Source organism: Micromonospora sp. bgisy143, from assembly GCF_057708145.1.
The window spans coordinates 1-57,553 of the sequence record NZ_JBYIRN010000033.1; the positions used below are offsets into that span (position 1 = coordinate 1).

Here is a 57,553-nt window from a genome sequence, read left to right on the forward strand (position 1 = left end):
CCCCCCCCCCCCCCCCCCCCCCCCCGCGGGGGCTACGCGGTCCCGCCCGGGACGGCCGGGGGCGCGAACAGCACCCGCGCGCGGAGCTGACGGAACCCGGTTCGTTCCAGCTCGGCGAGCACCGCGACGCGGTGGGCGTCCACGTCGGCGATCACCTCCCGCGCGCCACCGTCGGCGAGCACCCGGACCGCCTCGGCCAGCAGTTCCCCGCGTGCCGCGTCGTCGAGCAGGCCGAGGTACGCCAGGAGCGGGTAACAGGCGTCGCCGGCCGTGCCGACCAGGCCCACCGGCCGGCCGTCCACCAGGCCGACGCGCCAGCCGTCGGTCGACTCCCCCAGCCAGGCCAGCGGATCGGTGGCCAGGTCGACACCGCCGACGGCACGCGCGATCTCCAGGCCGGTCAGGACGTCGGGCTCGGCGACCCGGGCGACCAGGGCGTTGATCTCGGCCAGGTCGACGGGTGGGCGGAACGTGTACCGGCCGGAGGTCGCCGGCAGCGGCGTGCCCGTCCACGAACAGCGCAGCCGCTCACCCGCCTCGACCAGGCCGGCGAGCCGGGCCGCCGCCATCGGCGGGGTGACCACCGCCAGCACCTCGGGTCGCCGCCGCCAGTGCGCGGGCAGGGCCGCGTAGTAGCGACCGGGGCCGCCCAGCGCCTCGTGGGCGGCATGCAGCAGCGCGGCGCCCACCTCGGGCTCGGCGGCCAGGTCGAACCGCTCCAGCCACGGCGCGCCCACCGCGCCGGGTGGGCGGAGCCAGGCCGCCCGGGCGACGACCTGGCCGCCGCGCAGGGCGATCCAGGTGGTCTCGGGTCGGTAGCCGCCGCCGGCGATGCCGTCGGCGTACGGGACCTGCCGCAGTTGGGGCAGCGGGTCGGCCATGGAGTCGAAGAGGTTTTCCTCGCCCGCGACGAGCGGGCGGATGAGCAGGTCGGACATGCGGTGACCCTCCGGAGAGCGAGCGCCCCGGGTCAGCTCCGCGTGGACGCCGGGGCGCGGAGGGGGCGCAGAACATCGGACATCGTTCTGACCTCCTTCCGGCTCGACGGCGTGCCGCCACGATACGCGAGGCGTCGTCGACGCTCAACGTCCGCTTCAGAGCGTCGGGTTGGTCTGCGCGCCACGCAGGTGGGCGCGCCCGTCGACCACGGCGATCACGGCCAGGATCAGCGCCGCCAGGCCGGCCACCGCGACCGGTGGGAGCAGGACGCTCGGCAGCGCCGCGACCGCCAGCGCCAGCGCGCCGATGAACAACATCTGGCAGCGCGGCGCGACGGAGTACCGGCGCTCCAGGTAGCTGCGGCCGATCAGGAACAGCACCGGGCCGCCGAAGATGACGACCACCAGCGCCCAGTCGATGGGTGGGTGCGGATCCTCGATGACCTGCCCGAAGCCGACGGCGGTGCAGATGATGCCGCCGACGATGAACAGCAGGCTGTAGCTCGCCAGTCGGGCCAGCTCGATCCCCTCGCCGCCGGCGCTGCCGCTGGCCTGCTTACCCGGCCCGACGTGGTAGAAGTAGAGCCGCCAGAAGGAGACCGTGGCGACGAACGCCGCCACCAGGGTGATGGTCCGCTCGGTCGAGAAGCCCGGGAAGCTCACGGCGGCGCCGGCTTCGAGCACCACCTCGGCCAGCGCGATCATGAAGAACTGGTTGTACCGCTCCGCGAGGTGCACCTGGGAGACCGCGGCCAGGTCGCCGATCGGCGCGCGGCCGATGCGCGGCACGGGCCAGTGCACGGCCGCCCCGATCAGCTCGACACCGAGCGCGAACGACCAGAGGATGCCCCGGCCGAGGCCACCGTCGATGCCGCCACTGATCCAGAGCACGCCGGAGACCGAGTGCCAGACGAGCACCCGGTACGAGAACAGCTGCGCCGGATGGCCCCGCAGCGCGAACACCAGGTAGAGCGGTCTGCCGAGCTGGATGACGACGTACGTGCAGGCGAAGATCACGCCACGCGCACCGAAGGCCTGCGGTAGCGACACCGCCAATACCAGCGTGCCGAACATGGTGGCGAGCAGGACGACCTGGAGGTCCGCCCGGCGCGGGTCGTACGTGCTGGCCAGCAACGCGTTCAACGACCAGATCATCCACATCGCCGTGAAGAACAGCAGCGTCTGTCCGGCCTCGGACAGCAGGGTGTGCCGGACGATGGTCAGGTCGTCCGCGACCCGTCCGGCGAGACGGGCCAGCGCGAAGACGTAGACGATGTCGAACAGCAGTTCCAGGACGGTCGCCGACCGTGGGCTCGTGCTGTCGGCCAGGCCGCGCATCCAGGTGGGCGTCAGCATGGCCGCACCCCCTAGTACCGGTTTAGGGCACCTTATCCCGGTACGGGCGGCGGTTAGGCCGGTTCGCCCGCAGGCTGGTCGACATGGTTGCGCCACGAGTGCCGGGGTTCGTAGCCCAGCAGCCGCCGCGCCTTGTCGATGCTGAGCAGGGTCTCGTGTTCGCCCAGCTCCTTACGGATCTCGACACCCGGGTAGACCTCGGCCATCAGGTCGGCGCTGGAGCGGGTCATGACGGTGTCGGCGTTGGCGATGATGAAGACGTCCGCGCCGGGACGGTCGTACGCGAGGGCCCGTTCGACCGCCTGCGCGCCGTCGCGGGAGTCGATGTAGCCCCACAGGTTCCACCGTCGCGCCCGCGGGTCGGCGTCGAACGACGGGAACGGCGCGTAGTCCTCGACGTCCATCACGTTGGAGAAGCGCAGGCCCACCATGACCAGCTCCGGGTCCCAGCGACAGAAGTGCCGCGCCATCTCCTCCTCGAGGGCCTTGTTCAGCGAGTACGTCGACTCCGGCCGGGGCGCGTACTCCTCGTCGACCGGCGCGTACGGCGGCGGGGTGTCGAACGGCAGCCCGAGCACCGTCTCGCTGGACGCCCACACCACCCGCTTGATGCCGGCGGCCCGGGCGGCGGCGAAGACGTTGTACGTCGCGGCGGAGTTGTTGGCGAAGGTGACCGCGTTCGACTGAAGTCCGGGCGCCGGAACGGCGGCCAGGTGCACGACCGCCCCGATGCCACCGGGATGCTCGTCCGCACCCCCGGTGAACGCCTCGACCACCTGCCCGTAGTCGGTCAGGTCGGCGAGGAGGAACTCGCCGCCCACGTCGCGCGGGTCGCGTCCGCCGGCACGGTCCACGGCCAGCACGTCGACGCCGACGCCGCGCAGGTGGGCGACCACGGCGCGGCCGAGCTTGCCGGTGGCGCCGGTGACGACGACACGTCCGGGGAGTACGGGATCGGTCATGGACCCATCCTCGCCGGCCCGCCCCGGCGGCCCGCAGGCGGGTGCGCACCGGCGAGCCACGCCGCATCGATCAGGAATCGAGAAGTCTCCGCGGCCGGCCCCTCCCTAGCATGACCAGCATGGACATCACCATTCACACGACCGTTCTCCCGCACGTCGACCCGGACGCCTCGGTGGCCTTCTACCGCGATGTCCTCGGCTTCGAGGTCCGCAGCGACGTCGGGAAGGGCACGATGCGGTGGATCACCGTCGGCCCCGTCGAGCAGCCGGGCACATCCATTCTGCTGGCGCCCCCGACCGCCGACCCGGGCATCACCGAGGACGAGCGGCGCACCATCGCCGAGATGATGGCCAAGGGCACCTACGGGTGGATCCTGCTGGCGACCCGGGACCTGGACGCCACCTTCGAGAAGGTGCAGTCCGGCGACGCCGAGGTGGTCCAGGAGCCGACCGAGCAGCCGTACGGCGTGCGGGACTGCGCCTTCCGCGATCCCGCCGGCAACATGGTCCGCATCCAGGAACTGCGCTGAGCCCATGTGTATCGCCGCCTGGGGGCGCGCACGCGCCGAGGAGCAGCGCCTGAACGACCTGGCCCGACCGGGTCACGCGCCGGACCTGCCACTGGTCACGGCGGGGACGACCGAACCACTGCGGAACCACGAGGCCGACGGGGGACGACATGGCGAGCGCGCCACCGCGCAGCCGTGAGGAGCGGCTGAGAGACACCCGCGGGAGACTGGAGAACGACGTCGACCTCTGGGTCGCCACGGCGGGCTCCACCGGCGGCGCGCACCTCGTCCCACTCTCCTTCCTCTGGGACGGGAGCGTGTTTCTCATCTCAACGCCACGCGCCTCGGTCACCGGCCGCAACCTGCTCGCCGATGGCCGGGTGCGGCTCAGCCTGGGCACGACGCGGGACGTCGTGATCGTCGACGGCGCGGCCGAGGCGGTGGACACCGCCGACCTCGGCCACCAGAGGCGAGCGGCGTTCGCCGCCAGGACGGGTTTCGACCCGAGCGGAAGCGCGGAGCCCTATCAGTACTTCGTGATCCGGCCGCGGCGCGTCCTGGCCTGGCGGGAGGCGAACGAGCTGAAGGGACGCGTCCTCATGCGCGACGGCGGGTGGCTCGCCTGAGTCACCCGGCGATCCGCGTCCTGGCGTGCGGGGAGCGGCCGGGTGCGTACCGTGCAGGGGGTACCCGATCATGTGAGGAGAAGAGCCATGTCCAAGCCACCGCTCCCCGAGGCCGCGGTCGAGATGCTCTTGAAGCCGAACCCGGCTGTCATGACCACGCTTCGCAATGGTGGTCAGCCAGTGTCCGCCGCGACCTGGTACCTGTGGGAGGACGGCCGGATCCTGGTGAACATGGACGAGAGTCGCCGCCGCCTGGAGCATGTCCGCAACGACCCCCGGGTCTCCCTGACGGTGCTGGACGAGGCCGGGTGGTACACCCACGTGAGCATCATCGGGCACGTCGCCGAGCTACGCCCCGACGAGGACTTCGCGGACATCGACCGGTTGGCCCGGCACTACACGGGCAATCCCTATCCCCGGCGTGACCGGGGCCGGGTCAGCGCGCTGATCGAGATCGACCGGTGGCACGGTTGGGGGTCGATGAAGGACAACAGCCAGGTCGGTTGACCGGCGCCGGCGGTGGCGCACGGGCGGCTCTTGACCGCAGAGCGTGATCGGCTTAACTTCATCAATCAGATAAGTGTCTTTACTAATTCTGTTTGATCCCTCGTGGGAGTGCCGATGCGTCAATTGCGCCACCGCCGCCTCACCGCCGTCGTCGCCCTGGCGACCCTGCTGGTCACCGCCGCCCCGCCCGCCGCCGCGAACGCCACCGCGAAGCCCGACCGTCAGCCCGGCTACCACCGGGTCGGCTACTTCACCCAGTGGGGCATCTACGGTCGGGCCTTCCCGGTCAAGAAGCTCGACACGTCCGGAGCGGCGAGCCGCCTCACGCATGTCAACTACGCCTTCGGCAACATCAGCGAGGACGGCCGCTGCTACCTGGACGGCGGGCCGGGCGAAGGCGACGCCTGGGCCGACTACCAGCGACCGGTGCCCGCCGAGGAGAGCGTCGACGGCATCGCCGACGCCCCCGGGCAGGCGCTCAACGGCAACTTCCACCAGCTCGCCAAGCTCAAGGCGAAGCACCCCCAGCTCCAGGTGCTGATCTCGCTGGGCGGGTGGAGCTGGTCGACGTACTTCTCCAACGCCGCCCGTACCGACGCCTCCCGCAAGGCGTTCGTCGCCTCCTGCATCGACCTGTACCTCAAGGGCAACCTCCCCGGCGCGCCGGGCGCCGCGGCCGGCGTCTTCGACGGCGTCGACCTCGACTGGGAGTGGCCGAACTGGGACGGAGAACCCGGCAACGTCATCCGCCCCGAGGACCGGGAGAACTTCACCAAGCTGCTCGCCGAGTTCCGCCGGCAGCTCGACGCGTACGGCCGCAGCACCCGCGCACACCACCCGCTGACGGCCTTCCTCCCCGCCAACCCGGCCGCCATGGACGCCGGCTACGAGGGCCGCAAAATCTTCAAGTACCTGGACTTCGCCACCGTGCAGGGGTACGACTTCCACGGCGGCTGGGACGCGCGGGCCAACCAGCAGTCGGCGCTGCGGGTGCCGGCCGGCTCGCCCGACAACCCGGACTTCTCCGTCGAGGTGGCCGTCGACGGGTGGATCGCCCGCGGCGCGCCACGGCACAAGCTGGTCCTGGGCATCCCCTACTACGGTCGCGGCTGGACCGGCATCACCGGCGGCGGCAACGGCCTCTTCCAGCCGGCCACCGGGCCCGCGCCGGCCGCCTTCGAGGCGGGCAACGAGGACTACAAGAACCTCAAGACCCTGCCCGGCAAGGGCTACACCGTGCACCGCGACCTGCGCGCCGGGCACGCCTGGCTGTTCGACGGTACGACCCTCTGGACGTACGACGACCCGGCCGTCGTGTTGCAGAAGACGCTCTACATCCGACGGACCGGTCTGGGCGGGGCGATGGTCTGGTCGCTCGACGGTGACGACGACAACGCCACCCTGACCAAGACGATCGGCCTCGGCCTGACCACCTGGTAGGGCACCCGACCCGCAGCGTTCCCCGGCCCGCCGCCGACCGTGACCCGGTCGACCGGCGGGCCGGAGCCTGTCACTGGCTGCTCCACCGCTCGCTGAACCGCCAGGCCGGGCTCCCGTCCGGGCGGGTCGGCCGCTCATCGTCGTGCGGACCGGGGGCGGCGACTCCGTGCAGGGTGGCACCCGCGAAATGCGACAGGGAGTGCAGGACGCTGGCCCTGTCGTGCGGGAAGTGGCGGATGTCGGCCACCGTGAAACCGCCGAGCTCGGCCGAGTAGCCGAACTCGCGCGGTTTCTCCACCTCTGGATAGTCCCGTTTGAAGGCGACGGCGAGTACGTTGCCGGCCACGAAGATCCGGTCCAGGTGGTGCCAGGCGATGAACCGGTTGTGCGCGCTGCTCCGCATGCCGATGCCCTGTGTGGACAGCGCGACGACCAGCGGCCGTCGCGCCAGCGCGAGGTGACCGGTCAGGACATCCCGTGCCTGCACGACGACCAGGGCACCGATGGCGAGGAACCCGGCCAGCAGCCACACCTCACCCAGCGCATGCGACTCGACAGGCATCCGCCACCAGGCGACCCGCCGATTGTCGGCCTCGACCAGGTGCAGGGCCACCCAGCCGCCCATGCCTGCGCCGATGGTCAGCGGAACGAGCCACCACGCCCGCAACCTCTCGCTGCGGTAGTAGAGCCACCCACCCAGCCGCCACGACACGAAGAGGACGACGCAGAGCAGGACGAGAGAGATCGCCGTCGGCTGGCGGGCCATCTCCATCGCTGCATGGACGACGAGTGCCATCGGCGGGTACGCCACAATGACACCCCACACCATGATCGCCAGGCCCCGCTTGACTCTGGCGTCCGCCGGAAACCCCGCCCGTACGTCTCGGCCGGAGGTCGCCGCGAGCACGGTGGCGAGCACCACGGCGACCGGCTCGAAGAACGTGAGCAGCAGTCCGGCGTCGACCCAGCCCGCCCTGGTGGCCGGTGTGGCGACGGCGACGAACCACGTCAGCAGGAACGCCACGTACAGCACCGCCACGCCGGCGGACAGCGCGAGCCGTCGCCAGTGCCTCGCCAGCAGGGCGCGGTGCAGCGGGTGGAACAGCCGCTGCGGTCGGCGCAACGTGTCCAGGACCGGCCGCGCCCCGGTCGGCGCGGGCAGGCCACCGCCCGGAGCGACGGCAGGCGTGGTCGCCGACCGCGGCGGCGCGGCGCTGGTGCCCGGACGCAGCACCAGGTCGGCCGCGAGGTCGGTGTTGCGTTGGCGCGGACGGGGCAGGCCCCGGCTCGGCAGGGTCACCGCCAGGTGGCGGTATGCCGCGCTCAGGGTCAGGTCCTCCCCGTCGGGGTGGCCGTCCCGTAGCGGTGGCCCGTACCGCAGCAGGTTGAGCAGCTCGCCGGTGAACGCCGTGTGTTCCGCGCCGACCGGGGCGATGGCGGCGACGTTGTCGGAGGTCGCGGTCAGCGTGAACGTGCCCTGGATCTCGCTGCGGTCGGCGAGCCCGTTCTCGACGTCGGCGGCGGACATGGTGTGGAGCGCGCGGCCCGCGAAGCAGCAGTCGAGAATCAACACCCGGGTACGCGCCGGGCTGTCGCGCATCGCGTCCCGGATCCAGTTGAACGGGATCGCCGTGTACTTCAGCCACTCCGGCCGAGGGTTCGTGCCCGACAGCGCGAGGAACAGCTCCCCGTTGTCATCGAGGAGCCCGTGGCCCGCGTAGTAGACCACCAGCAGGTCCTCGGCCTCCCCGCACCGCTCGGCGATCGTCACCCCCGCCTCACCGGGATGCGCGAGGTCGAGCAGTTGGGTGCAGCGTTCCACGCTGACCAGGTCGACCGGCGCGGTGGTGACCAGTCGGGCCAGCTCGGTGACATTCGCCCGGACCGCCGGCAGATCCTCCAGCGCCGAGTTGGTGTGTGTGGCGGTGCCGATCAGCAGTGCTGTCGACCGCGTCGGGTCGGGACGGCTCACGGATCGTCGGATCCGACCGGCGGCGCGTGCTCCGCCAGGGCCCGCACCGCCGCCTCGACGAGGGCGGTGACCTGGCCCATGTCCCGGGCACGGCGTACGTCCAGTTCCGCCGACCAGCCGTCCGGATGGGTGAGTCGCACCGTCACGTCCTCACGCCGGTGGGTCAGCCAGCCGGCGATCGACTGGACCAGCACCATCGCCGCGCCGCCACTGCCGACCGCCACCAGCAGCACGTCCGCCGCTCCGGCGGACATCTCGTCGGCCGGGATGGTCGAGTCCGGGGCGGGAGCGGAGGTCACCCTCCCACGGAGCCGGTCCTCGGAGCGCAACCACGACGCGAGGGAACGACGAGCATCGGCGGAGGGGAGATCCGGGTGGACCGAGAGCGTGATGGTCTCCTGAGACGCGGGCACCGTCTTCTCCTTTCGGTGAAGGCAAACCCCACGCCCTCATCCTGCCAGGCAGCGTCGCGATCGGGCAGCCCCGGAGAGTCACCGGAGTCGATCAGAGCTTGACCGCCGACTCGGCCGATCCATAGGCTCCGGCCACTGCGAGGCTTTCCCCCAAGAAGGGAACCCGAGACATGGCCCCATCGTCGCGTCCGCTCTGGACGGTCCCTGCGAGGCGGTTGGCGGGCGTCGCCGCGATCACGCTCCTGCTCGGCACTACTCCCCTGCTCGGCGGCACGCCGGCCGCGAGCGCCGCCCCGCCGTCGAGATGCAGCAGCGACCCGACCGCCCGGCTGGTCGACGTGCCGAGCCCCGAGACGGCACTCGGCTTTCCCCTCGGTAGCGGCCAGGAACGGGTCGTCACCAACGACGAGGTCCGCGCGTACCTCGGGGCCGTCGACCGCGCCTCCGACCGGGTCGTCACCGGCGTGCTGGCCACCAGCGTGCTCGGGCAACCCCTGCCGTACGCGGTGGTGTCCAACGAGCGCCACGTACGCCCGTCCGCGCTGCGGAAGATCGCCGACGACGTACGCGACCTGCGTGATCCCCGCCGGACGAGCGCGCGCACGGCCGCCCGTACGGCGAAGGACAGCCCGGCCATCGTCTGGGTCACCGCGAACGTGCACGGCGGCGAGAAGAGCGGCACCGACGCGGCCCTCAAGACGCTGTACGAGCTTGCCGCCGGCCTGTCCTGCGAGGTCGCCCGGCGCAACGACAACCTGGTCACCGTCATCGTGCCGACGCAGAACCCGGACGGCCGCGACGCGACCCGACGGCAGAACGAGTACGGCTTCGACCTGAACCGGGACTGGTTCGCCCGCACCCAGCAGGAGACCGACGGCAAGCTCGAACTGCTGCGCCGCTACCCGCCGCAGGTGTTCGTCGACGCGCACGAGATGGGCGGCCGGCAGTACTTCTTCCCGCCCAACGCCGACCCGATCCACCATGAGATCGCCGGCGAGGCGGTGGACTGGATCAACCGGATCGGCGAGGCCAACAAGGCCGGCTTCGGCTACAACGGCGCCTGCGACGACACGGTCACCACCGAGTGCTACTTCAACTACGACACGTACGACATGTTCTTCATGGGCTACGGCGACACCGTGCCGACCACCGGTTTCGGCGCGGCCGGCATGACCTACGAGAAGGGCAGCGCCTCGGCCGTCGCCGACCGGGTGCAGCAGCAGTTCCACACCCAGTGGTCGACGCTCGGCTGGGCCGCCGCCCACAAGCGCGAGGTGCTGGACGGCTACTTCGACATCTGGACCGACGCGCTCGCCCAGGGCCGGGCGGGCACCCTCGAACCGAACGAGGTGGTGCAGCCCACCAACGAGGTCCAGTTCCCGGTGCCGGCCGTCCCGATCCGCTCGTACTTCCTGCTGCCCGACCGGCAGCTCGCCGACGTCCGCCGGCTCGTCGAACGGCTGCGCCGCATGGACGTCGAGGTGTACGAGGTGCAGAAGCCCACCCGGGTGCCCACCGCGCGGGTGTTCGGTGGCCGCAGCGGCACGAACGTCACGGTGCCCAGGGGCGCGTACTGGATTCCGATGGACCAACCGCAGAAACACTGGATCCAGGCGATCATGGGCGAGGACCCGTACGTCCCGTTCCCGTACTTCTACGACGTCTCGTCGTGGAGCAACCCGCTGCTGATGGGCGTGTCCACCCTCTACACCGGAGACGACGTCCGGCCGAAGGCCCAGCCGGTCCGGGGAATCTCCGGCGGCCGCAGCGGGCCGGCCTGGCCGTGGGGCTCCTACACCTACCCGCTGGACTCGGCCGCCGCCGCGGAACTCACGTTCACCCTGCTGGGGCGCGATGTGCCGCTCACCCGTGACCTGGCGACCAACACGGTCGCCGTACCGGCGAGCAGGTGGAACCGTGCGGCCGACGAGCTGGCCCGCTCGCTCGGCGTCACCCTGACCCCGGCGGGGCGGGTCACCGGCACCCGCCTGAGCCTGCCCGACGTGGGGCTCTTCCAGGGCACCGGCATCTCCACCACGTCCGGTTCGCACGGCGAGGCCCGTTACGTACTCGGCAAGCGGTGGGGACTCGACCTGAAGCCGGTCACCACGGCCGACATCAACGACAACACCGAGGCGTTCACCGGCCGTACCGTGCTGCTGGTCCCCGACGGCAGCAGCCCCACCGGCGGCCTGACCGCCGCCGGGCAGGCCAACCTGCGGGACTGGATCGCCCAGGGCCACACCTACGTCGGGCTGCGCAACGAGGGCACCCGGCTGGCCCGCGCCGCCGGCCTCACCTCGACGACCGAGAAGGCCAAGCCGGCCGACTACCTGGTGATCGGCTCACACCTGCGGGTCGACGTCGCCACCGACAACCCGGTCGCCCTGGGTCGCCCCGCCGAGGACTTCGAGTTCAACAACAGCGACCCGATCCTGACCCCGACCAGCACCGGCACGAACGTGCTCAGCTACCCGGCCGGTGACACGTTCTGGGCCAACGGTTACACCGTCGGCGCGGACACCCTCAAGGGCACGGCCGCCGTCGTCGACGAGCCCACCGGCGCCGGCCGGGCGGTGCTGTTCGCGTTCAACCCGCTCTTTCGGGCGTACAACGAAAACGGTCTGCACCTGGTGGCGAACGCGCTGCTGTACCCCGCCGGCGAACCGGGCGCCCGACGCACGCCGGGCGTCGACGCGGCGCGCGCCGGCGCCGCCGTCGCGCCGGTCGCGGCGGACCTGGGCGGCGGCTGGCGACCGATCACCATCGAGGTGGCGGCGACGGACCTGCCGCGCGCGCGGACCATCGTCGAACGGTTCAGCACCGACGCGCGCACGGCCGCGAAGGGCACCTCGGCGTACGTCGTGATCCCCAACCCGCAGGGCCTCCAGGCCGACGAACACCCCTTCACCAACGATCTGGTACGCGCGCTGCGCGCCGCCGGAGTGCCACTGCGGTCGGTGGTCGCCTGACCGTTTCCGCACAGCAGGGCTGGCGGGGCGGGCGGCGCTTGCCGGCTGCGTCGCGGATGAGACCGGGACGGCCACCGTGACCGTACGACAGACGGGCTGACTGCGGTGGGCTGTTCCTGTCCTGACGAGCGTGATGCCTGTGAGTCATCTAGATGCCTCACAGGCATCACGCTGTCGGCGGCGGTGTCAGCCGCTCGCGCAGACGGTGCCGTTCAGCCGGAACGCGGTCGGCAGCACGTTCGGCCCGCTGTACGCGCCGACGAAGCCCGCGCTGACGGTGGCACCGACGGCGATCTGCCGGTTGTCGTTGGTCGGGGTCACCCGCACGGCCGTGCCGACCTGCTCCCACGTCGCGCTCCACCCGCTGCTCACCTGCTGCCAGCCGGTGGGCCAGGTCCAGGTGAGCGTCCACCCGCTGATCGGACGGGTGCCGTTGTTGGTGATCTCGACGCCGCCGATGTAGCCGTTGCCCCAGTCGTTGGCGGTGCTGAACCGGACGGTGCACGCGCTGGTCGTCGGGCTGCCGGTGGCGAACGTCAGCGGCGGCGAGGCCCAGGACACCCGGCCGGCCGTGTCCCGGGCCAGCACGTTGACGGTGTACCGGCTGCCCGGCGTCAGGTTGCCGACCGTGAACGAGGTGCCCGCCGTTTCGCCGAGCTGCTCGCTGACCGCGCCGTTCTGCCGGTACACTTCGTACTTGGCGATCGGGCTGGCACCGGCGGTGGCCGCCGGCCAGGTGATCGTCGCGGTCCGGTCGGTGACGTCGCTCGCGGTGGGTTGGCCGGGCGCCGAGGGCCGCCCGGGGGTCGCGCCGGCTGGTTGCAGCACGAGCGTCGTCAACGAGTACGGCGGCAGCGTGCGGCTGGTCGCCGAACCGGACTGGTCGGTGGCGACGCCCGTCGCGCCGTTGGTCAGGGTGTGCACGGTGGGCGCGGCGGCCGACGGCGTGAACCCGGCGTAGTCGATGGTGACCGGGTGCGCGTTGTCCGGGTCCTTGTTGAGCAGCAGCACGGCCACCTCGCCGTTGGCCCGCCGGACGGCGTGCGCGGTCACCAGCGGCTCGTCGCTGCCGGCGCGGACGAACTGGTCGCCGGTCCTCGCGAAGAGCTTCATCATGGTCAACGCGTGGTACGGCGCGAAGGGCGTGTTCAGCGGCGGCTCACACACCGAGCCGTCGGCGGTGCAGGTGCCGCTGGACAGCAGGCCGAAGTCGTTGTAGTCGGTCTGGCCCGCCACCTCGCTCACCGTGCCGATGCCGTTGTGCACGTTCCACCACTGGGCGGTGAACACCCCGTTCTCCAGCAACCCGCTGTACGCGTCGGCCAGGAACAGGGCTCCCGGCTGGGTGGTCCGGCCGACGTCGACGTTCAGCTCGGTGAAGCTGATGCCGATCCGGTCGGCGTCCGGGCCCGCGTACCGGGTGAGCTGCTGCCGAAGCAGGTACGTCGCATCGGGGAGCTGGTTGGTGCGGGTCAGCGACTCGGCGGCGGTGCCACCCGGATACCAGTGCACGTCCACGAAATCGATCTTCGGGCCGGCGAGGGAGAGCACGGTCTGGTTCCAGGGGCCCGGGTCGCCGCCGGCGGTGATCCCGTCCGGCCAGTTGCCCGGCATGGTCACTACCGCTCCCACCTTGATGCTCGGGTCGACCGCCTTCATCGCGTCGGCGTACTCGACGACCAGCCGCGCGTACTGGCTGGCGCTCTTGTCCGGGTGGTCGTCCGCCTCCCACGCCGACCCGTAGAGCCCGTTGCCGTAGTTCTCGTTGCCGATCGTCCAGTACCGCGCTCCGTAGCCCTTGGTGACGTTGGCGTAGCGCACCCAGTCGGCAGCCTCCGCCGGGGTGCTCGTGCCGTAGTTCGCGATGATCATCGGCTGGGCGCCGACCCGCTTGACCGCCGCCATGAACGTGTCGAAGTCGGTGTTCGGCGCGACGTACCCGCCGGGTGCGGTGTGGTCCTTCCAGTGGTAGATGTCGGCGTACGAGCCGCCGGGATAGCGCATCATCTGCACGCCGGCGTCGCGCAGCAGGTCGGACGTCCCGGCGGTGCCCAGGTTCTGGTCCCAGATGGCGTGGTTGACGCCCAACGCGGTGTCGGACACGGTCGCCAACCCGGCGCGGACGTTGACGGTCACCGCGACGGCGTCGGGGTCAGGCTCGGCGGCCGCCAACGCTGTCGACGGCGGGATGCCGGTGAGCGCGCTGGTGGCGAGCAGCACGCCCGCCAGGAGCGCCGCACGGCGGTTCGGTTTGCGCATGGCTGGGTTCCTTTGCGGCGAGAGACAGTACGTCACACGGCGAACGGCCCCGGCGTACCGTCGCTCCTGTCCCGTCCCCCACGACCGTGCTCCGGTCCCGGCTGCCCAGCGGACGGGTGTCGGCCCCGCGCGGCGGGTCATCGACGGCCAAGAATGTCACGGCGGTTCCGGGCAGCTCAAGAGGACACCCCACCCGGCGGGACAAATGTCCTGGCCGACCGCGTACCGGTGACTCTGCCCGTGCCGCGCCCGCCTGGCTAGCGTGACGGCCATGGATGACACAGCGGTACGCCTCAGCGGTCTCACCCGCCGGTTCGGGCCGGTCCGCGCCGTCGACGGACTCGACCTGACGATCGCCCGGGGCAGCACCGTCGCCCTGCTCGGCCCCAACGGCGCCGGCAAGAGCACCACGATCTCGCTCATGCTGGGCCTGGACCGGCCGGACAGCGGAACCGTGCGCCTGTTCGGTCGTACACCGGACGAGGCGGTCCGGGCCGGACGGGTCGGCGCGATGCTCCAGGACGCCGGCTGGGCGCCGAGCGCGACGATCCGGGAGGTCGTCGACCTGGCCCGGGCGCTGTACCCGCGCGCGCTCGACACCGACCGGATACTGGCGTTGGCCGGGCTGACCGAACGCGCCGGTCGCCGCCTCGACAAACTCTCCGGCGGCGAGGCGCAGCGCGCACGTTTCGCGTTCGCGCTGGCCGGCGACCCGGACCTGCTGGTCCTCGACGAACCCACCGCCGCGCTCGACGTCGCCGCCCGGCGGGCGTTCTGGGCAGCCATCGACAGGTACACCGCCGACGGGCACACCGTGCTGTTCAGCACCCACCACCTGCACGAGGCGGACGAGTTCGCCGACCGGGTCGTGGTGCTCGCCGCGGGACGGGTGGTAGCCGACGGGCCGCCCGCGCGGATCCGTGCGCTGGCCGGCGGCCGTACCGTCTCCTTCGACCTGGACGGCCGGCCGGTCGACGGCCTCGACGCGCTCCCCGGGGTCCGCTCGGTACAGGTCCGGGGCGATCGGGTCGCCCTCACCACCGACGATGCCGACGCCACCGTCCTCGCGCTCGCCGGCACGCGCGGCTTCCAGGGCCTGGAGGTCACCGCCGTCGCCCTGGAAGCCGCCTTCCTCACCCTCACCGCGACACCGACGGAGCACTGACATGCGCGCGTACCTGCGATTCGAACTGCGCCGACTGACCCGCGACCCGCGGCTGCTGCTGTTCACCGTCCTCACGCCGGTGGTCACGTACCTCATCTTCTCGGGCGTCGGCCCGGGCGGTGAGCGACTGGAGGGCGTCGACGCGGCGGTGGCCCTCATGGTCGGCCTGGCCGGCTACGGCGCGGTGGCCGGCGTGCTCTCGGTGGGCGCGTCGGTCTCCCAGGAGCGGGCCTCCGGTTGGCTGCGCCAACTCCGCGTCACGCCGCTGCCCGCCTGGCGCGCGGTGACCGCGAAGGCGCTGGTCTGCACCCTCAGCGGGGTGCCGTCGGTGGTCGCGGTCGGCTGCGCCGGACGCATCCAGCACCACGTCGAGCTGGACGCCGGCCGGTGGGCCGCGCTGCTGCTGCTGATGTGGGTCGGCACGGTGCCGTTCGCCCTGCTCGGGCTCGCCATCGGGTACGGTCTCGCCCCGCAGCTCGCCCAGCCGGTCAACTTCCTCGTCTTCCTCGGCCTGTCGGTGCTGGGCGGCCTGCTGGTGCCGGTGGCGTACTTCCCCTCCGTGCTGCGCCATCTGGCACACGCCCTGCCGACATACCGGTTCGCCGAACTCGGTTGGCGGTCGGCCGCCGGGCTGGCGCCCACCCCGTCCGGGCTCGCCGTGCTCACCGGGTGGACGCTGGCGTTCACGGCGCTCGCGGTGTGGGCGTACCGGCGGTCCACCGTTCGCCGGTGACCCCCGATACGGTGTCCACCATGCCGTCGGGCACGACCGGCTTCAGCCGCAACCGTCGCGGTCTCCTGCTGGTCGCCGCGCACACCCTCTGGCTCTGGCTGCTGCTGACGCCGGCCGCCGCGATCGCACACGGGCAGGTGCGCCCCGCCGCACCGGCGGCGGCGGGACTTGCCGTCTTCGCCCTGCTCTATCTCGCCCTGGTGGCCGTACCCGTGGCGGACCTGGCCGTCCGACCAGCCGTGCACCACGGCGGGCTCGTGGTGTTCGCGCTGCTCGGGACCGGACTCGCCGTCGCGTACGGCGGCGGGCCGGAGGGCTGGCTGGTCCTCTTCCTGTACGTCGCCACGGTCGGTGCGGTCGCCTTCGTCCGCCCGGCCTGGGGGTTCGGGTGGGTCGGCGGATCGGTCGCCGCCATCGTGGTGATCGGTACGGCGCATCGGTTGCCGGCTGCCGACACCGCCCAGATGGCGCTGATCACCGTGCTCGGGGGCACGCTGACGTTGGCGTTCGCCCGCATGGCACGGCTGGTGGAGGAGCTGCGGCGCACCCAGCGGGAGCTGGCCCGCACGGCCGTGGAGCAGGAACGGCTGCGTTTCGCGCGCGACCTGCACGACCTGCTGGGTCATACGCTGTCCCTGGTGGTGGTCAAGGCGGAGGTGGTACGGCGGCTCGCGCCGACGGACCCGCAGCGGGTCGTCACCGAGGCGACGGACATCGAACGGATCGGTCGTACCGCGCTCGCCGAGGTGCGCGAGGCGGTCACCGGCTACCGGGAGCGCAGTTTCGCCCGGGAACTCGACAGCGTCCGTGCGGCCCTGGCCGACGTCGGGATAGCCGTCACCGTCCAGGGCGTGGACCGTCCGCTCGGGGTGGAGGCCGACGACGCGTTCGGTTGGGTCCTGCGGGAGGGAGTGACGAACGTCGTGCGGCACAGCCGGGCGTCCCGCTGCGACATCGAGATCGCCTCCGACGGCGACGAGACGGTGCTGACCATCCGCGACGACGGGGTGGGTGGCCGACCGCAGCTCGGCAACGGCCTGCGCGGCCTCGCCGAGCGGCTGGCGCAGGCCGGCGGGACGCTGCACGTCGGCCCGGCCCGCGACGGCGGGCTGCTGCTCACCGCCCGACTACCCCACCCGCCCGCCGGGCGGTGGACGTCGTGATCCGACTCCTGCTCGCCGAGGACCAGGGCATGATGCGCGGCGCGCTGGCCCTGCTGTTGAACCTCGAACCCGACATCGAGGTCGTGGCCGAGGCCGCGACCGGCGCGCAGGCCACGCGGGAGGCCCTTCGGGTACGCCCCGACGTGGCGCTGCTGGACATCGAGATGCCCGACGGCAGCGGCCTCGACACCGCCGCCGCGCTGCGCGACCGGTTACCGTCCTGCCGGGTGCTGATCCTGACCACCTTCGGACGGCCCGGCTACCTGCGCCGGGCCATGGAGGCCGGTGCCCACGGCTTCCTCGTCAAGGACGGGCCGGTGCAGGAGTTGGCGGTGGCCGTGCGACGGGTGCTCGCCGGTGAGCGGGTGATCGACCCGACGCTGGCCGCCGCCGCCCTCGCGGCCGGCCCGAACCCGCTCACCGACCGGGAGCGCCAGGTGCTCGCCGCCGCCGTGGACGGCGCCACCGTCGCCGACGTGGCCGCCGCGCTGCACCTGTCCGAGAGCACCGTGCGCAACTACCTGTCCGCCGCCATCGGCAAGACCGCCACCCGCAACCGCATCGAGGCGGCCCGCACCGCCCGCGCCAACGGCTGGCTCTGAACAAACCGAGCGCGTACGCCTCTGGACAACACGCAGCAGCTGCAGGCAGCACAGGATCGGGAGACAAACCAGTACCATGCGTCCATGAGCTCAGAGGCGGTTGGCAGGTTCATGCCCTCTGTCGTCACGCTCGACGACCTCACCGCGATGATGGCTGCGGACGAGAACCACCGGTATGAAATCAGCCCCGAAGGAGTGGTCTCGATCATGCCGCCGCCGGGATATGCCCACGCGATCATCGCGACCCGGCTCATGCTCTGGCTCGCGCAGGGCGGGGTACCGGCGGAGCGCATCGCCCAAGCCGTCGGCCTGCGCATCCCCGGCCGGGACGGCGGGATCGGCGGGCGTATCCCGGACCTGGTCGTGTGGAGCAAGGCGCAGGCGGACGGCGTCTGGCTCCCCGTCGCGGACGTGCTCCTCGTGGTTGAGATCGTGTCGCCGGGTTCCGAGGGTGTCGACACGGTGACGAAACGCATCGAATACGCTACCGCGGGCATTCCCCAATACTGGGTGGTCGATCAGGACTCGACCCAGACCGTCACGATGCATCGCCTTGACGGTGAGCAGTATGCGGCTCGGGCGAGCATGCCGCTCGCCTGGGTCGTGAATACCTCGCCGGAGGAACACGACCTCGGCTGAGCCCGGCCCAGCCCTCACGCGACCGTGATCGTCTCGCCCCGCGCCGCTCATCGCTGCCGGCGCGACCCGAACAGAGGCTGACTGTCGGGAAAGGCAGCGGTCAGTGCGGTGGTCGGGCGCTGTCGCGGACGACGAGTTCGGTGGCGAGTTCGATACGCGGGCTCTCGGTCTTCTCGCCCCCGGCGAGTCGCAGGACCGTCCGGGCGGCCAGCATGCCCATCTCCGCGAGCGGTTGACGGACCGTGGTCAGGGGCGGGGAGCACCAACGGACCTCGGGCAGGTCGTCGAAACCGATCACGCTGACGTCGTCGGGCACCCGCAGGCCACGTTTGCGGACCGCCTCGTAGACGCCGAGGGCCATCTGGTCGCTGGAGGCGAAGATGGCGGTCGGGGGGTCCGGCAGGGACAGCAGTTGCGTGCCCGAGGTGAAGCCGGACTCGTGGTAGAAGTTTCCGGGCCGGATGAGGGCGTCGTCGACGGCGATGCCGGCGGCCCCCAACGCCGCGCGGTAGCCGTCCATCCGGGCCCGGCTGCACATCAGGTGCGGTGGGCCGGCGATGAAGCCGATCCGGCGGTGACCGAGACCGATCAGGTACTGGTTGGCGCTCAGGCTGCCCGCCCAGTTGGTCGCGCCGATGGTGGGTGACTCCTGCGGGTCGACGCCGGCGGGGTCGATGATGACCACGGGCAGGTGCAGCCGGCGCAGCTCCGCCTGTAGTGGCGGGTTCACCATCGAGGTCACGAAGATGACGCCCTCGGTGGACCGCGTCCGCATGTTGTCGAGCCACTGCTTGGCCGAGGAGATGCGCCAGTGGATGGCGGAGACGACGGTGCCGACACCACTGGCGCGGGCGACGTCCTCCACCCCGCGGATGATCTCCACCGCCCACGGGCTGTCCAGGTCGTTGAAGACCAGGTCGATCAGCGCGGCCTCGGTCCGCCGGGCCTGGGTGCGTCGGCGGTAGCCGTGCTGGTTGAGCAGGGCCTCGACGCGCTCCCGGGTCTCGGGAGCGACGTCGGTGCGGCCGTTGATGACCCGCGAGACCGTGGGCACGGAGACACCGGCCAGTCGCGCGATCATCGCGATGGTGACGTTTCGGCCGTTGTCGGAGCCCACGGTCCGCTCCTTTGTCTGGCGGGGCGTTTCAGGTCGGTCGGCGATCCGGTGTTCTCACCCCTTGACGCTGCCGGTCAGGCCACCGATCAGTTGACGTTCCGCCACGGCGTAGAAGCCCAGTGCGGGAAGCATGGACAGGACGACGTAGGCGAGCACCCGGGCGGTGTCGTCGGCGTACTGCCCCTGGAACGCCTGGACGCCGACGGGCAGGGTCCACCAGCTCTGGTCGCTGAAGACGACCAGCGGGAGCATGAAGTTGTTCCAGCTGGTGACGACGGCCAGGACCGAGACGGTGGCCAGCGCGGGCCGGGCCATCGGCAGCAGCACCCGCCAGAAGAACCCGAAGGAGCTGCACCCGTCCAGGACGGCGGCCTCCTCCACCTCGCCCGGAATGGTCCGGAAGAACTGACGCAGGATGATGATGGTGATCGGCAGCCCGAAGGCGGCCTGGGGCAGGATGACGCCGAGCGGGTTGTCCAGCAGCCCGATGGCGCGCAGCAGGACGAACAGCGGCAGGATCGCCACCGCGAACGGGAACATCAGGCCGATCGCGAACAGGGTCACCAGGAACTCGCGGCCCCGGAAGGCGTACCGGGCGAAGACGAACGCGGCCATCGCCGCCGCGGCGACGACGATGAACGTGCTGCTGACCGCGATGAGCAGGCTGTTGCCGAGCTGCCGCCAGAACACCCCGGAGGCGAAGAGGTCGGTGTAGTTCGACGGCACCCAGGGGTCGGGCAGACCCAGCGGGTTTGTCGACAGTTGGCCGTTGTCCTTGAAGCCACCGATCACACCGAACCAGACCGGTACGACGATGAGCGCGCCGACGACGATGCAGACGAGGTGCAGCACGACGCTGCGGGTCCGCTGGGCGCTACTGGTCGTGGCGCTCATCGCTGGCCTCCCTGGTTGGTGATCGCGCCCGCGGTGTCCCGACGCAGGACGATGCGCTGGTAGAACAGGGCGAAGACGAGGCTCAGCAGGAACATGACCATGCTGATCGCGCTGGCGTAGCCGACCTCGAACCGACGGAAGCCGAACTGGTACATGGTGACGGCCATCGTCTCCGAGGAGTGGATCGGACCGCCGCCGGTGAGCACCCAGACCATGTCGAACAGTTGGATGGTGCCGATGACCGACAGGAAGATGCTGATCCGGATCGTCGGCCCGAGCAGCGGCAGGGTGACGTGGCGGAACGCCTGCCAGGCGGTGGCGCCGTCGGTGACCGCAGCCTCGGACAGCTCCTTCGGGATGCCCTGTCGGGCGGCCAGGAAGAGCATCATGTAGAGGCCGAAGTACTTCCAGGACACCACCAGGAAGACCGCGAACAGCACGGTGGACGGGTCGGCGAAGACCGCGCCCGCCTCCGCTCCGAGGAACGTGGAGACCGACTCGCCCAGGCCCCGGTTGGGTGAGAACACCAGGGTGAACAGGACGGCCGTGGTGACCTCGGAGAGCACGTACGGGGCGAAGAAGATCAGCCGGTAGACGGCTCGGCCCCGCAGCGGCTGGTTGAGCAGCATGGCCAGGGCCAGCGCGGCGGGCAGCTGCACGGTCAGCGACAGTAGCACCAGCACCAGCCCGCGCCACAGGTCACCGCGGAAGGTCGGGTCTGCGAAGGCGCGGGTGTAGTTGTCCAGCCCGATGAAGTTCTCCGGCAGCCCGAAGCCGTTCCACTTGTACAGACTGGCGTAGCCGGCCACCAGGATGGGCGTGATGACCAGCAGCAGGAACAGCGTCAGGGCGGGCGTCAGGAAGACGGCAAGGACGCCACCCCGCCCCGGCCGGGGCTGGCGGCCGCGCCGTCGCGCGGTGCCCGGCCCCGGTGCCGGCGGATCTGTCGCCGTGTCGCCGCGTCCTGGGTACGACACGGTCGATGGCCTGGTCATGCCTGCTCCACTCGGTATCTATCGCCGGCTACGGATGGGTACGGGGTCACGATCAGACGGTCTTTGCCACCTGCGTGATGTCCTTGAGGATCGCCGCAGGCGCCTTCTTGCCGGCGATGATCTCGGCGACGCTGTCGTTGATCTGCTGCCCGAGCGCGGGCGCGTACGCCTGGTCGAGGTAGAGCTGGAAGCCGGTGTTCTTCGCCAGGGTCTCCGCGACGACCTTGTTGTTCGGGTCGCTGATGGCGTCGGTGGCGTCCTTCACCGTGGGCAGTACCGCGCCGGTCTTCGCGGACCGCCGCTGGTTGTCCACGCTGAGCAGGAACTTCAGGAAATCGATGGTCGCGGCCGGGGCGTCCTTGCCGACGGCGAAGCCGTTGCCGCCGCCGAAGACCTCGGTGGCGCTGCCCTTACCGCCGTCCACGGCGGGGAACGGGAAGAAGCCGAGCTTGTCGCCGATGCCCTTCTTGCTGGTCGAGCTGGACGCCTGCACCGCCGGCGCCCACTGGCCCATCAGCTCCATGGCCGCACCGCCGTTGCCCATGGTGGCGGCCTGCCCGTCCGGGGAACCGTACTCGGCGCCGAGGAAGCCCTTCTGGAAGGGTTGCAGGTCGACGAGCTCCTTGAGCCGCTCACCCGCCGCCACGAGGTCGGGAGTGTCGAAGTTCTTGTCGTCGACGGCCTTCTGCAGCGCGCCGACGCCGCCGATCCGCATCGCCAGGTACGACCAGTAGAAGTGGGCCGGCCACTTGTCCTTGCCGGCGATGGCGACCGGGGTGATGCCGGCGGTCTTGAGCTTGCGGACCGCGTCGAGCAGGGCGGCCCAGGTGGCGGGCGGCTCGGTGATGCCGGCGCGGGTGAAGAGGTCCTTGTTGTACCAGAACCCGACCATGCCGATGTCGAACGGGATGCCGTAGATCTTCCCGTCGATCGTGTACGGCCCCATGGCGGCCGGCAGGATGCCGCTGACCAGGTCCTTCACGTCGTCGGTGAGGTCCTTGACCAGACCCGCGTCGACCTGCTGCTTGAGCACGCCGCCGCCCCAGGACTGGAACAGGTCCGGCGGGTCGCCGGCCTGCGTGGCGGTGGTGAGCTTGGCCTTGAACGCCTCGTTCTCCAGCGGCTGGATGGTGAACGTGACGTTGCTGTGCGCGGTCTTGTACTCGTTGGCCATCGCGGCCCAGACCGGCAGCATCGGCTCGGTGTTCTGGATGTGCCACCAGTTGATCGTCTGCGGCGAGTTCGGGTCGCTGGACTTGTCGTCGCCGCTGCAGGCGCTGAGCAGGTAGGCGCCGGCGCCGGCGCCGGCGATGCCGAGCAGCGATCGGCGGGAAAGGTGCGCTGTCATGATCCATCCCTTCGGGGACTCACGGTTTGCTCGGACGCCGGCCGAGCCGGCAAGGGTTCGAACCTGGATCTCCGGAACTTTCATTGCTTCGTCGGTATTACCGATCGATGGCCGGGACGCTACGAGCAGTTCCCCCAGCGGTCAAGACCCCTGTCCTATCGCGATAAGACCGGCTACCGTACGAGGGGCTTCCAGTGATCTGGTTCCCGCAAGTTTCCGGAAGTTTCACAGCCGCACCGCACAGAGGAGCCCTCGTGTCGACCGACACCGCTGACGTGGCGACCGCTGCCTGGTCGATCCGCAACCCCGTCCTCGCCGGGTTCCACCCGGATCCGTCGATCCTGCGCGTCGGCGATGACTTCTACCTGGCCACCTCGACCTTCGAGTGGTATCCCGGGGTACGCGTGCACCACTCGCGCGACCTGGTGAACTGGCGCCCACTGGGTGGGATCATCACCGACCGCCGCCTGCTGGACCTGCGCGGCTGCGGCGACTCCAACGGCGTGTGGGCCCCCGACCTGACGTACCACGACGGGGAGTTCCACCTCGTCTACAGCGACGTGGCCAGCTTCGCCAGCGGCTACTGGGACCCGCAGAACTTCCTGATCACCGCGCCCGACATCGCCGGACCCTGGTCGGATCCGGTGAAGCTGCACGGGCGCGGCTTCGACGCCGCCCTGTTCCACGACGACGACGGCACCAGCTGGCTGCTGAGCATGAGCGCGGACTGGCGTCCCGGCCGGGACCGCTTCGGCGGCATCGAGATCCAGCAGTACGACCGGACGGCTCGTCGGCTCGTCGGCCGGCCCCGCATCCTGTTCACCGGCACGCCGGTCGGGGTGACCGAGGGGCCACACCTGTACCGCCACGACGGCTGGTACTGGCTGATCACCGCCGAGGGCGGCACGAGCTGGGAACACCAGGTCACCGTGGCGCGCTCGCGGGAGCTGTTCGGCCCGTACGAGGTGGACCCGGACGGGCCGCTGCTCACCTCGGTGGGCCGACCCGACCTGCGCCTGCAGAAGGCGGGGCACGGCAGCCTGGTCCAGACTCCCGACGGCGGGTGGTATCTGGCCCACCTGGTCGGTCGCCCCTACTCACCGCTGGGCAACTGCGTGCTCGGGCGCGAGACCGCGATCCAGCGGGTCGAGTGGCCGGACGGCGGTTGGCCCCGCATCCCCGGCGGGGTTCCGGCCGAGGAGGTCGTCGCACCGGACCTGTCGCCGCACCCGTGGCCCGAGGAGCCGGCCACCGACGACTTCGACGCCGCCGAGCTGGCATCCTGCTGGTCGACGTTGCGCCGACCGGCCACCGCGGACTGGGTCGACCTGCGCTCCCGCCCCTCGCACCTGCGCATCCACGGTGGACAGTCGCCGGTGGGCCGGCAGGCGCCGAGCCTGGTCGCGCGGCGGGTCGGGGCGACGCACTGTTCGCTGGAGACGGTCGTCGAGTTCGACCCGATCGACCACCGGCAGCTCGCCGGCATCACCGCGTACTACAACACCCTGAACTGGCACCACCTCTACCTGACCCGCGCCGACGACGGGCGCACGGTGCTGGAGCTGCTCAGTTCGGACAACGGCCGGCGCACGCCGTACCCGGAGCTGACCGTCGACGCCAGCGGTGTCACCCGGGTCGGCCTGCGGGCGGTGTTCGACGGGCCCGTGGTGCGCTTCGACTACGACCTGGGGTCCGGCTGGCAGCGCCTGCCCGTCGACCTGGACGCGACCATCCTGTCCGACGAGCACGCCGCGCTGATCATCGACGGGGAGCCGGCGGCGTGGGGCTTCACCGGGTCCTTCCTCGGGCTGTGGGTGCAGGATCTCGGCGGCGACGGGGTGTACGCCGACTTCGACCGGGCCACCTACCGGGAACACTGAGCACGCGGCAGCCTCACGGCCGCTGGGCGACCGCGCGCAACTGGCCGAGGGTGGTGCGGAAACCGTGACCCGACGCCGTCGCGTCCTCGGTGTGCAGGCCGGTGACTGCCATCGCCTGCGAGCGGGTGGACGCGACGGCGTCGTCGCCGGATCCGGTCACGTCGAAGACACCGAAGTCGCCGCTGAGCGTCCGGTACGTCGGCGTCGCGGCCCCCGCGTCCTGGGACAGGTAGAGGACCACGGGCTGACCCGCCTCGATGGTCGACATGTTCGCCATGTCGGCCACCCCCGCGTCGAGGCGGGCGAGCGTGATCGACGCTCCGGGGCGTACCCCGGAATCGCTCCTGGCCCGCAGCACCTCGTCGACCCGGAAACCGGCGGATCCGACCTCGCCGCGTACCACCAGGTCCGCGGCCTCGGTGAGCTGCTGCACCGTGCCGTACCCGCGCAGCTTTCCCCGCGCCGGCGCGGGCGGCGTCGTCGCCGCCGCGCCGCTGGTGGCAGGCGCGGCGGCCGGCTCGGCGGAGTCGGCGGTCCCGCAGGCCGACAGCGCCACCACGGCGGTCGCGGCGGCCCACCAGGGCAGGGTACGGCGGAGATCGACGGCCATGGTGGGGCTCCTCGCGGGTTCGTGGCGCTGCCGGCGCCCATCGGCCTGCGCGCTCCGGGCACCGTCGGGGCCCGCGCGCCGGCTGACGATAGCGACCGACGCGGACCGGCGCGCATCGGCCGAATGAACAAATGATCTTCATCTCCGCCGGGTCGGGTCGCCCGGTCACGTCGGCTTGCTTACCAACGTGTCCAGGCGACGCAGCGCCCGCCGGGTCGCGTCCTGGTCGGCGGCCAGCAGCGGCAGTCGTACCGCCGGGGTCGGGATGCGCCCTCGCGCGTGCAGCACCGCCTTGATGACGGTCGGGTTGGGGCCGGCGAACAGCGCCGCCGACAGGCCCGCGAGTCGATGACCGAGCGACCGTGCGCACGCCACGTCGCCCGCGTGCCAGTGGCTGACCAACCGGACGAACTCCGCCGCCGCGACCTGGGCCGAGGCCGCGATGGCCCCGTGCGCGCCGAGAGCGAGCAGCGGCGAGAGGAGCGGATCCTCACCACCGAGTACGGCGAAGCCGGGCGGGACGTCGGCGAGGAGGTTGATCGTGTCCGCGTCGATCCCACCCGTGGCGTACTTGACGCCGACGACACCGGGCACCTCGGCGAGCCGGCGGAAATCGTCGGCGTGGAGTTGCTGCCCGGTCCGGTACGGGACGTGGTAGACGACCAGTGGGACCGGGCTGGCCCGGGCGAGGTCGGCGAAGTGGGCGAGCACTCCCGCGGCGCCCGGACGCAGGAACGGCGGTACCAGGCTCAGGGCCGCCGTCACCTCGGGCCGGTCCCCCAGCGCGCGTAACGCCGCGACGCTGTTGGCGCCGACGAACAGGCGCGCGCCGCGCACTCGGCACACCTCGGCCACGACGTCGAGGACCACGCTCTGCTCCTCGTCGCTGAGGGCGGCCGGCTCGCCCGTCGTTCCCAGCGCGACCAGACCGGCCGCACCGGCGTCCAGGGCGTCGACGGCCAGCGCGGTCAGCGCGTCGGTGGCGACGGCTCCGGTGCCGTCGAACGGGGTGATCAGGGGCACGTACAGGCCGGTCAGGGTCATGCCTCCACTCTCGGTGGACCGGACCGGACAGGTCCAGTTCCGATTGCTGGGGCAATACCTAAGCTGAACTGATGCTTGACGTCCGTCGCCTCGTCCTGCTGCGGGACCTGGCCCGTCTCGGCACCATCGCCTCGGTCGCCGAGGCACACGCCTACACGCCGTCCGCCGTGTCGCAGCAACTGGCCGCTTTGCAACGGGAGGCCGGCACCCGGCTGCTGGAGCGCACCGGCCGCCGGGTCAGCCTCACGGCGACAGCCCACGCCCTCGTGCGGCACACCGAGGTCATCCTGGCCGCGCTGGAAGCCGCCGACGCGACCCTCGCGGCCGCGCGAACGGGGCTGCGCGGGAGCGTACGCATCGGCGCCTTCCCCAGCGCCGTCCGCACCCTGCTCCCGGCGGCGCTGGTCACCCTGGCCCGTGACCATCCCGCGCTCGATCTGATGATCACCGAACTGGATCCGGTCGACATGCCGGCCGCCCTCCGGAGCCGGCAGCTCGACGTCGCGCTGCTGCACGACTACGACATCACGCCGGTCCCGCCCGATCCGGCGCTGGACTCGGTCGCGCTGCTGGAGGAGACGGTCCACCTCGCCGTACCCCCCAGGGTCGTGTCGGACGGCGGCGGCGCCGATCCGGTCGGCGCGGCGCGCGACGCGCCGTGGATCGTCGGCACTCCCGGGACGCTCTGCCACTCGGTGGCCCTGCACGTCTGCCGGGTGGCGGGTTTCGCTCCGGCGGTGCGGCACCACGTCGACGACTTCACCGCCACGCTCGCCCTGGTCGCCGCCGGCGAGGGCGTCGCCCTCGTTCCCCAACTCGCCATTCCCCGGCCCGGCCCGCAGGTTCGGCTGCTCCCGCTGGCCATTCGCCGCCGTACGCGGGTCGCCTACCGCAGAGGGGCGGGTGAGCACCCCGCGGTGCGTGCGTGCGTCTCCGCGCTCCAGGGTGCCGCCACCACAATGCCCGGTTGAGCCCGATTGACAGGTGATCGACATACTGCTATCTGTTAATACAGTTTCCTGTTATTCGGGTTGCCCCGGCGCCCTCCCCCACGCCGGGCACCCGACCGGTCGGCGGCATGCCGCCCCTTTCCCCCGAGGAACACCATGGTGCGCAAGAGAACAGCCGCCTACGCCGTGGGCACCCTGCTGATCGGCGTCGCGGCGGTCGGCTACGGCCTGCCGTCGGCCAGCGCCGCGACCGCCGGCCCGATCACCGGCCTGGCCGGCAAGTGCGTCGACGTGGCCGGCGCCAGCTCGGCCAACGGGACGGCGGTGCAGCTCTACGACTGCAACGGCACGGCGGCCCAGACCTGGACGGTGGGCAACAGCGACAACTCGATACGCGCGCTCGGCAAGTGCCTCGACGTCACCGCCGCGTCGACCACCAACGGTGCCAAGATCCAGCTGTACGACTGCAACAACACCGGCGCCCAGAAGTGGACCGCCGGCAGCGGGGGCGCCCTGGTCAACACCGCCTCGGGCAAGTGCCTCGACGTGACCGACCGGAGCACCGCGAACGGCGCGCGACTGCAGATCTGGACCTGCGGCGGCGGCACCAACCAGCAGTGGACCCTGCCCGGCGGCAGCACCCCCACCCCCACGCCGACCGCCAGCGGCTCCACCGGCACCAACCTGGACGACCCGGCGAAGAAGGACGTCGCCATGCAACTCGTCTCGGCCGCCGAAAACTCCTCGCTCGACTGGCGCGCCCAGTTCTCCTACATCGAGGACATCGGCGACGGTCGCGGCTACACCGCCGGCATCATCGGCTTCTGCTCCGGCACCGGCGACATGCTCGAACTCGTCCAGGCGTACACGAACACCAAGCCCGGCAACGTGCTGGCCGGCTACCTGCCGGCGCTGCGCGCCGTCAACGGCACCGCGTCGCACGCGGGCCTTGACCCCAACTTCCCCCGCGACTGGCGTACCGCCGCCAACGACTCGGTGTTCCGGGCCGCGCAGGAGGCCGAGCGGGACCGGGTCTACTTCAACCCGTCGGTCCGCGACGGCAAGAGCGACGGGGTACGGGCACTCGGCCAGTTCGCCTACTACGACGCGGCGGTCATGCACGGGTACGAGGGCATGCGTCAGATCCGCAGCCGCGCCCTCACCCGGGCGAAGCCCCCGGCACAGGGTGGCGACGAGCGGACCTGGCTCAACGCGTTCCTGGACGAGCGGGTCGTCGAGATGAAGAAGGAGGAGGCCCACTCGGACACCTCCCGCGTCGACACGGCCCAGCGGGTGTTCCTGAACAACGGCAACTTCAACCTGAACACGCCGTTGGTCTTCGCCGTCTACGGCGAGCAGTTCCGCATCGGCTGACCTGTCGGCCGCATGTCGCGTGCGGTGAGAGGTGATCGCGCCGCCATTCCGTACGGGGTGGCGGCACTACCAACGTCGACGCGACCACGGCGACCGGCACCGCTCAGTCCGGCAGCGCCCGAGCGACTCGATCAAGCAGGTCTTGGGCGCCGGCACGGGTATCTGGGTCAGGATCGGAGAGCAGACTCTGTAGCGCGGCCCGGAAACGCAAGCGGTCGTCCGACCCAGCGCAGGCCAACTCGAAAGTAGCCGCAGCCCAGCTGCGTTGCGACGCCGACAGCGCCTCGGCGGTCGCGTCGATGACCGCGGTATTCGCGTGGCCAAGGAGGAGACTCCGGACCACGGCGTCTACCGGTTCACTCCCAACGACAGTGCTCAGGTGACATCCGGCCCGGGCTCTGTCCGACGGCAACTGGGACCGAGCCAGTCGCAGGGCCTCATCCGTATCCACCGCCACATCATTCCCGCCCGTGACTCGTACGGGAGATCGGAGGCCTTTGAATCGTTCCCAGCCGGAGAACCGAAGCGCGCCACAGACTGGGCATCCAATCGATCATGATGACTGAAAGTGTCGTACAGGTGTTCTAGTGTCGGATCGTGGTCGAGGAGCTGGCGCAGGTAGACGAGGCAGTTGACGCCTGCCTCGACGCGTCCGCCTGGAGCCTGGGCGAACAGGAGCTGATCGCCGCGCTCGACGCCACGCATCGCCTCGCGCAACGCCTCGTCGCGCTCCAGCTGACCCTCGTCCGCGAGCTGGACGGTCGCGGCACGGCTCGCGCCCAGGGCGCCTCCAGCACCACCGTGTGGCTCCGCGAACGCCTGCGCCTCACGATTCCTGCCGCCCGGCGGCTCGTCGACCTCGCCGCCGCCCTCGACAACGGCCGCAACGACGGGGCACGGCAGGCCTTGGCCCACGGTGCCATCACCGCCGAACAGGCGCGGGTTATCACCGACACCGTGACCACGGTGCATTCCGCCGCCGGCGCCGCGGTCGCCGACAAAGCCACCGGCGTCCTCGTCGAATGGGCCGGACAGTTCGACCCCACCCTGCTGCGAAGGATGAGCACCCGCATCCTCGACCACGTCGCACCGGATGCCGCCGACGCCGCCGCGAAGGCCGCGCTGGACGCCGCCGCCCGCCGAGCCGACCGCGACCGACACCTGACGGTGTCCGAGCAGACGGACGGGCGGCTGCGACTCACCGGCACCCTCGACGCCGAGACCGCCGGCCTGCTCCGCGCCGCCATCGACCCGCTCAGCGGGCCCGCCGGCCCGGACGACACCCGTACGCCGGGCCAACGCCGCCACGACGCCCTCGCCGACGTCTGCCGACTCGCCCTGCGCACCGGCGACCTACCCGCGAACGGCGGCGAGCCCGCTCAGATCGTCGTCACCACCGGCTACGACTCCCTGAGCCAGCAACTCGGCGCCGGCGCCCTCGACACCGGTCTCGCCCTGACCCCGCAGACGGTGCGTCGGCTCGCCTGCGACGCCGCCATCCTCCCCGCCGTGCTCGGCGGCGTTGGTCAGCCACTCGATGTGGGCCGGCAACGCCGCCTCATCACCGGTTCCCTGCGGCGCGCCCTCGTGCTGCGTGACCGTGGCTGCGCCTTCCCGGGCTGCGACCGTCCACCCCGCTGGTGCGACGCCCACCACATCCGTCACTGGGTCGACGGCGGGTCCACGAGCCTCACCAACGCCGTCCTGCTCTGCGGCTACCATCACCGTCACATACACCAGGGAGAGTGGACGGTCCGGCTCGGCAGCGACGGTCGACCGATGTTCGTCCCGCCGGCCTGGCTCGACCCCAACCAGATTCCTCGCCGCAACCACTACCACCGACGCAACTAGCGCGTGCCCTGCCGATAATGGTTGGTCGTCGACTCGTCGACCTGTGAATCTGATGCGGGTGACCGACGGTTTCGACCGTAGACCGACGCCTGTGACGTGGTGCGCGACGGGAAGCTTTGGGCAGCGGGGCTACGTCTTGGCGACGCCATCGTCTACGACTGGGGATTTCACCTCGACAATCGACCATATGAGCAGCGCAGCTTCGTGCTTCTCGATGATGCGTTCCAGATCAATCAGCCGGTCATATTTCCAGCGCAGCAGCAGGGCTGGTGGTATTGCGACCTGGTTAGAGTCACTGATCATGGGAGCGTGGTCACGGTCGACGACCTGTGGATCGACGTGATCGTGAGACCCAACGACCCTCCCTACCGGGTCTTGGATCTCGATGAGTTCGCCACAGCCGTACAGGACGGCGCGCTCAGCGTGAGTGAGGCGACCGAGGGACTCGTCCGCACTCAGCGTTTCCTTGATCGACTTCTCAACCGCCGGCACGACCCACAACGTTCCTGGCCAGATTTCCCACCCGCCAGCCTCACCGACCTGCTGCACGCCGTTTTTCCTCAAGAATGGTCCCTCATCGACGCCGAACTAGTGCCACCGCCGCTCAGCTTGTGGCAGATGAGAGCGGCGCTGAGGATCAGGCCGGCGGGGTAGAGGAACGTACGTCAGGCCTTGGAGGGGTTTGGCCGATCATGTGACGAGCGGCGCCAGACCTGGCGGGGTGCGAACCCTTCACGCCGCAGCCAGTGTTCGGTGTAGACGATCCGATCAGCCTCGACGACCACCAGGGTGTCCTCGGGAGGCTCGGACAGCGGTCGCCCCCGCTCGGCGTGCTCGTTCTCCCATCGGAACGCCTCCCGGTACTGCGGACGGTCCGGATGCCCTGGGTCAATGACCCGGGCAGTTCCGAACACCTGGGCCCCCGGCTGCTGGCCAGCCCGACCAGGGGCGCGAAGATCCCGACGGACACTCGTGGATCGGCAGCGATGTTGCGCATCTTGGGCGAACGCGGCGCGGCCGTGAACAGCACTGCGAAGCCGAGCGGGTAGTACCGCACCGGCGTGGCCAGCGGTCCGTCCGGACCCGTGGTGGCGAGGACGCACATGTTCTGCGACGACAGCAGGTTGAGAATGCGCTCTTCAAGCCGGTCACGGTCGAGCCGCCCACCCGGCGTGGGCCCGGCCAGCCACGGATTGGTCAACGGCACGCGGGAGCCCTATCGCGCGGCTTGACCTGAAGTTCGGATGAGGTTCTAGCCTCCGAGATCGGAGGTACGCATGAGCATGGAAGTTACCGCGTGGACGTCGCTTCGCCACGCGATGAACGCGCGGGACGAGCGACCGCTGTCCCGCGCCACCCTGAAGCGGATCGGGCGGTTCGCCCGACCGCACCGCGCAATGATCGTCAGATTTCTCCTGTTGAGTGTGGTGACGGCCGTGCTCACGGTGGCGTCGCCGATTCTCGCCGGTCGGGTGGTCGACGCGATCGTGGACGGTGCCGACGGCGGCGTCGTGGTCCGGTTGGCCGTACTGATCGCCGTGATCGCCCTCGCCGAAGCGGGTCTGGGCCTGGTCACGCGATATCTCTCCGCCAGCATCGGTGAGGGGCTGATCGTCCAACTGCGGACGGCCGTCTTCGACCACGTGCAGCGGATGCCGGTGGCGTTCTTCACGAGGACCCGGACGGGTGCGCTGGTCAGCCGCCTGAACAACGACGTGATCGGCGCCCAGCGGGCGTTCAGCGACACGCTGTCCAGCGTGGTCGGCAACGCGGTCACCCTGCTGCTGACGTTGGCCGTGATGCTCAGCTTCTCGTGGCAGATCACGCTGTTGGCGCTCGTCCTGCTGCCGATCTTCGTACTGCCGGCCCGCCACATGGGGTCGCGGCTCGCCCGCCTGCAGCGGGAGGCGGCCGAACACAACGCGGCCATGAGCACCCGCATGACCGAACGGTTCTCGGCACCCGGCGCCACCCTGGTCAAGCTGTACGGACGGCCGGCCGAGGAGTCCGCCGAGTTCGCCGCCCGGGCCCGGCGGGTACGGGACATCGGCGTCCGTACGGCCATGCTCCAGTGGGTCTTCATCACCGCGCTCACCGTGGTCGGCTCGCTGGCGCTGGCCCTGGTCTACGGGATGGGCGGCCTGTACGCCCTGCGGGGCAGCCTCGACGCCGGGACGGTGGTCGCCCTGGCGCTGCTCCTGTCGCGCCTCTACGCGCCGCTGACCTCGCTGGCCAGCGCCCGGGTCGAGGTGATGAGCGCGCTGGTGAGCTTCGAACGGGTCTTCGAGATCCTCGACCTCCGGCCGCTGATCGTCGACAAGCCCGACGCCCGACCCCTCCCCGACGGGCCGGTCGCGGTCGAGTTCGACGGGGTACGGTTCGGCTACCCGTCGGCCGACCGGGTGTCCCTCGCGTCCCTCGAGGACGTGGTGAAGCTCGACACGCGCGGCGGCGAGGACGTGCTGCACGGGGTGTCGTTCCGTGCCGAGGCGGGCCAGATGGTGGCCCTCGTCGGCTCCTCCGGAGCGGGCAAGTCGACGATCGCGCAGTTGGTGCCGCGCCTGTACGACGTCGACGACGGGACGGTGAAGCTCGGCGACGTCGACGTCCGCGACCTGTCCGCGGAGTCGATCCGGACGGCGTTGGGTGTGGTGACCCAGGACGGGCACCTCTTCCACGAGAGCATCCGTGCCAACCTGGCGTTCGCCCGGCCGGACGCCACCGAGAACGAGATGTGGGACGTACTTCGGCGGGCCCGACTCGACGATCTGATCCGCGCGCTCCCCGACGGGCTCGACACGATCGTCGGTGAACGCGGGTACCGGCTGTCCGGCGGGGAACGGCAACGGCTGACCATCGCACGGCTGCTGCTCGCCAAGCCGCGCGTGGTCATCCTCGACGAGGCCACCGCGCACCTCGACTCCACCTCGGAGGCGGCGGTTCAGGACGCTCTCGCCGAGGCCCTGGCCGGCCGCACGAGCGTGGTCATCGCGCACCGGCTCTCCACCATCCGGGCGGCCGACCAGATCCTCGTCGTGGAGGACGGCCGGATCGTCGAACGCGGACGACACGGCGACCTGCTCGCGGCCGGCGGCCGCTACCACGAGCTGTACCGCACGCAGTTCTCCCAGGACCAACCGACGGTCCAGGAACAACGCGTGCCGATCTAGGGCGGAACCAGCGTCACGAACCGCGCCACGCCCAGCAACGCCACGCCGCCCGCCCCGGTCGATCCCGGGGCGGGCGGCGAGCTGCGACGGTCAGTCGTCGTCGCCGTCGTCCGTGTCGTCGTCCGCGTCGTCGTCCTTGTCATCGCCGTCGTCGTCGGCGTCGACCGGCTCCTGCTCGGCCTTGACCACCGAGCCGTTCTCACGGTCGACGTCCACCTCGTGCTCGGTGTCGCCGACGACGATCTCGACGCTCCACACCGGGCGGCCGTTCTCCTGCTCGGCCTCGACCTCGACGATCTGGCCGCCGCCGGCCTTGGCGAGCGCGATCTCACCGGCCCGCTTCTCGTCGACGGCGGTGCCGGCCGGCGCGCCGCCCGCGGACGGGGCACTGCTCGTCGGCGTACCCGATGGAGTGCCGGTCGACGACGGACCGCCGGTCGCCGGCGCGGCGGTGGTGCCCTCGGCCGTCGGCGCGACGGTCGCCGCGGCGAGCGTCGTGTCGGTACGCGAGTCGTTCGCGGCGGTGACGCCGAGCGCGACCCCGGCAACCGCCAGCACCGCCGCCCCGCCGGCCGACGCCAGGAGGAGATTGGTCCGCTGCATGATGGTGTCCACCTTTCCTCGTTGTCGGTTACGAGGATCGGCTGAACTCCGATAGCAGTGCGCTGTCCGAACGCTAAGGCCGGGTTAAGCCGGCGGGAGCGTCATCCGCATGAAGACGTCGGCGCGGGCGTACGGCGACAGCGGGATCTCGTCCGCTCCGACGTGCTGGAAGCCGGCCGTCTCGTAGAGGTGCACGGCGTTCGGGAGCTTGGTGCTGCTGACGAGGAACAGGGTGGTCGCGCCCAGCTGGCGGGCGCGTGCGATCGCCGCCTCGATGAGTTGGCGGCCGAGACCCCTGCCGCGCGCCGCCGGCGTCACCGCCATCTTCGACAACTCGAAGACGCCCGCCGAGCTGTGCATCAGCGCGACACAGCCGACGATCTGCCCGCCGTCGCGGAGCACGAGCACGTCGCCGCCCGGTTCGACGATGGCGGCGAACGGGTCACCGAGCGTCTTGCGGTCCGACTCCTCGATGGTGAAGAAGCGGGAGATCCACTCCTCGTTGAGCGTCCGGAAGGCCGCGGCCTCGTCGGCGGTGGTCATCGACGCGACGGTCAGCGTGCTCGGCTTCATGAGCCGATTCTCCGGTCGCCGCCATTCGAACGTCCAATATCTTGTTCGGAGGGATTCGTATCCTCGACGTATGGATCCCGAGTTGCGCCACCTGCGGTACTTCGTCGCGGTCGCGGAGGAGCTGCACTTCGGCCGGGCCGCGGTACGGCTGCGGATGGCCCAGCCGCCGCTGTCGCAGCAGATCCGCCAGCTCGAGGCGATGATCGGTACGCCGCTGTTCGTGCGCACCTCCCGGTCGGTGGCGCTGACGCCCGCCGGCGAGGCGTATCTCGTCCGGTGCCGGCGGGTGCTGGCCGCCGTGGCCGACGACGTGCACGAGGCGAGCCGCATCGGGCGCGGGGAGCAGGGACGCTTCGACATCGGCTTCGTCAGTTCGGCGATCCAGCTCGGGCTGGCCGGGCCGATCCGTCGTTTCCGTGAACGCCACCCGGCCGTCCACCTACGCCTGCACGAGGCGTACACGGCGATCATCGTCGAGCGGCTGTTGAACGGCGAGGTCGATCTCGGCGTGGTTCGGGACCCGGACGACCACGACGACCTGGTCGGCGTCACGTTCGCCACCGAGTCCTTTGTCGCCGTCCTGCCGGCCGACCACCCACACGCCCGAGACCGCGCGATCGACGCCGAGGCGCTGCGGGACGACCCGTTCGTCTTCTTCCCCCGGGTGGCCGGCGAGCGGGCCTACCAGCGCAATCTCCGGCCGTGCCTGGACGCCGGCTACACACCGCGGATCGTCCAGGACGCCGGCAGCTGGACCACTCTGGCGCACCTGGTCGCGGCCGGCCTCGGAGTGACGATCGCACCGGCGAGCATCACCGCCGTGGCGCCCCCTCCGGTGGCGGTGCTGCCGTTGACCGGCACCGAGGCCACCACCGAGATGCGGATCCTGCGTCGCCGGGACGACGACCGGGTCACCTCGACGAGCTTCGGGACCGCAGGCGGGCTCCCCGACCTGTCTGCCACTAGCCGCGCCGGTTGAGTTCCGCCTCGAGGCGCTGGACGAGGGTCTTGCGGTCCTTGCCGGCGTGCTCGTTGCGCAGGGCGGTCCGGAGCTGTCGCGTGTCCAGGCCACGGACGAGTTTGCTGGCCTCGGCCACCGACATCTCCGACATCCGGCCGGCGGTGGTGGCGTCACGTCGTGCCTTCTTCGCCGGGCCGGTGTTGGCGACGTACTGCCGGCCGATGCGGGACGCCTCCCGCTTCTTGGTGTCGGTCGCGCGCTTCTGGCTCTCGGACATCTCGTCCCAGGCCTTCTTGGGCAGGTAACGGCTCGTCGTGCCGTCCTTGCGGGCGCGCGTGTCGCCCTCCTTCGTCTGCCACTTCTCGTTGCCCCAGCGCTGCAACGCCTTCTGCCGCTCGTCCTTTTCGCCCAGGAATCCGCCGCCGCGCCGCTTGTACTCCTGCGTCACCAGCTGTGACTTGCGTGCCGACCACTGACCGGGCTTCCCGCCCTTGTCGGACGCCTTGATCTCTTCCTTGATCTGCTCTCTGAGCTCGGGTTTCGTATACCGCGCCATGGTTGGCAGCTACCCGGCAGCGCAGCGGCTATGCCTCGCGCTGCGGCGGCGGGCCGAGCCGCAGCACCACCTGCGCCCCACCTTTCGGGCCGGAGCGCAGCTCCAGCCGACCGCCACCGGCCTGGGCGGCGCGGCGGGCGATGTCCAGCCCCAGCCCGGTGGAGCCGGCCGCGCTGGCGCCCCGCTGGACGGCGCCCGGCGGCATCCCCGGGCCCTCGTCGGCGACGGTGAGCAGCACCTCCCCGGCGTCGGACACGAGCCGGACGGTGAACGGCGTGCCGTCGGGGGTGTGCGCGAAGACGTTGCCGAGCAGGGCGTCCACGGCGGCGCTCAGGTCATCGGCGGCCACCCCGACGGTCAACGGGCCGGGGGCCAGGTCGAGGTGGACGGCCCGGCCGGTGTCCTCGGCGAGCACCGACCAGAACGCTACCCGGTCGGCGACGATCGCCGCGGCGTCGGACGCGACCGTGCCCGGCGCGGGAGCATGACGCCAGCGGGCCTGCTGGATGAGCCCGGTGACCGCCCGTTCGAGCCCGTCGGCGGCGGCCGCGATCCGGGCCGCGTCGTCCGGGTCGCGCAGCGACTCCGCCTCCAACCGCAGCGCCGTGAGGGGCGTGCGCAGCCGGTGGGACAGGTCGGCGACCTGCTCGCGCTCCTGGCGCAGGAGGACCTGGATCCGGCCGGCCAGGTGGTTGAGCGCCCCGGCGACCTCGCGCAGCTCGGCCGGGCCGGCGGGTACCACCCGGGCGTCCAGTTCGGCGTTCGCCAGCCGGTGCGACACGACGGAGAGGTCGCTGATCGGCCGTACCAACGTGCGCGCCAGCCGGTCGGCGACCGCCAGCCCGATCAGCACCAGCACCACACCGAGCAGCGCCAGCACCAGCCAGGCGCGGGTCACCCCGGCGGTCAGCTCCTGCCGGGGCACCACGATCCGGATCACGCCGGTGCCGTCCGCCCGGCCCTGCACGGCGATGACCACCTCCCGGCCGGCCGCCGACTCCCCGGTGAGGCTCTGCCCGCGCGCGGCCAGGGCCACCGCGGGCGTACGGGGCGCCTGGGCGCCGAGCACCGTGCCGTCGGGCAGGAAGACGCTGACCGGTCGGCCGGACTCGGCCGCGAGCTGCTCGACGGTGAGCCGGATGGTGGGCGCGTCGGCGGTGCCGACCACCGGCACGAGGCTCTGCGCGTCGGCGGTGGCCCGTACCGTCGCCCGGTCCTGGGCGACGGTACGCACGAGCAGGGCCAACGGCACCAGGAACGCGACAAGCGTGAGGACGCTGACCGCGGCGACCAGCAGCGCCAGTCGCGCCCTCACGGGCGGGCCGGGGGCGCTTCGAGGCGTACGCCGACGCCGCGCACGGTATGCAGGTAGCGCGGTTGCTGGGCGGTCTCCCCCAACTTGCGGCGCAGCCAGGACAGGTGCACGTCGACGGTCTTGTCGGCCCCGCCGTACGGGATCTGCCAGACCTCGGTGAGCAACTCGCGTTTGGTGACCACCTGACCGGGCCGGCCGGCCAGGTGGTGCAGCAGGTCGAACTCGCGCGGCGTCAGCTCCACCAGCGTGCCGTCCAGGGTGACCTGCCGGGACCGGGGGTCGACCCGCAGGCCACCCACCACGAGGGACACCTCCTGCGCGTCCGGCCCGGCGGGGCCTCTGCGCAGCACCGCGCGGGCCCGGGCGTCGAGCTGCGCGGCGGTGAACGGCTTGACCACGTAGTCGTCGGCGCCCGCGTCGAGGACCCGGACGATCTCCGCCTCGTCGTCCCGGGCGGTCGCCACGATGACCGGCACCGAGCTGACCGCGCGCAGCATCCGCAGCAGCTCGCGTCCGTCCAGGTCGGGCAGGCCCAGGTCGAGCACCACCAGGTCGGGCCGATCGTCCAGCGCGTCCCGCAGGCCCGCCATCGCGGTCGAGGCCGCGGCCACCGCGTGGCCGCGTTCCCGCAACGCCCGCAGCAGCGGGGTACGGATGGTCAGGTCGTCCTCGATGAGCAGCAGGCGGGCCACGCAGGCAGGCTAGCCGGTGCCGATGCCGGCGTGACGTGCCTTAACCGTGCCTTAGCCTCCGGATATGCCGACGACAACCGTGGATCGGGGATAGTCGGTGGCATGAGCCGTCGTTCGGTCCTCGTCGCCGTCGGGTGGGTGACCACCGTCGCCGTGGCGACCCTGATCGGGTTGGGCGCGATCCGGCTGGTGGGCGAGAGCATCACCGGCACCCCGGGCGGGGTGCGCAGCGAGGCCGAGATCGAACGGGCGCTCGCCGCCCCGGAGCCGACGCCCGGTGGCACCACGGGCGGGCCGTCCACGGCGAGCGCCGCGCCGAGCGCGAGCGCCGGGGTCCGTCGCAGTTTCGCCACCGGCGGCGGCACGGCCGTGGCCGAGTGCGGCCCCGACGGGGTACGCCTCGTGTCGTGGGCGCCCGCGCAGGGCTACCGGGTGCGCGAGGTGGACCGGGGCCCGGACGACGACGTCGAGGTCACCTTCGAGGGTTCGGCCGGTAAGCACGAGTTGAAGGTGCGCTGCATCGGCACCGAACCGGTGGCCGTCGCCGACGACTAACCCGCTCGTGGTGCTGCCGCAAGATCGCTAGTCTGCTGCGGTGATCCGTACCCTCGTTGTCGCCTCTCTCCTGCTGGCGGGCTGCTCCCCCGCCGCGACGCCCGCCCCCGCCAACAGCCCCACCGCGCCCTCGGACGGGTACGCCACCTCTGCCTGCGCCCGCCTGGTCGGCTCGATGGCGCGCAAGGAACCCTCGCCCGTCGACGACATGGGCACTGCCACCCGAGCGGTGTCGGCCACCGACCCCGGCATCCAGGAAGCCGGCAAGCAGCTCGCAGTGGCCGCCAAGGAAGCCGGCGACCTCTGGGTACAGGACGATCCCGCCGTCGACAAGGGGCCTGCCTACCGCCGCCTCGCCGACGCTCAGCAGGGGCTCCTCGCGGCCTGCACCAAGGTGTACGGCGAGCCCCCGTGGGCGTTCGTGAAGCAGAAGCCGACGCCGACCCCCAGCCGCTGACGGACGTGGCCGGCACGGAAAACCGCGCCGGCCACGTCGTGGTGGTGGTTCAGCTCGTGTACGCCTCGACCTCCCAGAGCGAATGGCCGTAGCCGGTCCCCCGGGCCGTGCCGTAGATGCGCAGGTAGCGGCCGTTCGCGCCGAGACCGCTGTGCTCGTCCACGCCACCGTCGGCGCCGGTCACCGTCTTCACGGTGGTCCAGGTGGTGCCGTCGTTGGAGGTCTGGATCTGGTAGGCGCTGCTGTAGGCGGTCTCCCAGGCGAGTTTGACCCGGCCGATCGCGGTCGGGGTGCCCAGGTCGACGCGGATCCACTGCGGGTCGGAGAACGCGCTCGACCAGCGGGTGGCGAGGTTGCCGTCGACGGCCTGGGCGCCGCCCACGTCGGCCCCCTCGGTGCTGGAGGTCGTCGTCGGCTTGTTCAGCAGCAGGTTGCCGCCGGTCGGGGTGCCGGTGCCGCCGTACACCTCGAACTCGTAGAGCGAGTAGCCCCAGGCCGTGCCCCGGGCGGTACCGAGGAGCCGGACGTACCGGCCGGAGCCGGTGAGCCCGGTCAGGTCGTCCACCCCGCCGTCGCCGCCGGTCACGGTGCGAACCGTGGTGAAGGTGACGCCGTCGGTCGAGGTCTGGATCTGATACGCGCTGCCGTACGCGGCCTCCCAGGTCAGCTTGACCCGGCTGAGGGCGTACGTCGCGCCGAGGTCCACGTCGATCCACTGCGGATCGCCGAAGGCGCTGCCCCAACGGGTGCCGGCCACCCCGTCGAAGGCGTTGGCCGCGACAAAGGCGCCCTCGTAGCTGGAGGCTCGTGCCGGCTTGCCCTTGGCCAGGTTGGTGCCCGTGCCGGGATCCGGATCCGGGTCCGGGCCGGGCCCGCCGGGGCTGGTGGAGAGGGTGAACTCGTCGATGTCGAACCACGGCCCGGTGCCCTTGAAGACCAGGTACAGCGTCCGGGTGCCGGTCGGCGCGGTCACGCCGCCGGTGACCGTGGCGAAGTTCGCGTACCCACCGGTGGAGGTGACCGTCGCCGAGCCCACCAGCGGTCCGGTGGGTGAGTCGACGCGCAGCTCCAGCGTCCCGCCGCCGCCGGCCGGCGCGCCGACCCGGGCGCTGAACGACTGGATGCCGGTCAGGTTGTACGGGCGGAACGAGATCCAGTCGTTGTTGTCGATGTAGCCCACCGCTGCCCCGCCGTGCCCGGCGGCTCCGGCGACGATCTGCACGCCGGACGAGTCACCGAAGTGCTCGGCCTGACGGACGCGGGGTTGCAGCACCGCCTGGGTGTGCGTGGTCAGCGCCGGCTGGCCGCCCCCGCCCAGGTCGGTGTACTCGGCGTCGATGATGCCGAAGATGTTCGCCGCGCTGTCGTGCTCGCCGTCGGCCGAGGTCTGGATGACCCCGGTGCAGCCCTGCGCGCTGCCGAGCTGGTGGCCGTGCGAGTCGTGCCCGAGGACGTAGTTCACCTTCACCCGGGCGCAGTTGACGGTGCCGTCCTGGGCGTCGGTGACCGTGACGGAGAACGGGATCGCGTCCCCGAAGGTGAAGGTCTGCCCGTTCAACGGGGTGTTCACGGTGACCACCGGCGCGCTGTTGCCGACGGTGACGACCACGCTCGCGGTGGCGGTCTTGCCGGTGGTGTCCCGCACGGTCAGCGTCGGGCTGCGAGTGCCGTTGGTGGTGTACGTGTAGCTCGGGTTCGCGGCGGTCGAGTCGGTGGTGCCGTTGTTGTCGAAGTCCCAGGCGTAGGTGAACGGGTCGCCGTCCGGGTCGAGGGTGCCGGCCGAGGAGAACGCCACGGTCAACGGCGCGGTGCCGCTGGTCGGAGTGGCGGTGACCTTCGGGACGGGCGCCCGGCCGCCGCGGGCGTACTCGATGCGGTAGAGCGCCGAGTTGGCGTCGCCGTTGAACCAGCCGGTGCCGTAGTCGAGCACGTAGAGGGCGCCGTCCGGGCCGAACTCCATGTCCATGACCTGGGTGCCGGTCCACGGGAACGGGTTGATCTTCAACGGCTGACCGGTGGAGTCGAGCTTGACGTTCTTGATCCAGCGGCGGCCGAACTCGCCGGCGAAGAAGGTGCCGTCGTAGTACTGCGGGAACGCCACGGGCGAGGTGTTGTTCGGGTCGTACCGGTAGACCGGGCCGGCCATCGGTGACAGGCCGCCGCCGGTGAACTCGGGCGGCGAGCCGGAGCCGCCGTACGGCAGCCAGGCCGGGATGGCCGGCGGGAGTTGGGTGATGCCGGTGTTGTTGGGCGAGTCGTTGACGGGCCCGCCGGCGCAGTTGAACTTCGGCCCGGACGGCCCGGACGGGAAGGTGTAGTCGTTGTAGGCGTCGTTGCGGGCGGTGCAGTACGGCCAGCCGTAGAAGCCCGGCCGGTCGATCCGGGCGAACTCGACGTTGCCCGCCGGCCCCCGGTTCGGGTCGGCGGTGCCCGCGTCGGGGCCGTAGTCACCGAGGTAGACGATGCCGGTGGCCTTGTCCACGCTCATCCGGAACGGGTTACGGAAGCCCATGGCGTAGATCTCCGGACGCGTCCGGGCCGTACCCGGGGCGAACATGTTGCCGGCCGGGATGGTGTAGCCGCCCGCCGCGCTCGGCTTGATGCGCAGCACCTTGCCGCGCAGGTCGTTGCTGTTCGCCGAGGTGCGCTGCGCGTCGAAGGCCGGGTTGCGGCCGGACCGCTCGTCGATCGGGGTGAAGCCGGCCGAGTCGAACGGGTTGGTGTCATCCCCGGTGGACAGGTAGAGGTTGCCGGCCGCGTCGAAGTCCATGTCGCCGCCGACGTGGCAGCACATGCCCCGGCTGGTGGGCACGTTGAGGATCAGCGTCTCGCTGGCCATGTTGATGGTGTTGTCGGCGTTCACGGTGAAGCGGGACAGCCGGTTGACCCCGTCCCAGACGGCGAAGTCGGCAGCCGTGCCGGTGGCCGGTGCGCCGCCGCCGGGCGTGCTCAACGGGGGCGCGTAGTACGCGTACACCCAGCGGTTGGTGGCGAAGTTGGGGTCGGCCTTGATGCCCTGTAGCCCTTCCTCGTCGCCGGTGTAGACGGCGAGGGTGCCGGCCACCTTGGTGTTGCCGGCGGCGTCGGTGTGCCGGATGACGCCGTTGCGGGAGGTGTGCAGCACACCCCGGTCGGGCAGCACGGTGAGGCTCATCGGCTCGCCGGTCTCGGCCGCGCCCTTGGCCAGCTCCACCTGCTGGAAGTTGCTGGTGACCGTCGGGCCGCAGTCCGCGGTCACCGCCCCGGCCGCGGTCTGGATGCCGCCGAGCAGATGCTGACGGAAGGCCGCGTCGGCGTACGAGGCGTCGGTGTGACCGAGGCCGGTGTACCAGGCCCGGCCACCGGAGTAGTTCTGGCACCAGGAGATCGGGTGGTCGTACCCCATGCTGCCGCCGGTGTAGGTGCTCTCGTCGAGGGTGGCCAGCACGTGCACGGCGCCCCGGGGGTTGGCGCGGTAGTTGTACAGCTCGTCGAAGCGGCTCCACCGCTGCGGCAACCCCTTGGTGGACGGGTGCACCTGGTCGGCGACCTTCACGGTGGCGGTCTGCTCGGCCGGATGCGAGGCGAAGTACGCGCCGACAAGCCCGCCGTACCACGGCCAGTCGTACTCGGTGTCCGAGGCGGAGTGCACGCCCACGTACCCGCCGCCGGCGGTGATGTAGCGCTCGAAGCTCGCCTGCTGGGCGGCGTTGAGCACGTCGCCGGTGGTGGACAGCCAGATCACCGCCGCGAACCGGGCGAGGTTGGCGTCGGTGAACTGGGCGGCGTCCTCGGTGGCCTCGACGGTGAAACCGTTGGCCGCGCCGAGCTGCTGGATCGCCGCGATGCCCGGCGTGATGGAGCCGTGCCGGAATCCGGCGGTCTTGCTGAAGACCAGGACGGTGTACGGGGCGGCGCTGGCAGCGGGTGGCGTGGCGACGACGCCGCCCAACACGAGGATCGCGCTCAACACAGCGCCGAGCCATGCTCTCGGGGATCTGCGCACGGATAGGTCCTTTCGCGGACGACGTGCGCCGATCACGCCGGTGGTGGTGAGGTGCATGCATCGTTACGGGTCGATTACCACCTCGTCAAGGACTTGCGCACTATTCGAGAGAGCGTTATCTCGGCAGGTCAGGGCGACTCCAGCAAGGAAGATCCAATTACGGTTTCCGGGTGGGTCCGCGCCGCGTCCCGGCGCAGGGCGGGCAGCGTCGGCACGAGCGCCACGAGCATGCAGAGGCCGCCCAGCGGCAGCAGGTCGAGCGTGACGACCGGCAGGACGATGCCGGCGAGCAGCAGGGCCACGCTCCACCAGGGCAGCAGCCGGCGGGCCGCGAGCATGCCCGCGAGGACGAGCAGACCGAGGAAGAACAACTGGGGTACGACGTCGTAGACCACCACCTCGACGCTGGGCAGGTCCTTGAAGTCCGCGCCGAGCGCCGACATCTCCGCCCGGTCGGCGGCCAGCAGACCCTCGACGATGTCCGCGCCGAACTGCACCATCGTGGCGGCGAGCCCGACCAGCGTGACGGCCACGACCGACGTACGCCACCGGCTGGGGCGCAGCAGGCCGGCCAGCGCCAGCACCACCGGCACGAAGAACACCATGCCCGCGAGGCCGACCAGGTGGGCGGCCTGCCAGTCGAACCCGGGACCGTACGTCCCGTCGGACCTACCCCAGAGGCGTACGAGCCCGTAGCCCACGATGCAGGCCGGCCCGGCGATCACGAAGAATGCGGCGCGTTTCATGAACGCCATCATTCGGCCGTCCACAGGTGTCCGGACTCCGGGCAGAGCCCCGGTACGGCCCCGGTTTCCGGCTCAGGTCTTCCACCGAGCGACCCTGAGCCCGGTGATCTCCTATAGTCGCGCGGTGGGCACGGAACGGGTGCGGCAGGCGTACGGCGCGGTCGCGGATCTGTACATCGAACTGTTCGGCACCCGCGAGCAGGTGCACCCCGACGACCTCGCCTTCGTCGGGCGGCACCTGACGGGCCTGGCCGGGCCGGTGCTCGACCTGGGCTGCGGCCCCGGCCACCTCACCGACCACCTGCGATCGCTGGGCGCCGACGCGACCGGCGTCGACATCGTGCCCGAGTTCATCGCCCACGCACGGGCGACCCACCCCGGCGGCAGCTACCGCCTCGGGTCGCTGGACGACCTCGACGTGGCCGACCACACCGTCGCCGGCATCCTGGCCTGGTACTCGCTGATCCACCTGCCGCCGGAGCGCCTCGACGGTGTCCTGACGACATTCCGACGGGCCCTGACCCCGTCCGGGACGTTGGTGCTGGGTCTCTTCTCCGGCGACGAGGTCGACGCCTTCGACCACAAGGTGACCACCGCGTACCGGTGGCCGGTCGACGAGATCTCCGCGCGGCTGACGAGGGCCGGCTTCACCGAGGTGGAGCGCCTGGAACGCCCCGACGGTGGCGTCCATCGGCCGCACTTCGCCATCGCGGCCACCGCCGTCGACTGAGTCGGGGCGTGGAGGCACGCCGCGACAGGCAGCGCCGGACGGCTCATCGTCCGACGGCCGCTCCGCGCAGGGGTGAAGCTGATTGGCGTGTGCCATGATCGGCGATGATGACCGGCCTCCGAGACCCCGCTGACCTACTCGGTGACGCTCGTCAGCACCACCTGAAGCAGGTGAACTCGGTGCTTCGTCGCCCTGGCATGTACGCCGGGGACGAGGTGGCCGAGAGGCTTCTGCTGGAGGCGATGGCCGCCGTGGACGGGAGCCTGGAGCGGTGGCACACGGAGCTTGATGAGCTCCGCGCACGCGACGCGTTCACCCCGACGGGTGTCACCGGCGCCTACGGCCATCTTCTGCCGGCAGATGCTCTGCGGGAGGCCACGGCTTCCGTCTACGCCGAGATCGCGCACCGCCTCGGCTGGCTCGAACTGGATCGAGCCCTGTCAGAAGCAGAGTTCCAGCAGTTGAGCGTCGCAATCGGCGACTGGGTGACGCGGGACCGCACGCTCTCCGACGTCATCGACACGTTCGGGCCACCGTCGCTGTGGATCGGTGGACGCAATCGCTCCTATCCCAAGACGCTGGCGTACACCACGGCCGAACCTGACCGACGGCTGATCTGCTTTCACCTGTGGAACGCGGTGACGGACGCCGGACCCGAGAGGGAGTTGCGGGACGTACGGATCGAGCCCGTGGTGCTCGCCGTACGGCACCGGTCGGACGCGTTCCCCGCCTCGTTCTCGTTCACGCCAGAAGGCCTGCGCCGCAGGCCGACGAGTGATCGGCACAGCCCGCTCAGGCCGACCGTCTGGATCTTCCACGGTGACCGTGCCCGATACGCCTCCGGGGTGTTCGACAGTCTGGAGACCGGGCTCGGTTGGGCCGCCGAGCATCAGGTGACCGGAGTCCTGGCTGAGTACGCGCTCGGGGGCGCCTACGACGTCGCCGTCAGCGAGGGCCGATTCACGCCGTCGAAACCCCACCACGGCACAGCGCAGCATGTCGTCGCGTTCGGTCCAGGGTTGCGTCATGTTCACCTGGCCGACGGCCGGCGAGACTGAGAGACGGTCAACCCGGCCGCGATCAGCGCACTGCCATGACGGGCCCGTCGGGTGGCCGACAGGCCGCTGAGGTGGGCAGCGAGCGCCGACGTGGCCTGGTCACGCGCCTCGTGCAGCGGACACCGGTAGGAACGCTCAGCCGACGCTAAGACCGCCCTCAAGGCCCGTTCCTAGCGTGTGCGGGCATGGCGACACCACCCGTAACACCGCCGACGACCGCCGACGTCACCGCCTGGTTGAGCTGCGTCGCGTCCCGCCCGGCCGCCCGGCTGCGGCTCGTGTGCCTGCCGTACGCCGGGGCCGGCGGCGGCGCGTACCGGCCGTGGGCCGCCCTGCTGGGCGACGACGTGGAGGTGTGGACCGCGCAGTTGCCGGGTCGTGAGCGTCGGCTGGCCGAGGAACCCCTGCACACGATGGACGACCTGGTACCGCCGCTTGTCGACGCGATCGCCGCGCGGGTGCCGACGCCGTTCGCGATCTTCGGGCACAGCATGGGCGGCCTCATCGGGTACGAGGTGGCGGTCCGCCTGATCGCGCGGGGTGGCCCGACGCCGCAGCGGCTGGTGGTGTCGGCGGCCCGTCCACCGCGCGACGCCGCGCCGCTCGGTACGGCGCACCGCCTCGACGACGCCGCGCTGACCCGCTGGTTGGTCGATCTGGGCGGCATCCCGGACGAGGTGCTCGCCGATCCCGGCCTGCTGGAACTGATCCTGCCCACCGTGCGGGCCGACCTGAACGTGGTGGCGTCGTACCGGCCGGCGACCGCGCCGCCGCTGCCGCTGCCCGTGGACGCGGTGGCGGCCGCCGACGACCCCCTGGTCAGCCCGGACGAGGTGGCCGGCTGGGCGGCCTGCACCGCCGCCGGTTTCTCGCTGACCGTCGTGCCGGGCGGTCATCTCTACCTGCACGACACGCCTCCCCCGCTGTCCCGCCTGCTCGACGGCGGGCCGGCCGCCGACCGCGCGTACGTCGAAGGGGCCACCCGATGACCCAGGACCTGCACCCGGACCTCGCCGACCTCACCCCCGAGCAGCGGGAGCTGCTGGCCCTGCGACTGCGCCAGGCCCGTGGCAACCAGGGCCACGCCGGCCCGGCCCGTACCGCTCCGACACCCACGGCCAGCTATCCGCTCTCCTTCACGCAGGAGCAGCTCTGGTTCCTGGACCGGCTGGAGCCCGGCACGCCGGTCTACAACGTGCCCTTCGCCGAGCGGATCACCGGTCCGCTCGACGTGGCGGCGCTGCACCGCGCGGTCAACGCCGTGGTGGCCCGACACGACGCGCTGCGGATCGTGTTCGCGACCGTCGACGGCACCGTCACCCAGCGGGTGTCGGACGCGCTGGAGGTGCCGCTGCCGCTGCTCGACCTGAGCGGACTACCGGCGTCGGAGCGGGCGGCGGCGGCCGAGCGGGAGATCGCGGCGCACGCGGCGCTCCGCTTCGACCTGACCAGCGGGCCGCTGCTCGCGGCACGGCTGGTCACCCTCGCGGACGACGAGCACCTGCTGCTGGTGACCGCGCACCACATCGTCTTCGACGCCTGGTCGGCGGGGGTGTTCGTCGACGAGCTGGTGCGCTGGTACGGCGAGTTCGCCGGGGACGCCCCGGCGGGGTTGCCCGCGCTGCCCACCCGGTTCGTCACGCACGTCGCCGCCCGCCGCCGGCCGGAGGCCGAACGGGAACTGGCGGGTCACCTGGCGCACTGGCGGGAACGGCTCGCCTCGGCGCCGGCCCGGTCCACACTGCCACCGGACCGGCCCCGGCCGCCGGTGCAGACCCACCGGGGCCGGAGCCTGCCGTTCACGATCGACGCCGAGCTGACCGACGCCCTCGGCGGGTTGGCCCGCCGCGCCGGGGCCACCGTCAACGCGGTGGTCCTCGCCGGGCTGACCGCCCTGCTGCGCCAGGCCACCGGCCAGGAGGACCTGCTGCTCGGGATGCCCGCCGCCGGTCGGGCGAGCACCGACCTGGAACCGCTGATCGGCTGTTTCGCCACCATGCTGGTGCTGCGGGTGGACACCGGCGGCGACCCGAGCGTGCGCGACCTCGTCCGTCGGGTGCACCGGACGGTCAGTGAGGCGTACGCCCACCAGGAGGCCCCGTACGCGCGGGTGGTGGAGGAGGTCCGCCCGGTCCGCGACCCGAGCGTGAACCCGCTCTTCCAGGTGTTGGCGACCATGACCGACGGCGGCGTACGGCAGCGGCAGGCGGCCGGGGCGACGTTCCGTCCGGTGCCGGCGGAGAGCGGCCTGACGGACTTCGACCTGTTCGTCAGCCTCACCGTGGACGGGGACCGGATCGACGGCGCGGTCGACTTCAACGCCGACCTGTACCTCGACGAGACGATCGCCGCGACCGTGGGCCGGTTGCCCGAGCTGCTGCGCGCCCTGGTGGACGACCCGGACCGCCCACTGTCGGCGGTGCCCGGGCTGCGCCGGCAACGGATCGCCCTGGCGGCCACCTTCACCGTGGACCCGCTGCGCGACCCGGTGGAGTTCTGGCTGCGTTTCCTGCGCGTACCCGCGTCGGTGGAGCTGGTCGGGTACGGCCAGCTGGTGGCCCACCTGCTGGCCGGGCCGACGGTCGACGCCACGGTCTGCCTGCTGCGGTGGGAGGACTGGCTGCGCCGGCAGGACCAGACCGCCGGTGCTCTCGACGCGGCGGTGGACGACCTCGACGCGGCGGTGGCGGCGTACCGGCGGCGGACCGACGCCCCGCTGCTGCTGGTGGTCTGCCCCGCGTCGCCGCGCGCCGCCGGCCAGGAACACGGCCGGCTCGACGACCGGCTGGTCGCGCTGGCGGCGCGTACCCCGGGGGTGCACGTCGTCTGGGCGGCCGACCACGCCCGCGCCTACCCGGTCGGCGAGGTGGACGACGAGGGCGCGGACGAGTTGGGCCACGTCCCGTACACCGCTGAGTACTTCGCGGCGCTGGGCACGATCGTGCTGCGCGAGCTGCGGCGGCTCGCCGGTCAGCCGCGCCGGCTCGTGCTCGTCGACGCCGAGCGGTTGCCGGTCGACCGGCTCGCCGCCGCGCTGCCCGGCCACGAGGTGCGGGCGTACACGGCGGAAGCGCTCGCCGCCGCCGAACCGGCCACCACGGTGGTCCTCGACACCGACCCGCAGGCCGTGGCGGCGCTGCGCGGCGACCACCCGGGTGTGCTGGCGCTGGCCGTGCCCGCCGGGTGGGACGACCTTCGGCGACTGCTCGCCCACGTCTGGCCGCTGGACCCGCCGGTGACAAGCGCCGGACCGAGTGAGTTGTGCACGCCGATCGGGTCCGAGCGGGCCGCGTACGTCGTCGAGGAGCTGAGCACCGCCGCGGCGGTCGCCGAGCGGAGCCGGCCGGCGCCGGTCCGCACCGCCGCAGACGACGAGATCGTCGCGCCGCGCACCCCCACCGAGGAGCGGCTCTCCGGTCTCTGGGCCGCCGCGCTCGGTGTCGAACAGGTCGGCGTGACGAGCGACTTCTTCGGCCTCGGTGGACACTCGCTGCTCGCCACCGGTCTGCTCTCGCAGGTGCAGGCCGAGTTCGGTCGGGAGGTGTCGCTCTACACCCTGTTCACCAACCCGACCGTGGCCGGGCTCGCCGCCGTGCTGGACGCCGATGCGGACGCCACCGTGCTCGCCCCGCTCACCCCCGCCCCGGCGGGTACGCCGGCGGTGGCGTCCTCGGCGCAGGTCCGGCTCTGGGCGCTCGACCAGCTCGACGACGACGTGGTGCGGCACAACACCACTGCCGCCGTCGAGCTGCGCGGCGACCTCGACAAGACCTCGCTGCGCCGGGCGTTCGACGACGTGCTGGCCCGGCACGAGGTGTTGCGGACCACCTTCCGGGGCCGCGACGGCGAACCCGAGCCGGTGCTGCACCCGCACGTCGACCCGTGGCTGGAGACGCTGGACCTGACCGCGCTGCCGACGGCGAAGCAGGCCCGGGCGCTGCGCCGGGCGGCCGCCGAGCTGGCCGCGCACCGGTACGACCTGGCGGCCGGGCCGCTGGTGCGCGCCCGCCTGCTCCGGCTGCCCGACCAGCGCTGGCACCTGCTGATCGGAATGCACCACATCGTCTGCGACAACACCTCGTGGAGCATCCTGCTCGACGAGCTGGCCGCACGGTACGCCCACCACGCCACCGGCGTCGACCGGCCACTGCCGCCACTGCCCGTGCAGTTCACCGACTACGCCCGCCACCAGCGCGACTGGCTGGCGTCCAGCGCCGTCGAGCCGCACCTGGCGTACTGGCGCAAGCGGCTGGCCGACGCGCCGCCGCTGCTGGACCTGCCCACCGACCATCCCCGCCCCGACGAGCCCTCGGACGTCGCCGGCTACCAGGCCCAGCGGCTGGGCGCGGGGCTCGGCGCGGCCGTGCGGGAGCTGGCCCGGGCCGAGGGGGTCACCCCGTTCGCCGTCCTGCTGGCCGGCTTCGCGGCCCTGCTGCACGTCGAGAGCGGGCAGGGCGACCTGGTGCTCGGCACACCCACCGCCGGGCGGGAACGCGCCGAGCTGGCCCCGCTGATCGGATGCTTCGCGGACCTGCTGCCACTGCGGATGGACGCGGCGGGACGGCCCACGTTCCGCCAGCTCGTCACCCGGGCCCATCGCACGGCGCGGGAGGCGTACCGGCACCAGGGGTTGCCGTTCGCGACCATCGTGGAGGCGCTGCGGCTGCCCCGGCAGGCCGCGTACCACCCGCTGTTCCAGTGCGTGCTGAACGTCCTCGACGGCGCCGACGAGCTGCCGGAGTTCGCCGGGCTGACCGCCACGCCGGTCGAGGTGCCGAGCGCCGGTGTCGACTTCGACCTGTTCCTCAGCGTCACCTGGCAGGGCGACGACCTGCACGCCGACCTGGCGTACCGGGCCGACCTGTTCACCCCGGAGCGGATGGTGCGGCTGCTCACCGGGCTCGCCCGGGTGCTCGACGACGGGGTGCGTCGACCGGACGCGCCGATCGGCGCGGGTCGGCGTGCGCCGGCGTCCCGGCGCACGACGCCGCCCGCGCCCCGGCTGGTGGTCGGCGGCACCGTCGAGGTGCCGCGGCTCGCGGAGACCGTCCGCTTCTGGACCGGGCTGCTGCACCTGCCGCACACCCTCGAACACCTCGCGCCCGGCGCGCTGCTGCGGCTGCTCCGCGACCCGGCCGCCGGCCTGGCGACCGGCCCGCGCGATAGCAACGCGCTGGTCCTGCGCTGGGAGGACCGGCTCACCCCCGGTCCGCTCGCGGCGGGCATCGTCGCGCTGCGCGACTTTCACGCCGAGCTGCTGGCGGCCCTGGACGTGTACCGGGCACACAGCGCGGCGGCGCTGACGATCGCGGTCTGCCCGCCGTCGCCGCCGTACCGCACGGCGCCGTGGAACGCGGTCTTCGCGGAGCTGACCGCGCGGCTGGCCCAGGCCCGGCCGGACGTCGACGTCGTCGCGATCGAGGGGTGGGCGCGGCGCTACCGGGTGCCGGAGCTGCCCGACGACGCCTGGTCGCCGGAGCTGGCGGCGGTCACCGCGACGCTGCTGGTGCGGCGGGCGGTCCGGCATCCCGCGCTGCGCCGGCTGGTCGTACCGGCCGGGCCGGCGCACCGGCAGGCCGAGCTGGCGCGGCTGCTCGCCGCCCAGGCCCGCGCCGGGCGCGAGGTCGTGCTCACCACGACGCCGCAGCGCGCCGAGCTGTCCGCGCTGGTCACCGCCGGGATCATCGGGTACGCCCCGACTCCCGCCACCGACGCGGCCACCCTGCTCCTGCATCCGGACTCCGTACCCGCGCCGCCCGACGTCCCGGCGCTGCCCGTCGACGAGCGGGTCGGGCCGGTGGAGGTGCTGCGCGGTCTCTGGGCGCTGGACGCCGGGACCACCGTGGACGGGGACGCGCCCGTCGACCGGATTCCCGCCGCGCTGCTGGCCGAGGTGGCCACCGAGCTGGCTGACGCGGCGGCGGTACGCGACGCGGTCACCGACGGGTACCGGCGCTCGGCCGACCGGGCCGCCGCCGCGCCGCGCACCGAGCGGGAACGACAGCTCGTGGCGATCTGGTCGGAGCTGCTGCGCACCAACCAGCTCGGCGTCACCGACGACTTCTTCGCCTCCGGCGGCGACTCGCTGCTCGCGATGCAGCTCGTGGCCCGCTGTGCGGCGGCCGACATCCACATCACTGCCCGACAGCTCGTCCGCCACCCCACGGTGGCCGAGCTGGCCGCCAGCCTCGGGGAGGCGACCGCGTCGCCGCAGGCCGAGCAGGGCGAGGTGCACGGCGACGCCCCGCTGACCGGCGCGCAGCGCTGGTTCACCGACGTCATCGCCCCCACCATGGGTCGGCCCGCCCTGTTCAACCACCCCTACTACCTCGAGCTGGCCCGGCCGCTCCCGACCGACCTGGTCCGCGAGGCGGTACGCCGGCTGGTGGCCCAGCACGACGCGCTGCGGCTGCGGCTGACCCGGCAGGCGGACGGGAGCTGGCGTCAGCACCACGCCGACCCGGCCGACGCCGTGCCGTTCGTCAGCCACGACCTGACCGGGCTCGCTGTCGACGAGCGGGCGGCGGCGGTCGAGGCCCACTGCGCCGAGGCGCAGACCGCCCTGGACCTCACGGCCGGCCCGCTGGCCCGGGTGGCGCACTTCCGGCTCGGCCCGGAGCTGCCCGACCGGCTCCTGCTCGTCAACCATCATCTCGTCGTCGACGCGGTCTCCCGGGGCGTCCTGCTGGCCGACCTGGAGACGCTCTGCGACCAGCTCGAACGCGGCGTCGAGCCGGCCCTGCCCGCCAAGACCACGTCGTACCGGGACTGGGCGCGGCGACTGGCCGGGTACGCGGGCTCGCCGGAACTGCGCGAACAGGTGCCGTTCTGGCTGGCGCAGGCCGACGAGGGGGTGCTGTCCCGGTTGGCCGACGAGCCGACCGCCGCGCCGTTCCGCCTCGGTGACCTGGGCCTGGCCACCGTGACCCTGGACGAGGCCGCGACCCGGGGACTGCACGCCGCCGCCCGTCGGCTGCGCGCCAGCGTCCGCGACCTGCTGGTGTGGGCCGTGGTGGACGCCGTCGCGGGGCGGACCGGCGGCGCGGTGACCATCGCCACCACCGGCCACGGTCGGGAACCGCTCTTCGACGACGTCGACGTCAGCCGTACCACGGGCTGGTTCCAGGTGCTGTACCCGCTGCGCCTGGAGCTGCCCGCGACCGCCGACGCGACCCGCTCGGTCCGCTCGGTGATCCGCCAGCTCGGCCGGGTCCCGGACAACGGCATCGGGTACGCGTTGCTGCGGCACCTCTGCCCCGACGACGACGTGCGCGCCCGGCTGGCCGCCACCGCGCCGCCGATGGTGGCGGTCAACTACATGGGCGGGTACGGCTTCGACGACGTCGCCCCGGCCAACCACCTCCTCGACGTCTGCGCGGCGCCGTTCGGCCCGACCGAGGACCCCGACGGGCACTGGCCCTTCCCCTTCGACGTGACGGGGTCGCTCACCGGCCCCGAGCTGCGCGTCGATCTGAGCTACGCCACTCCGGCCTTCCGGCCGGAGACCGCTGAGAACCTGCTCGACGGCATCCGGCACGGCCTGCTGCGCCTGGCCGGACGCCCCGGGCAACCGCCACGGCAGTAGGAGGAGACCCCATGGCGTTCCGACGCCCATCCCGGTTCGCCGGGTTCACCACGATCTGGTTCGGCCAGCTGCTGTCGGCGCTCGGCACCCGGATGACGAACTTCGCCCTGAGCATCTGGGTGTGGGACGCCACCGGCCGAGCCTTCGACCTGACCATGCTGATGGCGTTCGCGTTCGGCGCGACAGTCATCTTCAGCCCGATCGCCGGCGCGCTCGTCGACCGGTGGGGACGACGACTGACCATCGTGCTCAGTGACGTCGGCTCGGCGGTCACCACGGCCGTCGTACTGCTGCTGTTCCTCAGCGGCTCGGTCGAGGTGTGGCACCTCTACCTGGTCAACCTGGTCACGGGCGCGTTCCTCGCGTTCCAGCTCCCGGCGTACCAGGCGACCATCACGGTGATGATGGAGAAGGGCCAGTACCCGAGGGCCAACGCGATGATGTTCGCGGTCCGGACCATCCCGGTGATCTTCGCGCCCGGCTTCGCCGCCGCGCTGCTCGGCCTGATGGACATCAAGGTCATCCTGCTCATCGACGCGCTGTCCTACGTGGTGGCGATCGGCGCGGTGCTGCTGGTGCAGCTCCCACCCGTGCCGCGCTCGACGCAGCCGGAGGAGGGCGGCTTCTGGTACGACACGATCTACGGCTTCCGCTACATCCTGACCAGCCGGGCCTTCACCGGGCTGGAGGCGATCATGTTCGCCATCAACGTGCTCGCCGCGGTCGGCTTCGCCCTGCTGGTGCCGCAGATCCTGGCCCGCACCGACAGCAGCACCAACGCGGTCGGTCTGGTGCAGACCATCGGCGCGGTGGGCGGGGTGGCCGGCGCGCTGCTGCTCGGGCTGCTGCCCAACACCCGCCACAAGATCCGCCGGATGCTCATCGCCATCCTGGTCTTCAGCGTGCTCGGCCGGATCGTCTACGGCGTCGGGGACAGCATCATCGTCTGGTCCGTGGCGCTGCTCTTCCTGCACCTGTCCATCCCGTTCATCGACGGGTACGCCCAGTCGGTGTGGCAGGAGAAGGTCGAGCCGTCCCACCAGGGCCGGGTCTTCGCCGCCCGCCAGTTCATCGAGGACCTGGCGTACCCCGGCGGCACCGCCCTGGCGGGTATCGCCGCGGACCGCTGGTTCGAGCCGATGATGCGCGAGGGCGGCCCCGGTGTGCCGTACTTCGGGTGGCTGGTGGGCAGCGGACCGGGCGCCGGGATGGGCCTGATCTTCGTGATCGTCGGGGTGTTCGGCATCGGCGTCGCGGCGGCCGGGTTCTTCTCGCCGAGCGTCCGCCGGATGGAGGTCGACCTGCCCGACTACGACGAGCCGACCGACCCGCCGGCCCCGCTGCCGTCGCCGACCGGCACCGACGAGCTGACCGACGACCGCGCGGTGGTGGCGAAGTGACGCTGACCGAGGTGGTGGCCGGGGTTCTGGAGGTGGATCCGGCCGAGGTGACCGACGAGTCCGGGCCGGAGACCATCGGCACCTGGACCAGCCTGCGCCACCTGCAACTGGTGGTGACCCTGGAGGAGGTCTACGGGCTCTCCTTCGCCTTCGACGAGATCCGCGACGTGCGCAGCGTCGGCGAGCTACGGACCGTGCTGCGGGCCAAGGGAACGGAGACGCGATGAGCGGCGTCCTGTTCGCCCGGCGCAGCCGCTGGCAGGCGCTCACCCGCCGGCGGCCGACCCCGGCGCTGCGCGTCGCCCTGCTGGCCAGCTACACGGTGGACCCGCTGGTGCCGTACCTGGGCCTCGGCCTGCACGACGCCGGCCTGGCCGCCACGCTCACCGTCGGCCCGTTCCAGCAGGTCGTGCAGCAGTGCCTGGCCACCGACGGCTTCCTCGCCGACGTCCGGCCGGACGTGCTGGTGGTGGCGCAACGCCTCGAGGAGGCCGGTGAGCCCGGCCCCGCCGGCGACGACTGGGCGGCGGAGCTGCTGGCCGGGGCCGAGGCGGCCGTCACCGCCGCGCGCCGGCACGGCGCCCTCCTGGTGTACGTGCTGCCGGCCGTCCCCACCGACCGTCCGGCCGGGCCGGCCGACGCGATGCACGCCGACGGGGTGGCCGCCAGCGCCACCGTCGTACGGCAACGCCTGCGCGACCGGTTGGCCGGCGACCCGGGGGTGCTGCTCGTCGACGCCGACGAGGCGGTACGCGCCGTCGGCGACGAGCACGCGTACCACCCGGTGCTGTTCCGCCTCGCCAAGGTGCCGTACACCGAGGAGGTGTTCGCCCGGCTCGGGGCGACCGCCGCCGCGCTGGTCGGCACCGGGTTCGGCACGGGCTGCCGGGCGCTGGTCGTCGACGCGGACGGGCTGACCGGCGCGGCGCACCTGCTGCCGGCGCTGCGCGAGCTGCGCGCCACCGGCGTACGGGTGGCGCTGCGGGCCACCGGCGACGACTGGTGGTCGAACGGCGACGCCGTCGACCTGCTGAGCGTGCTCGACGGCTGGGTCACCGACGACCGGCCGCCGGCCGACCAGCTCGCGGAGATCGCCGCCGAGCTGGACGTCGTACCGGCCCAGCTCGTCCTGACCGGCCTCGGCGCGCAGCCGCCGGGAGGCGACGGGCCACCGCGGCGCGTGCCGCTCGGGGCCGACCCGGCGGCCTGGTCGGACGAGCTGCGGGCGGCGGGACTGACCGACCGGCTGCCGGAGCGCCGGTGGACCGGCGGCACGTCCCGACCCACCGCCGCGCCCGTCGAGCTGTCCCTGGACGACTTCGTGGCCGGCCTGGACGTCCAGGTCGACTACCGGCCGGTGGCCGCCGAGGGCGTCGCCGAGGTCGCCGAGGTGGTCGCCCGGGCGCACGACTTCGCCCTCGCCCCGGCCCCACCGGCCGCCGCGTTGGCGCAGCGGGCCGCCGACCTGCTGGCGATCCGGGTACGCGACCGGTTGGGCGACTACGGCACCTCGGGTCTCGTCGCGCTGGACCGGGCCGACAGCCGCTGGACGGTCGACGTCTTCTCGCTCTCCTGCCCGGTGCTGGGCAAGGGCGTCGAGGCGAGCGTGCTGCGGGAGCTGACCCGCCGGGCCGGCGCGGCCGGCGCGGGAGAGGTGCTGGTCCGCTGGACCGACACGGGCCGCAACGGCACCGCCCGGCGCTTCCTGTCCGAGCTGGACGGTGTCGCGTCCGCCGACCCACGGGTCCGGCTGCACGCCGCCCACGCGAGCGACGACCGGACCACGGGGGTACGGCGATGAGCGCGCCTCCGGTCGGTGTCGGGGTGGCCGCCCTGGCGCACGTCCTCGGCGAGCCGGTCGACGTGGCGGCGGCCGCGGCCGCGTACACCAAGGATCTTGATCGTCTGCGGTCCTGGGAGTACCGGACCTTCCACCGGGCCGGGCCCGGCGTGGGGGTGACCGACCTGGCGGTGGTGGCCGGCGGCACGGCGCTGGACCGGGCCGGGCTGTCCGCCGCCGACGTGGACCTCGTCGTGCTCGCCGTCCCCGACCTGGCCGAATACCTCTACTGGGATCCGGCCGCGCACACCCAGGCCCGCCTGGGCGCACACCGGGCCGAGGCGGTGCTGCTCAACCAGGCGTGCGGCGGCGGGGTGGCCGCGTTCGACACGGTGGCCGGGCGGTTCGCCACCCATCCCGACTACCGCACGGCGCTGGTGATCGGCGCGAACCGGGTGTGCGAGCCGTACTGGAACCGGATGGAGGTGAACACCAGCGTCTTCTCCGACGGCGCGGCGGCGGCCGTGCTGGTCCGCGACCACGACCGGTGCCGCTGGCTGGCCACCGAGACGATCACCGACGGCCGGTACGCGGGTTTCATGCGGATGCCCGTCGGTGGCGCCGCCCAGCCGTTCACGCCGGACGCCGGCACTCCCCGCGTCGGTGACCCGGCCGACCGGCTCAACGAGTTCTTCGCCGGGGACGTCCGGCGGATGTTCCGGTTCGTGGCGACCATCCGCGAGCGCAACCGGCAGGTGGTCGAGACGGCCTGCGGCCGGGCCGGCGTCACGCTCGCCGACGTCCGCCGGTTCGTGCACTTCCACGACAACGCCCGGCAGTTCGCCGAGCTGGCCAAGGACCTCGGCGTCGACCTGGAACGGACGAACGTCGAGCTGGCCCTCGCGCACGGCCACATCGGCTGCGCCGACCAGCTCATCGGCCTGGAGCACCACCTCGACAGCGGCGAGGTGACCACCGGCGACCTGGTCGCCCTGACCAGCACCGGCAGCGGCATGCACTGGGTCTGCACGCTGCTGCGGGTCTGACCGGCCGCACCCCACCCACGGG

General features: G+C 72.0%; 46 protein-coding genes and 1 pseudogene. 27 read left to right on the forward strand and 20 right to left on the reverse strand.

Annotated elements, in window-relative coordinates; genetic code table 11:
• Positions 1–32: 32 nt before the first annotated feature.
• From AC3EN4_RS27910 to AC3EN4_RS27920, 3 genes are all read right to left on the reverse strand, one after another.
• Positions 33–938, reverse strand: coding sequence for an acetyltransferase (locus AC3EN4_RS27910; protein WP_435209110.1), 906 nt, complete (start codon positions 936–938; stop codon positions 33–35).
• A gap of 156 nt (positions 939–1,094) precedes the next feature.
• Entirely contained in the window at positions 1,095–2,294 is a 1,200-nt protein-coding gene (locus tag AC3EN4_RS27915) for a low temperature requirement protein A (protein WP_435209112.1), read from the reverse strand.
• A gap of 53 nt (positions 2,295–2,347) precedes the next feature.
• The gene (locus AC3EN4_RS27920) at positions 2,348–3,256 is read right to left on the reverse strand and encodes an NAD-dependent epimerase/dehydratase family protein (protein ID WP_435209114.1); all 909 of its coding nucleotides are present in this window, start codon (positions 3,254–3,256) and stop codon (positions 2,348–2,350) included.
• A 119-nt stretch (positions 3,257–3,375) separates the two neighbouring features.
• Here AC3EN4_RS27920 and AC3EN4_RS27925 point away from each other — a divergent pair, with 119 nt between their 5' ends.
• From AC3EN4_RS27925 to AC3EN4_RS27940, 4 genes are all read left to right on the forward strand, one after another.
• Positions 3,376–3,786 (forward strand): VOC family protein, encoded by a 411-nt coding sequence (locus AC3EN4_RS27925; RefSeq protein ID WP_435209116.1) that lies wholly within the window; start codon positions 3,376–3,378, stop codon positions 3,784–3,786.
• Positions 3,787–3,935: 149 nt separating this feature from the next.
• Positions 3,936–4,391, forward strand: coding sequence for a pyridoxamine 5'-phosphate oxidase family protein (locus tag AC3EN4_RS27930; RefSeq protein WP_435209118.1), 456 nt, complete (start codon positions 3,936–3,938; stop codon positions 4,389–4,391).
• 87 nt (positions 4,392–4,478) lie between these two features.
• Entirely contained in the window at positions 4,479–4,898 is a 420-nt protein-coding gene (locus AC3EN4_RS27935) for a PPOX class F420-dependent oxidoreductase (RefSeq protein WP_435209120.1), read from the forward strand.
• Positions 4,899–5,012: 114 nt separating this feature from the next.
• Positions 5,013–6,338, forward strand: a complete 1,326-nt coding sequence (locus AC3EN4_RS27940) for a glycoside hydrolase family 18 protein (protein WP_435209121.1) — start codon at positions 5,013–5,015, stop codon at positions 6,336–6,338.
• Between the two features lie 70 nt (positions 6,339–6,408).
• Here AC3EN4_RS27940 and AC3EN4_RS27945 read toward each other — a convergent pair whose 3' ends face one another.
• On the reverse strand, positions 6,409–8,310 hold the full coding sequence (locus AC3EN4_RS27945) for a caspase family protein (protein ID WP_435209123.1): 1,902 nt from the start codon (positions 8,308–8,310) through the stop codon (positions 6,409–6,411).
• Complete coding sequence (locus AC3EN4_RS27950) at positions 8,307–8,723, reverse strand: effector-associated constant component EACC1 (protein ID WP_435209125.1); 417 nt, start codon at positions 8,721–8,723, stop codon at positions 8,307–8,309. Before AC3EN4_RS27950 ends, AC3EN4_RS27945 begins: the two co-directional genes overlap by 4 nt.
• Positions 8,724–8,893: 170 nt before the next feature.
• Between AC3EN4_RS27950 and AC3EN4_RS27955 the strand changes: the two genes are divergently transcribed.
• Complete coding sequence (locus AC3EN4_RS27955) at positions 8,894–11,695, forward strand: M14 family zinc carboxypeptidase (RefSeq protein ID WP_435209127.1); 2,802 nt, start codon at positions 8,894–8,896, stop codon at positions 11,693–11,695.
• Between the two features lie 186 nt (positions 11,696–11,881).
• Here the strand turns inward: AC3EN4_RS27955 and AC3EN4_RS27960 are convergent, their stop codons facing one another.
• The gene (locus AC3EN4_RS27960; RefSeq protein WP_435209128.1) at positions 11,882–13,954 is read right to left on the reverse strand and encodes a cellulose binding domain-containing protein; all 2,073 of its coding nucleotides are present in this window, start codon (positions 13,952–13,954) and stop codon (positions 11,882–11,884) included.
• Positions 13,955–14,225: 271 nt separating this feature from the next.
• On the opposite strand from AC3EN4_RS27960, the gene AC3EN4_RS27965 reads away from it, so the two are divergent.
• The 5 genes from AC3EN4_RS27965 (at position 14,226) to AC3EN4_RS27985 (ending at position 18,256) form a co-directional block, all read left to right on the forward strand.
• Positions 14,226–15,119 carry an ABC transporter ATP-binding protein gene (locus AC3EN4_RS27965; RefSeq protein WP_435209130.1) on the forward strand — a complete coding sequence of 298 codons (894 nt, stop codon included), beginning with the start codon at positions 14,226–14,228 and terminating at the stop codon, positions 15,117–15,119.
• A 1-nt stretch (position 15,120) separates the two neighbouring features.
• Complete coding sequence (locus tag AC3EN4_RS27970; RefSeq protein WP_435209131.1) at positions 15,121–15,852, forward strand: ABC transporter permease; 732 nt, start codon at positions 15,121–15,123, stop codon at positions 15,850–15,852.
• The gene (locus AC3EN4_RS27975; RefSeq protein WP_435209133.1) at positions 15,849–17,015 is read left to right on the forward strand and encodes a sensor histidine kinase; all 1,167 of its coding nucleotides are present in this window, start codon (positions 15,849–15,851) and stop codon (positions 17,013–17,015) included. Before AC3EN4_RS27970 ends, AC3EN4_RS27975 begins: the two co-directional genes overlap by 4 nt.
• Positions 17,012–17,617 carry a response regulator transcription factor gene (locus AC3EN4_RS27980; protein ID WP_435209135.1) on the forward strand — a complete coding sequence of 202 codons (606 nt, stop codon included), beginning with the start codon at positions 17,012–17,014 and terminating at the stop codon, positions 17,615–17,617. The genes AC3EN4_RS27975 and AC3EN4_RS27980 overlap by 4 nt, the downstream gene beginning before the upstream one ends.
• Before the next feature lie 84 nt (positions 17,618–17,701).
• Complete coding sequence (locus tag AC3EN4_RS27985; RefSeq protein ID WP_422735319.1) at positions 17,702–18,256, forward strand: Uma2 family endonuclease; 555 nt, start codon at positions 17,702–17,704, stop codon at positions 18,254–18,256.
• Between the two features lie 100 nt (positions 18,257–18,356).
• Here AC3EN4_RS27985 and AC3EN4_RS27990 read toward each other — a convergent pair whose 3' ends face one another.
• From AC3EN4_RS27990 to AC3EN4_RS28005, 4 genes are all read right to left on the reverse strand, one after another.
• A complete protein-coding gene (locus tag AC3EN4_RS27990) occupies positions 18,357–19,337 on the reverse strand; it encodes a LacI family DNA-binding transcriptional regulator (protein WP_435209204.1) in 981 nt (326 codons plus the stop codon).
• A gap of 90 nt (positions 19,338–19,427) precedes the next feature.
• On the reverse strand, positions 19,428–20,267 hold the full coding sequence (locus tag AC3EN4_RS27995) for a carbohydrate ABC transporter permease (RefSeq protein ID WP_422735320.1): 840 nt from the start codon (positions 20,265–20,267) through the stop codon (positions 19,428–19,430).
• Positions 20,264–21,262 carry a carbohydrate ABC transporter permease gene (locus AC3EN4_RS28000; protein ID WP_422735321.1) on the reverse strand — a complete coding sequence of 333 codons (999 nt, stop codon included), beginning with the start codon at positions 21,260–21,262 and terminating at the stop codon, positions 20,264–20,266. Before AC3EN4_RS28000 ends, AC3EN4_RS27995 begins: the two co-directional genes overlap by 4 nt.
• 52 nt (positions 21,263–21,314) lie before the next feature.
• Positions 21,315–22,610 carry an extracellular solute-binding protein gene (locus tag AC3EN4_RS28005; protein WP_422735322.1) on the reverse strand — a complete coding sequence of 432 codons (1,296 nt, stop codon included), beginning with the start codon at positions 22,608–22,610 and terminating at the stop codon, positions 21,315–21,317.
• Positions 22,611–22,864: 254 nt separating this feature from the next.
• On the opposite strand from AC3EN4_RS28005, the gene AC3EN4_RS28010 reads away from it, so the two are divergent.
• Positions 22,865–24,490, forward strand: a complete 1,626-nt coding sequence (locus tag AC3EN4_RS28010) for a glycoside hydrolase family 43 protein (RefSeq protein WP_435209139.1) — start codon at positions 22,865–22,867, stop codon at positions 24,488–24,490.
• A 13-nt stretch (positions 24,491–24,503) separates the two neighbouring features.
• Here AC3EN4_RS28010 and AC3EN4_RS28015 read toward each other — a convergent pair whose 3' ends face one another.
• Together AC3EN4_RS28015 and AC3EN4_RS28020 are read right to left on the reverse strand one after the other, a co-directional pair.
• The gene (locus tag AC3EN4_RS28015; protein WP_435209141.1) at positions 24,504–25,100 is read right to left on the reverse strand and encodes a hypothetical protein; all 597 of its coding nucleotides are present in this window, start codon (positions 25,098–25,100) and stop codon (positions 24,504–24,506) included.
• A gap of 165 nt (positions 25,101–25,265) precedes the next feature.
• Positions 25,266–26,144, reverse strand: a complete 879-nt coding sequence (locus AC3EN4_RS28020; RefSeq protein ID WP_435209142.1) for a dihydrodipicolinate synthase family protein — start codon at positions 26,142–26,144, stop codon at positions 25,266–25,268.
• A gap of 71 nt (positions 26,145–26,215) precedes the next feature.
• Here AC3EN4_RS28020 and AC3EN4_RS28025 point away from each other — a divergent pair, with 71 nt between their 5' ends.
• The 4 genes from AC3EN4_RS28025 to AC3EN4_RS28040 all read left to right on the forward strand — a co-directional run bounded on the left by AC3EN4_RS28025 (position 26,216) and on the right by AC3EN4_RS28040 (position 30,973).
• Positions 26,216–27,115: a LysR family transcriptional regulator gene (locus AC3EN4_RS28025; RefSeq protein ID WP_435209144.1), complete on the forward strand. Its 900-nt coding sequence runs from the start codon at positions 26,216–26,218 to the stop codon at positions 27,113–27,115.
• A 135-nt stretch (positions 27,116–27,250) separates the two neighbouring features.
• On the forward strand, positions 27,251–28,468 hold the full coding sequence (locus AC3EN4_RS28030; RefSeq protein WP_435209146.1) for a chitosanase: 1,218 nt from the start codon (positions 27,251–27,253) through the stop codon (positions 28,466–28,468).
• Between the two features lie 597 nt (positions 28,469–29,065).
• Positions 29,066–30,319: an HNH endonuclease signature motif containing protein gene (locus AC3EN4_RS28035; protein WP_435209147.1), complete on the forward strand. Its 1,254-nt coding sequence runs from the start codon at positions 29,066–29,068 to the stop codon at positions 30,317–30,319.
• Positions 30,320–30,523: 204 nt separating this feature from the next.
• Positions 30,524–30,973, forward strand: a complete 450-nt coding sequence (locus AC3EN4_RS28040) for a DUF402 domain-containing protein (protein WP_488179861.1) — start codon at positions 30,524–30,526, stop codon at positions 30,971–30,973.
• An 11-nt stretch (positions 30,974–30,984) separates the two neighbouring features.
• Here AC3EN4_RS28040 and AC3EN4_RS28045 read toward each other — a convergent pair.
• Positions 30,985–31,526: pseudogene (locus AC3EN4_RS28045) on the reverse strand (pyridoxamine 5'-phosphate oxidase family protein).
• A 70-nt stretch (positions 31,527–31,596) separates the two neighbouring features.
• Here AC3EN4_RS28045 and AC3EN4_RS28050 point away from each other — a divergent pair.
• Complete coding sequence (locus AC3EN4_RS28050; RefSeq protein ID WP_435209149.1) at positions 31,597–33,489, forward strand: ABC transporter ATP-binding protein; 1,893 nt, start codon at positions 31,597–31,599, stop codon at positions 33,487–33,489.
• Between the two features lie 90 nt (positions 33,490–33,579).
• Here the strand turns inward: AC3EN4_RS28050 and AC3EN4_RS28055 are convergent, their stop codons facing one another.
• Positions 33,580–34,104 (reverse strand): PepSY domain-containing protein, encoded by a 525-nt coding sequence (locus AC3EN4_RS28055; protein WP_435209151.1) that lies wholly within the window; start codon positions 34,102–34,104, stop codon positions 33,580–33,582.
• A gap of 72 nt (positions 34,105–34,176) precedes the next feature.
• Entirely contained in the window at positions 34,177–34,665 is a 489-nt protein-coding gene (locus tag AC3EN4_RS28060) for a GNAT family N-acetyltransferase (protein WP_488179859.1), read from the reverse strand.
• A 70-nt stretch (positions 34,666–34,735) separates the two neighbouring features.
• On the opposite strand from AC3EN4_RS28060, the gene AC3EN4_RS28065 reads away from it, so the two are divergent.
• Positions 34,736–35,644, forward strand: a complete 909-nt coding sequence (locus tag AC3EN4_RS28065; protein WP_435209152.1) for a LysR substrate-binding domain-containing protein — start codon at positions 34,736–34,738, stop codon at positions 35,642–35,644.
• Here AC3EN4_RS28065 and AC3EN4_RS28070 read toward each other — a convergent pair.
• Genes AC3EN4_RS28070 through AC3EN4_RS28080 form a run of 3 tightly spaced genes read right to left on the reverse strand, consistent with a single transcriptional unit; the run spans position 35,628 to position 38,189 of the window.
• The gene (locus AC3EN4_RS28070; protein WP_435209154.1) at positions 35,628–36,182 is read right to left on the reverse strand and encodes a DUF5872 domain-containing protein; all 555 of its coding nucleotides are present in this window, start codon (positions 36,180–36,182) and stop codon (positions 35,628–35,630) included. The genes AC3EN4_RS28065 and AC3EN4_RS28070 overlap by 17 nt on opposite strands.
• A 28-nt stretch (positions 36,183–36,210) precedes the next feature.
• Entirely contained in the window at positions 36,211–37,497 is a 1,287-nt protein-coding gene (locus tag AC3EN4_RS28075) for a sensor histidine kinase (protein ID WP_435209156.1), read from the reverse strand.
• Positions 37,494–38,189, reverse strand: coding sequence for a response regulator transcription factor (locus AC3EN4_RS28080; RefSeq protein ID WP_422735336.1), 696 nt, complete (start codon positions 38,187–38,189; stop codon positions 37,494–37,496). The genes AC3EN4_RS28075 and AC3EN4_RS28080 overlap by 4 nt, the downstream gene beginning before the upstream one ends.
• A 102-nt stretch (positions 38,190–38,291) precedes the next feature.
• Between AC3EN4_RS28080 and AC3EN4_RS28085 the strand changes: the two genes are divergently transcribed.
• Positions 38,292–38,744: a septum formation initiator gene (locus tag AC3EN4_RS28085; protein WP_435209158.1), complete on the forward strand. Its 453-nt coding sequence runs from the start codon at positions 38,292–38,294 to the stop codon at positions 38,742–38,744.
• A gap of 40 nt (positions 38,745–38,784) precedes the next feature.
• Positions 38,785–39,201 carry a hypothetical protein gene (locus AC3EN4_RS28090; protein WP_435209160.1) on the forward strand — a complete coding sequence of 139 codons (417 nt, stop codon included), beginning with the start codon at positions 38,785–38,787 and terminating at the stop codon, positions 39,199–39,201.
• Positions 39,202–39,250: 49 nt separating this feature from the next.
• On the opposite strand, the gene AC3EN4_RS28095 is transcribed toward AC3EN4_RS28090, so the two are convergent.
• Together AC3EN4_RS28095 and AC3EN4_RS28100 are read right to left on the reverse strand one after the other, a co-directional pair.
• Positions 39,251–43,186: a ThuA domain-containing protein gene (locus AC3EN4_RS28095; protein WP_435209162.1), complete on the reverse strand. Its 3,936-nt coding sequence runs from the start codon at positions 43,184–43,186 to the stop codon at positions 39,251–39,253.
• 128 nt (positions 43,187–43,314) lie between these two features.
• Positions 43,315–43,932, reverse strand: a complete 618-nt coding sequence (locus tag AC3EN4_RS28100; protein WP_435209164.1) for a hypothetical protein — start codon at positions 43,930–43,932, stop codon at positions 43,315–43,317.
• 124 nt (positions 43,933–44,056) lie between these two features.
• Between AC3EN4_RS28100 and AC3EN4_RS28105 the strand changes: the two genes are divergently transcribed.
• From AC3EN4_RS28105 to AC3EN4_RS28140, 8 genes are all read left to right on the forward strand, one after another.
• Positions 44,057–44,662: a class I SAM-dependent DNA methyltransferase gene (locus tag AC3EN4_RS28105; RefSeq protein WP_435209166.1), complete on the forward strand. Its 606-nt coding sequence runs from the start codon at positions 44,057–44,059 to the stop codon at positions 44,660–44,662.
• A 242-nt stretch (positions 44,663–44,904) separates the two neighbouring features.
• A complete protein-coding gene (locus AC3EN4_RS28110) occupies positions 44,905–45,720 on the forward strand; it encodes a DUF7710 domain-containing protein (protein WP_435209168.1) in 816 nt (271 codons plus the stop codon).
• Between the two features lie 185 nt (positions 45,721–45,905).
• Positions 45,906–46,709: a thioesterase II family protein gene (locus AC3EN4_RS28115; RefSeq protein WP_435209169.1), complete on the forward strand. Its 804-nt coding sequence runs from the start codon at positions 45,906–45,908 to the stop codon at positions 46,707–46,709.
• On the forward strand, positions 46,706–53,305 hold the full coding sequence (locus tag AC3EN4_RS28120) for a condensation domain-containing protein (protein ID WP_435209170.1): 6,600 nt from the start codon (positions 46,706–46,708) through the stop codon (positions 53,303–53,305). The genes AC3EN4_RS28115 and AC3EN4_RS28120 overlap by 4 nt, the downstream gene beginning before the upstream one ends.
• An 11-nt stretch (positions 53,306–53,316) precedes the next feature.
• Positions 53,317–54,705 carry an MFS transporter gene (locus AC3EN4_RS28125; protein ID WP_421471620.1) on the forward strand — a complete coding sequence of 463 codons (1,389 nt, stop codon included), beginning with the start codon at positions 53,317–53,319 and terminating at the stop codon, positions 54,703–54,705.
• On the forward strand, positions 54,702–54,932 hold the full coding sequence (locus AC3EN4_RS28130) for an acyl carrier protein (protein WP_355048096.1): 231 nt from the start codon (positions 54,702–54,704) through the stop codon (positions 54,930–54,932). Before AC3EN4_RS28125 ends, AC3EN4_RS28130 begins: the two co-directional genes overlap by 4 nt.
• Entirely contained in the window at positions 54,929–56,506 is a 1,578-nt protein-coding gene (locus tag AC3EN4_RS28135; protein ID WP_435209173.1) for a hypothetical protein, read from the forward strand. The genes AC3EN4_RS28130 and AC3EN4_RS28135 overlap by 4 nt, the downstream gene beginning before the upstream one ends.
• Complete coding sequence (locus AC3EN4_RS28140) at positions 56,503–57,531, forward strand: 3-oxoacyl-ACP synthase III family protein (RefSeq protein ID WP_435209175.1); 1,029 nt, start codon at positions 56,503–56,505, stop codon at positions 57,529–57,531. Before AC3EN4_RS28135 ends, AC3EN4_RS28140 begins: the two co-directional genes overlap by 4 nt.
• Positions 57,532–57,553: the final 22 nt, after the last annotated feature.

What these genes read in the sequence shown, in the direction of transcription:
- AC3EN4_RS27910 (WP_435209110.1), bottom strand. Translation starts at nt 938, where the DNA reads ATGTCCGACCTGCTCATCCGCCCGCTCGTCGCGGGCGAGGAAAACCTC.
- AC3EN4_RS27915 (WP_435209112.1), bottom strand. Translation starts at nt 2,294, where the DNA reads ATGCTGACGCCCACCTGGATGCGCGGCCTGGCCGACAGCACGAGCCCA.
- AC3EN4_RS27920 (WP_435209114.1), bottom strand. Translation starts at nt 3,256, where the DNA reads ATGACCGATCCCGTACTCCCCGGACGTGTCGTCGTCACCGGCGCCACC.
- AC3EN4_RS27925 (WP_435209116.1), top strand. Translation starts at nt 3,376, where the DNA reads ATGGACATCACCATTCACACGACCGTTCTCCCGCACGTCGACCCGGAC.
- AC3EN4_RS27930 (WP_435209118.1), top strand. Translation starts at nt 3,936, where the DNA reads ATGGCGAGCGCGCCACCGCGCAGCCGTGAGGAGCGGCTGAGAGACACC.
- AC3EN4_RS27935 (WP_435209120.1), top strand. Translation starts at nt 4,479, where the DNA reads ATGTCCAAGCCACCGCTCCCCGAGGCCGCGGTCGAGATGCTCTTGAAG.
- AC3EN4_RS27940 (WP_435209121.1), top strand. Translation starts at nt 5,013, where the DNA reads ATGCGTCAATTGCGCCACCGCCGCCTCACCGCCGTCGTCGCCCTGGCG.
- AC3EN4_RS27955 (WP_435209127.1), top strand. Translation starts at nt 8,894, where the DNA reads ATGGCCCCATCGTCGCGTCCGCTCTGGACGGTCCCTGCGAGGCGGTTG.
- AC3EN4_RS27960 (WP_435209128.1), bottom strand. Translation starts at nt 13,954, where the DNA reads ATGCGCAAACCGAACCGCCGTGCGGCGCTCCTGGCGGGCGTGCTGCTC.
- AC3EN4_RS27965 (WP_435209130.1), top strand. Translation starts at nt 14,226, where the DNA reads ATGGATGACACAGCGGTACGCCTCAGCGGTCTCACCCGCCGGTTCGGG.
- AC3EN4_RS27970 (WP_435209131.1), top strand. Translation starts at nt 15,121, where the DNA reads ATGCGCGCGTACCTGCGATTCGAACTGCGCCGACTGACCCGCGACCCG.
- AC3EN4_RS27985 (WP_422735319.1), top strand. Translation starts at nt 17,702, where the DNA reads ATGAGCTCAGAGGCGGTTGGCAGGTTCATGCCCTCTGTCGTCACGCTC.
- AC3EN4_RS27990 (WP_435209204.1), bottom strand. Translation starts at nt 19,337, where the DNA reads ATGATCGCGCGACTGGCCGGTGTCTCCGTGCCCACGGTCTCGCGGGTC.
- AC3EN4_RS27995 (WP_422735320.1), bottom strand. Translation starts at nt 20,267, where the DNA reads ATGAGCGCCACGACCAGTAGCGCCCAGCGGACCCGCAGCGTCGTGCTG.
- AC3EN4_RS28000 (WP_422735321.1), bottom strand. Translation starts at nt 21,262, where the DNA reads ATGACCAGGCCATCGACCGTGTCGTACCCAGGACGCGGCGACACGGCG.
- AC3EN4_RS28005 (WP_422735322.1), bottom strand. Translation starts at nt 22,610, where the DNA reads ATGACAGCGCACCTTTCCCGCCGATCGCTGCTCGGCATCGCCGGCGCC.
- AC3EN4_RS28015 (WP_435209141.1), bottom strand. Translation starts at nt 25,100, where the DNA reads ATGGCCGTCGATCTCCGCCGTACCCTGCCCTGGTGGGCCGCCGCGACC.
- AC3EN4_RS28020 (WP_435209142.1), bottom strand. Translation starts at nt 26,144, where the DNA reads ATGACCCTGACCGGCCTGTACGTGCCCCTGATCACCCCGTTCGACGGC.
- AC3EN4_RS28025 (WP_435209144.1), top strand. Translation starts at nt 26,216, where the DNA reads ATGCTTGACGTCCGTCGCCTCGTCCTGCTGCGGGACCTGGCCCGTCTC.
- AC3EN4_RS28030 (WP_435209146.1), top strand. Translation starts at nt 27,251, where the DNA reads ATGGTGCGCAAGAGAACAGCCGCCTACGCCGTGGGCACCCTGCTGATC.
- AC3EN4_RS28050 (WP_435209149.1), top strand. Translation starts at nt 31,597, where the DNA reads ATGAGCATGGAAGTTACCGCGTGGACGTCGCTTCGCCACGCGATGAAC.
- AC3EN4_RS28060 (WP_488179859.1), bottom strand. Translation starts at nt 34,665, where the DNA reads ATGAAGCCGAGCACGCTGACCGTCGCGTCGATGACCACCGCCGACGAG.
- AC3EN4_RS28065 (WP_435209152.1), top strand. Translation starts at nt 34,736, where the DNA reads ATGGATCCCGAGTTGCGCCACCTGCGGTACTTCGTCGCGGTCGCGGAG.
- AC3EN4_RS28070 (WP_435209154.1), bottom strand. Translation starts at nt 36,182, where the DNA reads ATGGCGCGGTATACGAAACCCGAGCTCAGAGAGCAGATCAAGGAAGAG.
- AC3EN4_RS28085 (WP_435209158.1), top strand. Translation starts at nt 38,292, where the DNA reads ATGAGCCGTCGTTCGGTCCTCGTCGCCGTCGGGTGGGTGACCACCGTC.
- AC3EN4_RS28100 (WP_435209164.1), bottom strand. Translation starts at nt 43,932, where the DNA reads ATGAAACGCGCCGCATTCTTCGTGATCGCCGGGCCGGCCTGCATCGTG.
- AC3EN4_RS28110 (WP_435209168.1), top strand. Translation starts at nt 44,905, where the DNA reads ATGGCCGCCGTGGACGGGAGCCTGGAGCGGTGGCACACGGAGCTTGAT.
- AC3EN4_RS28115 (WP_435209169.1), top strand. Translation starts at nt 45,906, where the DNA reads ATGGCGACACCACCCGTAACACCGCCGACGACCGCCGACGTCACCGCC.
- AC3EN4_RS28120 (WP_435209170.1), top strand. Translation starts at nt 46,706, where the DNA reads ATGACCCAGGACCTGCACCCGGACCTCGCCGACCTCACCCCCGAGCAG.
- AC3EN4_RS28125 (WP_421471620.1), top strand. Translation starts at nt 53,317, where the DNA reads ATGGCGTTCCGACGCCCATCCCGGTTCGCCGGGTTCACCACGATCTGG.
- AC3EN4_RS28135 (WP_435209173.1), top strand. Translation starts at nt 54,929, where the DNA reads ATGAGCGGCGTCCTGTTCGCCCGGCGCAGCCGCTGGCAGGCGCTCACC.
- AC3EN4_RS28140 (WP_435209175.1), top strand. Translation starts at nt 56,503, where the DNA reads ATGAGCGCGCCTCCGGTCGGTGTCGGGGTGGCCGCCCTGGCGCACGTC.